The organism is Accumulibacter sp., assembly GCF_036625275.1.
GTDB lineage: Bacteria > Pseudomonadota > Gammaproteobacteria > Burkholderiales > Rhodocyclaceae > Accumulibacter.
In genome coordinates this window covers 115,344-171,506 of sequence record NZ_JAZKUD010000003.1, presented here as the reverse complement: position 1 = coordinate 171,506, position 56,163 = coordinate 115,344, and the positions used below count along the sequence as shown (strand labels likewise).

The following is a 56,163-nucleotide window of genomic DNA, read 5'->3' as shown; positions in this document are numbered from 1 at the left end:
CTTGCCGAACTCCACGAGCATACGCTCCGTGCCAACGGAGACCAGGGAGACCGTGCTGCGGATCAATACTTGCCGGTGCATCACCACCGGGCAGGGGATCTCGGCAACCTCAGTCGCACCTGTTTTAAGTGATTGCAGAATCTGTTTCATGACGACTTGGGGGCCCGGTTAATCGTTTCTGTTCTTCGGAAAAGCTGAACTCGCAAAAATGATCGCCGTTTACGACCATTCTGGCTATACAAAGCATTAGCAAGGTAGAAAGCTCGACTTCACGCCACTCACGTTTCTCCTCGGAAAATGGTTGAATAATCGCCAGGTGATGGCCGACATCTTTCGGCCAGAATCTCCTCTTCACCAGCTTATCACCCTGCCAGACGACAAGCTGGCGGAAATCATCAATCTTTGCGATCAGATCACCCTGCTGAATATTGATCGTTTCATTAATTCCTTCAAAGGGTTCACCGCGGGCCGTTAAAATGATGTTGACCAGGTCACCTCGCTCGCTGGTCAGTACAATCGCCATATCTTCGTCACGCGTCATCGCATTGCTATAAACGGTGGTGATGCCCCATTTATCCGGCAGACTCGACCAACAAAGCATATGCACTGCCAGATCCAGCCAGTGACCCACATTACCGCAAACCCTTGTTCCTTCCTCGGGCTTACGATACCAATGCTCGGGCCCTAACACATGGCCGCTGATGAAACAATTCAGGGTCAGTGGTTGGTCCACCCCTTTCATCAAGTGATACAGATGGCGCACCGCAGCAGAAAATGGTCGGTTATATCCGGCAAAAATCTGCCCGCTCGTTCTCCGAATGGTTTCATTGAGTCTTTGTAATTGCTCGATACTGACGCTAATCGGCTTTTCCAGGTAAACGATTTTTCCAGCCAGCAGTCCTTGAACGGCATAGTCCGTGTGCGAGGCATGATTGGAAGCAATATATAGAAACCTTACGCGCTCGTCAGTAATGACCTCCCGAGCGGAAACATCGTCTTGTGCAAGACCAAAGAAAGAGGCAAAAGAGCGCTGCTTGTCGACATTGATGTCGTAGCAAATGGCGAACCGATTCCCATATCGTCGCCAAATCGAGAAGCCAATCGTTGCAAAAGCAAACTGCCCACAACCAATAATCCCGATATCCGCCTTCCCACTTTTCCACAGCCTGGCAGCAAAACCATTATTCGGTCTTACCCGACCAAGAATCTTGAATATCGTTTTCCCGAGACCATAAATGGTCATGAACCGGAGAATCTTGCTTACTTCTAAAATCCTTCCACGCGCACTCATTGTAACGACTCACCCTTTACGCTGCCACCGGAATGGCAGCAAGTGCGGGAAGTTCCCGGCTCTTGCGGCCGCCTCGATGACGGTGCCGAGAGAGTCGTGCGCATCCGCCGGGTGTGCTTCACCGCGCTGTCGTAGCCGCTCGATGGTCGCGGCGTGGTGAATCCACAACCCTTCCGGCGGGTCGATTCGCGCCGCGCACCTGGTAGCCGGGTTCTGATTCAGCCGGTCCTGACATTCCCTGGCGTCGTCCAACCGGCGGATAGACGCTTCCAGCCGTCGCTTCGCCGGCAGCTGCTTCAGCCACCTGGCGTCCATTTGCAGAAGGTCGTGTTTGCGAAGGGGCATGGCGCTGAATCGACGTTGAGTGGCAGAACCGTGAGCGTCTATGAGAAAGCCGGCGCCTGGCCTGACTGCTCCCGACTTGCCGCTGCTCCCCGACAAACCGCCGACGATGGCGCACGACGATGAGTACGTCTATCGCAGCACCATTCCGACCAATATACCAGATTTCCGGCTTGATTTAATCTGTTGATTTATATTGGTAATTGGCGCACAAAATCTGTGCGAGCATGTTATGAACCATTTGTAATCAATGGCTTGGAGAATTTATGCCGGGCATTGCCATCAACATGCCACACCCACACCAGGCGCAAGGGAAACTCGTACCCCCAGGAGCCCGCTCCAGTCCTTCCCCGAAGCTGCAGAACTGTCGTTTGCCAGGGATTTCATGGGGTGACTTGCCAGCGGCGGCGTTATGGCGTCTAATCGACCTGTATCCTGGCACGGGTGATCGGTGATTGCAGGTACTGCGGCGAGGTACCGCCGCCATCCGGTGCGGGCAGACGGAGAAAGGCGCTATGTTTTCGCCCGAATGGTGGCACTGGATGGTCCTCGGACTGATCCTGACGATGGCCGAAATAGCCATCCCGGCATTTTTTCTGGTCTGGTTTGGCATCGCGGCGGCAGCCGTCGGCGTCATCCTGCTGGCCGCGCCGGAGCTTGCCCTGGCAAGCCAAATCCTGCTCTGGGCAGCGCTCTCGGCCATGCTGGTCGGTCTCTGGTTTCGCTATCTCAAACCACGCACAAGGACTGCCATCGGCACCTCGGCCGCCAGCGTGGGCGGTGAGGTCGGCGTCCTGATCACCGGAATCACCCCGGATACCCGTGCCCAGGTGCGTTTCCAGAAGCCGATTCTCGGCGCCGACGTCTGGGAGTGTTACGCCGACACAGCGATCAGGGCGGGTGAACGGGTTCGCATCGTCGCTGTTGAAGGCAGTTACATCAAAGTGGAGCAAGCAAGATGACTGGTATGACCATATTTTCGATTGTTCTCCTCATCTTTGTCGCGGTCACCGTCGCCAATGGCGTTCGTATCGTTCCGCAAGGCGAGGAGTGGGTCGTGCAGCGCCTCGGCAAGTACCATAGCACGCTGCTGCCAGGACTGCGCTTTATCATTCCCTACATCGACATCGTCTCCTACAAGGTCACTACCAAGGACATCATTCTCGATGTCCAGGAGCAGGAGGTAATTACACGGGATAACGCGGTGATCGTGGTCAATGCCATCGCCTTCATCAAGGTCACCGACCCGGTAAAAGCCGTTTATGGCGTTCAGGATTACTCTGAAGCGATCCGCAACATGATCATGACCACCCTGCGCTCAATTGTCGGTGAAATGGAGCTGGACCAGGCGCTGTCATCGCGGGATACCATCAAGGCACGTCTCAAAGCCGGTGTTGCCGACGAAGCACTGGACTGGGGACTGACCGTCAAGTCGGTTGAAATCCAGGACATCAAACCCTCGCAGTCGATGCAGCGCGCAATGGAAATGCAGGCCTCGGCCGAGCGGGAGCGCAAGGCGATGGTCACCCGTGCCGAAGGCGAAAAGCAGTCGATGATCCTCACCGCCGAAGCACGCCTGGAATCGGCCAAGCGCGATGCTGCAGCGCAGGTGACCCTTGCCGAGGCTTCTTCGCAGGCGATCACCAAGGTGAATCGTGCTTTTGGCGACAACGAACTACCGATGCTCTATCTGCTCGGCGAGAAATACATCACCAGTCTCAGCAAGATCGCCGAGTCCGACAACGCCAAGATCGTCCTCCTGCCTGCCGACATTCAGAACACCTTGCGCGGACTTTTCCAGCGAGTAAGCAGGAACGGTCAGTGACTTCCGGCAAGTCATCTCCGTTTCCCTCGCCCTCACGATAATGGAGGGGCAATGAACGCAGGCTGGATCATTTTTGGCATTTGCATCGTTTTCGTTCTCGGCGCCGCGCTGCCACTCATCCACGATCGTCGTGCCCACAAGGACGCGCCCCTGCCGCGCAAGGAAACGCTGCGCGACTGGCGCAACGAGAAGTAGCGTCAGGCCACCAGGTTTAACCAGAATCATGACAGGAGTCGGCATCGTCTTCTTCCGCAGCCTGGGTCACGTCTCGCTCATGATGGCCGAAAAGACCCCGGCCGCTTTGCGAACGCCCCTGGCGAGGCCGCTCTACCCGTCGCCGTCAGTCGAGCCAGCGAATCGGCGACACCAGTCCGGGCGCTTGCCGCGCCGTGCCTGGCAGCCGGACCTGCCACCATCCGGCTCGCAGCCCGACCCTGTCAGGCGGCCAGTACCTTTCGCAGGCCACGCATCACGGCCCCGAGTACGGGCAGTTTCATATACAGTTGCGGATGGTTCTGCCACCGGAAGCAGCCCTCTGGGCTGAGGGCGCCGGCATCCAGCGATTGGTCAAACCGGACGGCGTCGATCTCCTGCCGACCTTCGACCTGGCCCTCGCAGCGCTGGCCGACTGGCGCGCCGCACATACCTGAAACAAGCTCCCCCGGAGGTTTCCGGGTCAGGCGGACGATACCGCGGCCTGCCTCCGGACAAAACGGACCAGCCCATGCGCGTCTTCGACGCGCAGCAGACGTCCGGCATATTCGAGTCGATTCAGGTGCGCTATCGCTTCGCCCATGGCGAACATCGTCTGATGCGGATCGAGATCCCGCGAGAACAAGGTCATCAATAGCTCGGCAGCGCTGCGCGGCGTGGTGCAGTGCTCTTCAAGCACCTGCAAGCGCTCCTGGTGGTGTGCGTGCAGCGCCTTGACCCGGTTCTCGATGCCGTAGAAAGGTAGTCCATGCGAGGGAAGGACCAGGGTTCCGGCAGGCAGTTCGCGATAGTGATCGATCGACTGCAGATAGTCGCCGAGCGAGTCGGCCAGGGGGGTGACGGCAAGGACGCTGACATTGGTCGAGATCTTCGGTAAGAGCATGTCGCCGGAGATCAACACGCCAAGTTCTGCGCAGTAGAGCGCCGCATGTTCCGGCGAATGGCCGAAACCAATGCGGACTTGCCAGCGATGTCCGCCAATGGCCACCTGGTCGCCGCCAAACAGGCGCTGGTAATGCGTCGGCAGGCTCGGTACACCGCGGTTGTAGCCACCGCGGCGACGTTCCAGTGCCGCGCAGCGATCGGCATCGAGGCCGTGCGCACGAAACTGCTGCAACATCGGCTGATTGCCGTGGCCGCCCACCTCGTGCCAGACTGCATGTGCCGTCAGATACTCGCCCACCGTCATGCACACCGGCGCACCGGTGCGCTCCTGCAACCAGGCGGCGAGGCCGAGGTGATCAGGGTGGAAATGCGTGACGATGATGCGAACGATTTTTCCGCCACGCGCCGTGGTGGTCAGACGGAAGAGGATGCTCTGCCAGTATTCCTTGACCGTCTCGAGTGCAAAACCGGTGTCGACGATGGTCCACCCGGCATCGTCTTCGAGCAGCCAGAGGTTGATGTGGTCGAGGGCGAAGGGCAACGGCATCCGCAGCCAGTGGATACCCGGAGAAACCTCGAAGGTCTCGCCAGCGGCGGGCGGGGTGGCAAAAGGGTAATCTGGCAGCATCTCGGGGCGGATTGTAAAAAACGCTGAAATCTATACACTGGACGCGCTCGGGGGCTGACTGCCGCCAGCGCCGAGCTGCACCATTCTACACGTGATTCCTTTCGTGCCGTCCCGTGCCGAGGCAACTCGGCACAAGCTTCCAGAGATTACAATTCGCAGCCATGCACAAAGCCCAGGATTCCCACTTTGCCGAACGCGTCCGCGCCAGCTTTGCGCGGCAACAGGCCATGAATCTGATCGGCGCCCGCATGGCGGTGGTCGAGGCAGGTTACACCGAGATTCATCTGCCGTACAAACCCGAAGTCACACAGCAGCACGGCTACATTCACGGCGGCGTCGTCGGCATGATTGCCGATTCGGCGGCGGGTTACGCCGCCAACACCCTGACGGCGGCCGACACCGAGGTATTGACCGTCGAGTACAAACTCAACCTGCTAGCCCCGGCCGAAGGACAACTGTTGATTGCCGAGGGATCGGTGATCCGCTACGGGCGAACACTGATCGTGACCCGCGCCGAAGTGTTTGCCGTCAGCCATGGCCGGAAGAACCTGTGCGCGCTGATGCAGCAGACCATTATGGCGGTGCATGGCAAACACCCCGCCAAAACCTGACGGTCATGACCGTTTCCAGGCACCCCCGATCATCAAAGTCATGACCGTTTCCCTCCCTTGCAGGGCGCAGTCCGGCTGGCACGCCGGAATCGCTCGATGGGCGCGGAGCAGAGGCTCCGCGAATTCCCCATCTCGCCCCCCAACTCTTCCCACGGCCCGCGCTGCATCGCGGGCCGGCTACGGCGGCACGGAGCAGTGCTCCGCGAAACCTCGCCTTCGTTCTCCGCGAGAGGGGAGGTTCGTGAGTCGCATACGCGATTTTCACATTAACGCGACTTTCCCATTCACAAGGAACGACAGACATGCCCTACCCGAGCCTAAATTTTGCCCACGGCGAAACCATCGACATGCTGCGGGCAACCGTTCAGGCTTTTGCCGCTGCCGAAATCAGGCCGCGCGCCGAAGCCATCGATCGCGACAACGTCTTTCCCGCCGATCTTTGGCAGAAGCTGGGTCGCATGGGCCTGCTCGGCATCACCGCCGAGGAGGAGTACGGCGGCAGCGGGCTCGGCTACCTCGCACACATCATCGCCATGGAAGAAATCTCCCGGGCTTCGGCGAGTGTGGCCCTCTCCTACGGCGCGCACTCGAATCTCTGCGTCAATCAGATTCGCCGCAATGGCAATGCCGCACAGAAAGACCGCTATCTGCCCAGACTGATTTCCGGAGAACACGTCGGGGCACTCGCGATGTCGGAAGCCAACGCCGGTTCGGACGTGGTCAGCATGAAATTGCACGCCGAGCGCCAGGGCGACCGCTTCGTCCTCAATGGCGGCAAGATGTGGATCACCAACGGCGGGGACGCCGACACGCTGGTGGTCTACGCCAAGACCGACCGCGAAGCCGGCTCGAAAGGCATCACCGCTTTCATCGTGGAAAAGGGAATGCCAGGTTTCTCCTGCGGGACCAAACTCGACAAGCTCGGCATGCGCGGATCGAACACCTATCCGCTGTTTTTCGATGACTGTGAAGTGCCCGAAGAAAATGTCCTCGGCCAGTTGAACGGCGGCGTGCGCGTGCTGATGAGCGGCCTCGACTACGAACGCGCGGTGCTCGCCGGCGGTCCGTTGGGAATCATGGCCGCGGTCATGGATCTGGTCCTGCCCTACATCCATGACCGCCAGCAGTTCGGCCAATCGATCGGTGAATTCCAGTTGATGCAGGGCAAGATCGCCGATCTGTACACCACCTTCAACGTCTGCCGCGCCTACGTCTATGCCGTGGGCGCGGCTTGCGATCGCGGCGAAACGACGCGCAAGGACGCCGCCGGGGCCATTCTGTACGCGGCCGAAAAGGCGACCTGGATGGCCGGCGAGGCGATCCAGATCCTCGGCGGCAATGGCTACATCAATGAGTACCCGGCGGGTCGCCTGTGGCGCGATGCCAAGCTCTACGAGATCGGTGCCGGCACATCGGAAATCCGCCGCATGCTGATCGGCCGGGAGCTTTTTGCCGAAACGCTGTAAAACCTCGCTATCCAACCAAACCCTCTATGGACCGCCAGTAAGATCATGACCTGCACGCTGCGCGCCCTCAGCGCTAACGACACCACCGCCATCGACCACGTTCGCCAGTTCTTCCGCAATTACGCCGCGTGGCTCGGCGTCGACCTGTGTTTCCAGAATTTCGAAGCGGAAATGGCATCGCTACCGGGCGCCTACGCCCAGCCTGACGGTCGCCTGTTCTATGCCGAACGCGACGGACAGCCGGCTGGCTGCGTCGGTATTCGGCCCTTCTCAAGGGGTCTTTGCGAACTGAAGCGGCTGTATGTCGAACCCAGCCAGCGCAGTTCTGGGATCGGCCGCGCCCTGACGATGGCGGCGATCAAGGCGGCCAAGGAAATCGGCTACCGCAAGCTGCTGCTCGACACGCTGCCAACCATGCGCGTTGCGGTCAAGCTCTACCGCGAACTGGGTTTCAAGGAAACGCCGGCCTATTACCAGACGCCGCTGGAAGGCACGATGTTTCTCGCCCTCGATCTCGAAAACTGGTCGGAGGAAGCCGTCGTCAACGAAAACCTCTTTCACCTGTTCGACTTCAACCGCGCCTGGTCGAGTCGCATGCAGGAGATCGATCCGGGATACTTCCTCAAACTGTCGCGCCTGCAGACACCTCAATACCTGTGGATCGGCTGCTCGGATTCGCGCGTGCCGGCCAATGAGATCGTCGGGCTACTGCCGGGCGAGCTTTTCGTCCACCGCAACGTCGCCAACGTCGTCGTACATACCGATCTCAACTGCCTGTCGGTGATCCAGTTCGCCGTCGATGTCCTCAAGGTCAGACACGTCATGGTCGTTGGCCACTACGGTTGCGGTGGCGTCAAGGCGGCACTCAATCGGGATCGTGCCGGGCTGGTCGACATCTGGCTGCGGCATGTCCGCGACGTGCACGACAAACATCTGGCACTGGTCGATACCCTGCCGCCAGAGCAGCAACATGATCGACTTTGCGAACTCAATGTCCTCGAACAGGTGGCTAACGTCTGCCAGACCTTCGTCATCCAGGACGCCTGGCAGCGCGGCCAGCCGCTGACCGTGCACGGCTGGATCTACGGCCTGCGCGATGGACTGATGCGTGATCTCGGGTTCACGGTGCACCGTCACGAAGACCTGCTGCCGAATTATCTCGCGGCACTCGCGGGGCTGCAGGTCTGAGTCGCAGACGCAACGTGCACATGAAAAATCCTGCCATGCCCCTTTCATGGCCACTTCCCTGCCCCTGCCGATTCTCCCGCAGCGCAGCCGCGACCGCGGAGACTCCTTGACTGCAGCTGCCGAGCGGGCGCTGGCGTCCCTCACCACCTACCTCAAGCTGCTCGCCACCGCCCTGGTCTGGGGGGCAACCTGGATTGCCGGCCGGGTGGCGGTCAGCGAAGCCTCGCCACTGGCCGTGGCCAGTTGGCGCTTCCTGCTCGCGGCGCTGGTCCTCGGTACGCTGGTGGTGATCCATGAAGGCTGGCCGCGCTGGTCGTTCAAGGAGTGGCTGACGCTCGCGGCGCTGGGTGCGAGCGGCATCTTTCTCTATAACCTGTGTTTTCTCTACGGCTTGAAGATGATCGAGGCCGGACGCGGCGCGCTGGTGGTGGCGCTGACGCCGGCGGTGGTCGCGACCGGTGACTGGCTGCTGTTCAGGGCGCCGATGTCGTCGACCAAGGCTGCCGGCATCGCGCTGGCGATGTTTGGCTGCCTGCTGGTGGTCACCAACGGCGACCTCCGTCTGCTGCTGACCGGCAAGGTGGGTCTCGGCGAATGGCTGATCATCGGCTGCAGCGTGCTGTGGGCGGTTTATACTTTCGTCGGCCGGCGCGGCACACGCTCGCTGTCGCCGTTGGCGATGACCTTCGGCGCCAGTCTCACCGGCTGGGGGATGCTGACCGTTGCGGCGCTACTGCAGGGTTCGCTGTTCGCGCTGACGGAAATCACCTGGCGTGGCTTGAGCGCGATCGTTTTCCTCGGGCTATTCGGTACGGCCCTTGCCTTCACCTGGTACGCCGAAGCCGTACAACGCATCGGCGCGACGCGCTCGGCGGCGTTCATCAACCTGGTCCCGGTCAGCGCCGTCATCCTCGGCGCCGTGCTGCTCGACGAACGGCTCGGGGTCGTGATTCTGTTCGGCGGCACGCTGGTCATCGCCGGGGTCGTCATCACCAATCATGCCGGCGCGCGTCTGGCGGCCGGCGTCATCAGCAAGGAGAAAATCCAATGATATTGACACAGGAACAGGAAATGATCCGCGATTCGCTGCGCGTTTTCGCGCAGGAACGCCTGGCGCCCTACGCTGCCGAGTGGGACCGCCATCACACCTTCCCGGCCGACGCGCTGCGCGAACTCGGCGAACTCGGTGCGCTTGGCATGGTCGTTCCCGAGCAATGGGGTGGCGCCGGCATGGATTACCTGTCGCTGGTGCTGGTGATCGAAGAGATCGCCGCCGGCGACGGCGCGACCTCGACGATCGTCAGCGTGCAGAATTCGCTGGCCTGCGGCATCACCCTGAAGTACGGCAGCGACGAACAGAAGGAAAACTGGCTCAAGCCCATGGCACGCGGCGAGATGCTCGGCTGTTTCTGCCTGACCGAACCGCATACCGGCTCCGATGCAGCGGCCATCACCACCCGCGCCGACCGCGATGGCGATCATTTCGTCCTCAACGGCGTCAAGCAGTTCATTACCACCGGCAAGTACGCACAGGTAGCGATCGTCTTTGCCGTCACCGACAAGACTGCCGGCAAGAAGGGCATCTCGTGTTTCCTGGTGCCAACCTCGACTCCCGGTTACATCGTCGCGCGCATCGAGGAAAAGATGGGCCAGCGCGCTTCGGATACTGCGCAGATCCTCTTCGAGAACTGCCGGGTCCCGGCTTCCTGCCTGCTCGGCAAGGAAGGCGACGGCTACCGGATTGCCCTGTCGAACCTCGAGGCCGGGCGCATCGGCATCGCCGCCCAGTCGGTCGGCATGGCGCGTGCCGCTTTCGAAGCCGCGGTGCAATACGCCAAGGAACGCGAAACCTTCGGCAAGCCGATCATCGAACATCAGGCGGTGAGCTTCCGTCTTGCCGACATGGCAACGCAGATCGATGCCGCCCGTCTGCTGGTCTGGCGAGCCGCGACCTTCAAGGATGCCGGCAAGCCCTGCCTCAAGGAAGCGTCGATGGCCAAGATGTTCGCCTCCGAAATGGCCGAAAAAGTCTGCTCCGACGCCATCCAGATTCTCGGCGGCTACGGCTATGTCAGCGACTTCCCGGTCGAGCGGATCTATCGCGACGTCCGTGTCTGCCAGATCTACGAAGGGGCCAACGACATCCAGCGCCTGGTGATCGGCCGCGCCGTGACGGGTGATTAGCGATCAAAGCGGGTCGCCAGGGAAAATGACTGCTGGGGGATGCGCATGAAGGCCATGATTCTGGATGCCCAGGGCCAGCCGTTGCGGCTGGCCGAGGTGCCTCGGCCGAAACCCGGGGCTGATCAGGTTCTGCTCGAAGTACGGGCCTGCGGAGTCTGCCGTACCGATCTGCACGTCATGGACGGCGATCTGCGGCACCCCAGGCTACCGCTCGTTCTTGGCCATGAAATCGTCGGTGTCGTTGTCGAGAAAGGCGCCAGGGTGAAACGTTTTGCGCTTGGCCAACGCCTTGGCGTACCCTGGCTGGGGCATACCTGTGGCCATTGCCGCTACTGCGTGCGCGGTTCCGAGAACCTTTGCGACGCGGCAGAGTTCACCGGCTATACGCTCAACGGCGGTTACGCCGAGTTCGCATTGGCCGATCAGCGCTACTGCTTTGCACTGCCAAATGAATACCCGGACGCCGAAGCGGCGCCGCTGCTCTGCGCTGGACTGATCGGCTATCGTTCGCTGGTCGCTGCCGGCGATGGGCGGTGTCTGGGCATCTACGGTTTCGGCGCGGCCGCGCACATCATTGCGCAAGTGGCTCGCTGGCAAGGCCGCGAAATATTCGCCTTCACCAAACCGGGTGATGTGGATGGCCAACAATTCGCTCGCCAGTTGGGAGCTGCCTGGGCCGGCGATGCCGACAGCGCACCGCCACAGGAAATGGACGCCGCGATTCTCTTTGCGCCGGTCGGTGACCTGGTTCCGCAGGCGCTCCGTCACACCGTCAAGGGCGGAACGGTGGTTTGCGCAGGCATTCACATGAGCAACATTCCCGAATTCCCTTACGCCATTCTCTGGGGAGAGCGCTGCGTGCGCTCGATCGCCAATCTGACCCGCCGCGACGGCGAGGAGTTTTTTGCCATCGCCCCCCAGGCCGGCGTCCGCACCGAAGTGACACGATTTCCCCTGGAATCGGCCAACGATGCACTACAGCAATTGCGGGCAGGCCAGATTCGCGGTGCAGCCGTTCTTGTCGCCGGCTAGCATGCTGTGAACCGATGGTCGTTGATGTCGAAAGTCGCGCCAGCGACTCACGAATCTGTCCTCCACTCGCGGGCTTGGGGGAGAAGGAAATGCTCATGACCATTAAGCACCCGGCAATCCTTCGCCAGTGAGGCAGATTCAGGCAGAATGGCGGAATGCGTCCTTCTCCCGTTTTTCCGCACCTTGGCCAATGGCCTGGACGGTTTGCGATGCTGCTCGCCGTCATGAGCAACAGCGTGCTCGGCCAAACGTCCTTGTCGGCTGCTCTCGATGAGTTTCTGCGTATCCAGACACAAGGATTGCCAGGCAAAGTCAGTTATGGTGTCGGCCAACTTGATCAGCATGCCCAAAACACCCCATGCAGCGCCTTTGAGCCCTTTCTGCCGCCGGGAGGCCGACTCTGGGGAAGAGCAATGGTCGGCGTACGCTGCCTGGCGCCGAAAGTATGGACCGTGTATGTGCCCGTACAGGTCAGAATTACGGGAAACTATCTGGTTACGGCACGCCAGCTAACGCCCGGCCAGGTCGTGACCAATACCGACCTGCGTACGCAAAGCGGCGATCTCGGCGTGCTGCCAGCCAACGTCGTGACCGACCCCGCCCAGGCCATTGGCAAAACCGTCAGGAACGGTCTCGCTGTGGGTCAGCCTCTTCGCAGCGATCTGTTGACTGCACCATGGCTCGTTCAGCAAGGGCAAAGCGTCAAGCTGTTGTCCACCGGCGCAGGGTTCACGGTCAGTAATGAGGGAAAGGCCCTGAACAACGCCACTGAAGGCCAGATTGCGCAGGTGCGAACCGCTTCCGGACAGGTCGTCAGTGGCGTCGCCCGAAGCCCTGGTGTTGTTGAGGTGTCGTATTAGTCGCAGATCTTGCTTGCCTGGTGCGAAGCCCCCTCTCTATTTTGCGAAAATAAATGTTAAAGTTTAACCGTTACCCGCCGATACACTGGTTGAGTACAACCGTTTTAAGGGCACGGCCATGAAAATCGACAGCACAACCCCTACCTCCACCAGCGCTGTCACCGAGATGCGTCATCGCACCAGCGTCAGCCAGCCGGCAACCAGCGCTGCTACGGAAGTCCACCTCAGTGAACTTGCCGGACAGCTACAGTCTCCCGGTGAAGCTTCGACCTTCGACGCGGCGCGGGTTTCTGAAATCAAGCAGGCAATCGCCGAAGGCCGCTTCACGATCAATTCCGAGGCGATTGCCGACCGGCTGATCGCCTCTGCCAGCGAACTCGTCGCTTCTGCCAGGCAGGCCTGATTCCCGAAGCCTTGATGGCGACGATGGCGGACTTCCTGCCAACGGTCGAGGCCGAAGTCGCCGCGGCAAAGCGCTTTGTCACCCTTCTCGAACTTGAGCAGGAGATGCTCACCAAAGGTGAGGTTGAGCATCTGCAGGAGTTAGTGCAGCAGAAAAACGGGTTGGCCGTCAAACTGGCGACCCTCGCCGAGCAGCGTCACCAGGCGCTCGCGGCAGAGGGCCTGACCGCAGATCGCTCTGGCTTGTCCGCCTGGTTTTCAGCGCACCCGACGGCGAGCCGTGCCCATGCCGCCTGGACCTTGCTGCTGTCGATCGCCAGTCAGGCGCGCGAACTGAATCGGATCAATGGCGAATTGATCCAACTGCGCATGCAATACAACGCACGGGCACTCGAAGCACTCCTGGGAACCCACAGCGCCCTCGGCCTCTATGGCCCGGATGGGCAAAACACCCTGCCCAGCGGTCCCCGCATCCGCGACAGCGCCTAGCAGCCTTACATGGTCGCCCCTGGGTTTGCCAAGCATTCAATTGGTGACGGTTCGAAGGGTAAAGGTTGCAGCCATACCTTCGGACTTTGATCGAGACGATGCTACGACAGCGATCCCTCGTCGAAACGGTCATCGACGAACTGAAAAACCTCGGTCAGATTGAGCACACCCGCCATCGCTCGCCCATCCACTTCGCCGTCAACTGGCTGGCCGGCCTCATCGCCTATGGCCTCATGCCCAACCAGCCCAGACTACCGCTTCAGGACTTCCGCCGGCTCTCACCGTCCCCCAAACTTATCCCGAACTGACGTTATTTACGCTTCCATACAGGAAAAAAGCACCGGCTACAGCGTTCATCAAAAGCCCACAGCCGGCACAAGGAACCGGGCTGGCGCGCGTGGCTTACCGGTGCGCACCCGGCTCCGGGGTTTTCTGTGGCTCGCGCATCTGGACCTTGATCAGATGCTGCAGGATAACCATCAGCGCGGCCGCGCTCATTCCCAGCATGAGGACGCCGTTGATTGCCTCGAGCGGGCCGAGGAGCTTCCAGGTCTTGCTCATGACGATATCGCCGTAGCCGAGGGAGGCGAAATTGACCGCCGAGTGGTAGACCGCCTCGTAGCTTTCGGAAAACTCGCCTAGCCCGATGAAGAGGAATCCCCAAAGGACAACCTGGAGCAGAGTGCCGGCCATCAGGGTGACCATGGCCACCAGGAGCAACCGGATGCCGGCAGTCGCTCCCCGCAGGCCGTTCTGCGCCCGGGTGAGCTGGCGGATGTAATAGCGGACGCACCAGAAGGAAACACCCGCCTGGATCGCAACACAGACAAGCATGAGGGGTAGGCCGACGAGGAAGTTGGTCAGGATCATGCGGTTTTCTCCTCGGAAGGGATGAGCGGACGGGAAGAGGTTCGCCGGTCGTGCCAGCGCTCGAGCAGCCAGATAGTGGCCCACGCGTAGAGCGCGACGGCGACGAACAGGGAGGTGCGCACGAGCGCGCCCTGGAACACACTCTTGCCGTTGGCGCTGTCCTCGATCGCGGGGCCAAGCAAAATCAGCGCGGTGATCAGCGCATTGCTCCAAAACGATGGGCGGAAACGCGAACGCCGCGCCCCGGTCAGCGCCGAGCCGGCCCACAGTCCCGCCGCCATCAGCCAGAGGACCAGCATCCATAGGTTCGGCCAGGCCGACAGGCCGGTCCACACCGCGGCTGCGAGGAATGCGCCCATCAGCGTCGAACCGACCAGTTCGCGGCCGGCCGAGCGGGGATTAGTCTCGCCGGCCTGCTGGCCGAGGGCGACGGTCTTGAGGACGGCCGCCAGATAGAACGACGGATCGGTCAGCGCGAGGATGAAGACCGGCATCACGATGACCGTCGCGCGCCCGGCGATCCATGCCGCAACCGAACGTGTCGGTTTGGGCAGGCGGGCAGCAGCAGTGCCGGCTTGCGGCGGATCGGGGAAGAAGGCGGAGGACAGCGTGCCGACCAGGGTGCCGACGGCGATGCCGGTGGCCAGCGTCAGTGCCAGCGCGCCGACCAGCGCCTGGCTGACGACGCCGGCCACCGGCACCAGCGCGAAGGCGATGACCAGCACCATGGTCAACGGGCTGCCGCTGAGCTGGCCGCTGAAGAAAATCGCGAAGAGCAGCAGCGCGGTGAGCAGCACGCCCGCCGCCGCGTAGTGCTCGAGCAGCGGCACCATGACGATGCCGGCGGCAACCAGCATGGCGAGCAACCCGGCGGCGACCAGACCCTTGCCCAGCGGCAGCGGCGGCTCCGGCCTCGCGAGCACCACCACGGCAAACACGCAGACGACGTAGGGTGCCGTCAGCCCGCCGCCGTAGGCGATCGCCGCGGCGAGCCCGAGCCCGAAGGCGAGGCGCAGGGTGGCCTTGTCGCTGCGGTGCATGAAGCCCTGCTCTAATAGATGTAGGAAATCCAGCTCATGACGCGGATGTAGAGTGCGCCGAGCAGGTTCATCAACGGGTTGTCGCCGGTAAAGACGAGCACATCGGCCTGGCCGCCGATGCGGGCGATGCGCAGGCGCGTTGCTTCGTCCGGGTCGAACTCGATGGCCACCGGTATGCGCTGGGCCTGACGCAGCCAGTCCTTGTTGTTCTGCACCGTGGGCAGGGTGCCGTGCGGCGGTGGCGAGGCCGCGGAGATGCCACCGCCGATGCTGCGCACGCGCCCCTTGAGCACCTCGCCGGGCAGAATGTCGAGGACGATGGCGACTTCGTCGCCGGGGTCGACGTTGCCGAGGTTGTTCTCGGTCAGGTCGGCGCTGATCCACAGGTCGTGCATGGCGATCAGCGTCATTACCGGAGCGCCCGGCTGGGCGAAGTGGCCGACATCGGTGCGCAGGTCGGTGACCACGCCACGCGTCGGCGCGACCACGTGCGTACGGGCGAGGTCGAGTTCTGCCTTCTCGACGGCGGCGCGGGCGCTCTGCAATTGCGTGTTGGCATCACTGGCGTCGCCGGCGGCTTCACGGGCCTTGCGCAGGTCGGCTTCGGCACGCCGCGCCTTGGCCCGTGCCTCGTCGCGGTTGGCCTGGGCGATCTCGAGGCGGCGCACGGAGATGGCGCCGGGGTCGTCCTTGTACAGCTTTTCCTGGCGCTCCGCATCGCGCTCGGTCATCGTGCGGTTCGCTTCGGCTGCGGTCAGCGCGGCACGCGCGGCGTCGACGCCGGCGGCCCCGGCGGCAATCGAGCTGCGCACCGTCTGGTAATCGGCGCGCGCCCGTTGCAGCGCGATCTCATAGGGCTTGGGATCGATGTCGAAGAGCGGCTGGCCAGGCTGGACCTCGTCGTTGTTGCGGATATGCACCTGCGCGAGCTTGCCGGCGACTTCCGCCGCGACCGGCACCACGAAGGCCTGGACACGCGCCTGCGACGTGTAGGGGGTCAACCGGTCGCCGACCAGGTAGAGGCTCAGGCTGGCAACGATAAGGGCGGCGACGACGAGCGCTCCCTTACGGGTGCCGGCGCCGGGCGTCGCATTGTTTTCGGAATCCTGGGTCATGGAGTTGTCCTCAGTTGAACCGGAGAAAGCTTTTCTTGTGGTGGCGGCAACGGGGCGTCGATCAACCTCTTCCAGTTGGCAGTTTCGCGCAGCATGGTCTGCGTCGGTTCGTCGACGAGCGGACGCATCCGAGCTGCTTCCCAGCCTCCGCCTAGGGCCTTGTAGACGGCGATCAGGTTCTGCGCGACGCTGCCCTGAGTGTTGACCAGGCGTTCCTGCTGGCTGAACAGGCTGCGCTGCGAGTCGAGGACACGCTGGAAGTCGACCAGTCCTTCGCGGTACTGGAGTGTCGCTAGATCCTGGGAGCGGCGCGCGGCGGCGACGGAATCGGCGACGATGGCAACCTGGGCGCGGCTCTTGGCGAAGCCGGTGGCCGCGTCGTCGAGTTCGCGCGCGGCACGCAGTACTGTCGCCTGGTACTGCTCGTAGAGTTGCTGGAAGCGGGCATCCTGAACCAGGACCTGGTTGCTCAGTCGCCCCCAGTCGAAGATGTTCCAGATCAGCACCGGCCCGAGACCCCAGTCGAGGGTACGTGCCGACCAGGCGAGCGAGGTGGCCGAGAGGCCGACCGTGCCGACCAGCGCGATCGACGGATAGAGCGACGCTTCGGCAATACCGATTTGCGCAGACTGCGCGGCCAGCAGCATCTCGGCGGTGCGCACGTCCGGGCGGCGGCGGAGCAGGTCGGCAGGAAGGTCGACGACGACGACAAAGCTCGCGACAGGAATCTTCCCGCGTCCGGCGTTCAGCTCCGGCAGGGAACCTGGCGGGCGTCCGAGCAATGTCGCCAGCGCATTCTCCGCCTGGCGCAGCGACCCTTCCAGCTCGGGGATGGTCGCCAGCGTGCTTAGGTATTGCGTGCGCGCCTGCTGCACGTCGAGTTCGGACTCGTTGCCGCTCTTGAACAGGCTCTCGGTGATTTCGAGGCTGCGTTTCTGGATCGCCGCGTTTTCGTTGGCGATGCGCAGGCGCAGCTCAATGGTGCGCAGCGTCACATAGAAGCTCGCAGCCTGTGCTGCAACAAGGACCTGGACATCGTCGTAGCGAGCGATGCTAGCGAAGTAGGCAGCGTCGGCCGCTTCGATGGCGCGTCGGAACTTGCCCCAAAAATCGAGTTCCCAAGCGATGTCGAGACCAACGCTATAGGACCATAACGCGCTGTCCGGGCCGTTGCTCTGGTTCCGGCCGGCCCGCAGCACGTCACCGGAAAGCTGCTGCAGCTGCGGGTAAAGCCCGCTGCCAGCAATGCCGAGCTGGGCACGAGCTTCGAGGATGTGCAGCCCGGCGGTGCGCACGTCGAGGTTGTTGCGTTGCGCCTCGGCAACCAGACCGTCAAGCACCGGGTCGCCAAAATTCTGCCACCAAGCATCTTGCGGTGGCTGCGGGATTTGCCCGTTTTCCGGGGTCGACCGCAAGGCTGGGCTCGACCACTGGTCGAGCCACGGCACTACCGGTAGCGTGTAGTTTGGACCGAGCGGGGCGCAGGCACTGGCCACAAGGCAGGCGGCGAGCAACAGCGCACGGGCCACGGCGCGCGACGCGGGCACGCGCTCAGATGGCCGCGAGCGGCGTATCGCCGTCGTTGGCACGGTCAGGGTTGGCATCGACCCAGCCCATGAAGATCTGGTAGCCGAGGGCAAGCAGCGTCGCGCCGACGAACATGCCGATGATGCCGGAAACGGCCATTCCGCCGAGTGCCCCAATGAGGATCACCGGCATCGGTGCGTCGACACCGCGCCCGAGCATGAGCGGTTTGAGCACGTTGTCGGCCATGCCGGAAACGAAAAGCAGGATCGTATAGGCGATCGCTTCGCCGTTGCCATAGTCACCGCTCGACCAGATGTAACCCATAGCCGGGAGTGTGACGATCAATGCCGGCACCTGCGCGATGCCGAGCACGAGGACGATGGCGGCGAGGACGCCGGCCCACGGCACGCCGGCGATCAACAGGCAGATACCGACGATGATCGCCTGGATGAAGGCGACACCGATGACGCCCTGGGCGACGGCGCGGATGGTCTGGGTGGACAGCCGGGCGAATTCTGCACCGCGCGCGCTGCCGATGACCCGCCCGAAAATCGCGTGGCTGCCGCGCCCGCCCGCTTCGCCGAAGGCCATGAGGATTCCAGCGATGATGAACGAACCGATGAACTGCAGGAGGACGACACCGATGCCCGCGACGAAACCAAGCAGGGACTTGGCGAGGTCGCCAATCTTGGGCTGGTGGCTCTTGACCAGTGCCGGCAGGTCGGCATGCGCCTGGGCCCAGAATCCGTGGATCTTCTTGCCGACCAAAGGCCATTTGGCTACGCTGTCACGCGGAGGCGGAACCTGCAGCGTGTTGTTCTGGGCGTCGGTGATCAGTTGCTGCACCGAGTCGCCGAGCGAACTCATCAGCACGGTGGTTGGCGTGACGATCAGTCCGAGGCCGAGCAACACGATCAGCGTTGCCGCGCGTCCCTGCTTGCCGCCCAGGCGCCGGGCGACTGCCTGGTGTATCGGGTAGAGCGTCACGGCGAGAATCAGCGCCCAGACCATCAGCGTGAGGAAGGGCGAAAACACTCGGTAGCAGAGCATCGCCAGCGCCAGGATGAGGCCGGCGCGGATCAGCACGTCGAGCAGGAGCAAGGCCAGGCGACGTTCAAGTTCAGAATCGGGCAGGTTCATGGTTAATCTCTCTGGTTTTTGGCATGACGCTTTGCCACGGGTTTATCGGCTGCTGCTCCCGGTCTGTCAGCGACGTCTAGTCCGCATCAGGGGGAATCGGCAGGGAATTGTACGTTGTTGGCTGGGGTAGATCCGTCCATTCGATGTACAGGGCACGCACGAGCAGCAGGGGAACGCGCCAGCCTGGTATCACCCCCCTGAAACGGCGACGACTCAGAGGTTGTGAAAAAATAGAAAAGCGGTCATGAAAAGTGCTGTAACCACTTGTTTTGTTGAACACCTTTTGGTGACAGTTCGAAGGGTAAAGATTGCCGCCATCCCTTCGGACTTTGATCGAGGCGAGGCCTCTGTCCCGGATGGAATTCGCTGATCGATGCCTCATCAGTCAGACGCGCTTGAAGCGCGAGGCTGCTATCAGGCTGAATCGACCACGGTCTGACCTGCCTTGTCATCACGTCATGATCGCCTGAGCAACCGGTGGGGGTGACTCCTCGACAACGACCCAAAGCGGTGGGGGTGCTGCGATATCGCAGGGTTGTCCATAGGCGCTCGCGAGCACCTCCCAGACTCTGGCGAGCGAGCGCCTGGGGGCAACCCGTGTTCATGCCGCCGACGGTTCATCGCCGGGCGGGTCGTCTCGCTCGTGGACCCGCAACGCCCAGACGATGTGGGCGTTCTTGTTCGCCAAGGCCACGGCTGCGACGTTCTGGTTGCGCCGGCCGATCAGCGGCGCCAGCCACGTTTTCGCATAACCCGCCTGGCGCTCGGCGACCCGGATCACTGCCCGGGCGCCGTGGATCAGCCGCGTGCGCAGATCGGCATCGCCGTGCTTACGGATGCCCCGAAGCCACGGCTGGCCGCCACGGGAGTGCGGCTTGGGGAGCCATCCCAGCCAGACCGCCAGCTGCCGTCCGTTCTCGAAACTCTTCGCCTTCCCGATCGAGGCCCCCCGCGCGCTTGCCGTGATCGGACCGATGCCGGGAATCTGTGCGAGCTTCTTGCGCGCTGCGTTTTCCCGGTGCCAGACCTGGATTTGCCCCGCCAGTTCGCCCACTGGGCGGTCGAGTTCCTTCAGGGGGTCCCCGAGTCGATGCCGCAAATTGGCGGAAGGCAGCGATCCCTATTTCCCCCGAATTTCGGCGCCAATCGTTCGACGCTCGGCTTGAAATTGGTGAACATCTGTCCTCGCTTCCCACTTTTTTCGCTTCGACTCATCCAGTCCGACAGGCGGCTAGCTCGCTGGGCGCATGGAAGGGTCCAATGCTCCTGCGCTTCAACGCAGCATCCCACGCTCCTCGATGAAGGCGATGATCTCGGACAGGCCCTGGCCAGTCTTCATGTTGCTGAAGACGAAAGGCCGCTCGCCGCGCATGCGTCGGCTGTCGCGATCCATGACCTCCAGCGAGGCGCCGACGAGTGGCGCGAGATCGGTCTTGTTGATCACCAGGAGGTCGGACCTGGTGATCCCCGGCCCACCCTTGCGCGGGATCTTGTCGCCGGCGGCGACGTCGATGACGTAAATCGTCAGATCGGAAAGCTCCGGGCTGAAGGTCGCTGCGAGGTTGTCACCCCCCGATTCCACGAAAACGATCTCGATGTCCGGAAAAGCCGTCGTCAGGCGGGCGACGGCTTCGAGGTTGATCGACGCATCCTCGCGAATCGCGGTATGCGGGCAACCGCCGGTTTCGACGCCGAGGATGCGTTCCTGCGGCAACGCCGCATGCTGCACCAGGAACTTCGCGTCTTCGGCGGTGTAGATGTCGTTGGTCACCACGCCGAGGCTGTATCGGTCGCGCAGCGCCAGGCACAGCGCCAGGGTGAGTGCAGTCTTGCCGGAGCCGACCGGGCCTCCGATGCCAATGCGCAGGGCGGGACGTCGGTGCATCTGAATTCGCTTTCTTTCAGGATCGGAAAAGTCTTGAATACTGGGTTTCATGGCGGCTTGACGCCAAAGCCAGGCCAGGAGCGAAATTGCTCCAGCGTTCTTCGGGCAGTTCGAGCGCCTGCTGCACCACTGCCGGCAGGCGACTACCCAGCGCCAGGAGGATGCGCTGCCCGGCGGCCTGGCCGAGCGGCACCGCCTTGAGCGCTGCCATCATCTGATTTTCGCACCAGGACCACAGATAAGCGGTCAGCGAATCGACGATGGCAATTTTCCAGGCGGCAGCGGCCAGTGCCCAGCCGACCGGAAAAGAGACTTCGGGAAGCGAGTCGAAGACCGGCGGCAGTGGGAAATCGTCCAGCTCGTGCAGCAGGCGACGCAGCGAATAGCCCATCTGTACAGTCTCGGCACGCAGCTCGGACGACTCGCGGCTGGCCAGGAAGTCGGCGTTGAGGCGTTTGACTTCACCATCGTCAGCGGCGATCCAGGCGCGCTGCAGACAGGCGGTCAATGGCGCTTCAAAACGGCCGATGCCATTCGTCAGCAAGCCGTCGATCCATTCTAGTGCCGTCGCCTGATCCTGCACCAGGCTGGCTTCGACAGCCCATTCGAGGCCTTGCGAATAGGTGTAGGCGCCCACCGGCAATGCCGGGCTGGCGAGCTGTAGCAACCGCGACAGCGCGAGACTCACTTGAATTCGTGAATTTTCGCCGGCGAGCGATGCGGGCCGTGGCCGGACGGGTGCGGATCGCTCATCGCTCCGGGACGCACCGGGCGGTAATCGTGACCATCGTGACCGTCCACGCGCACTTCGCCGTGAGCATGCGCACCATATGCTCCCCCTTCCGGATCGAATGGCGCTTCGACCTCGCTGACCGCACAACCGAGACCCAGCAACATCTCCGCGAGAACGTGATCCGCCTGCAAAAGCAGGCCGTACTCGCCAAGCTGTACCGGCACATGCCGGTTGCCGAGATGGTAAGCGGCGCGAATCAACTGCAAGGGGTCGCCGGCACGGACTTCGAGCAGCGCTTCCGGTGCGGCCTCGACGGCGATCACGCAGCCATTGCCGGTGAGCAATCGGTCACCGTGGCGCAGCACGGTGCCGGCCGGAAAAACATAGCCCATCTCCTCGCCGCTGGCCAGGGTGACGCGCTGCCGGCTTTTGCGGCGGGCATCGTAGGGCAACACCAAGCGGTCACTGGCGGGCGTCTCGCGGTCAGTGAAGGATTCGGCAAACAGCATGCTCAGAACAGGAAGTAGCGCTGCGCCATCGGCAGCACGCTGGCCGGCTCGCAGACCAGCAGTTCGCCGTCGGCGCGAACGGCGTAGGTTTCAGGATCGACTTCGATCTTCGGCGTCGCGGCGTTGTGGATCATGTCGGACTTGCCGAGTGCGCGCGTCCGGCGAACGGCAAAGAGCGGCTTGGCGAGTCGCAGCGCTGCGAGTTCGGGATGGTCGATCGCCGCCTGCGAAACGAAAGTCACCGAGGTCTTGCGCGCACCGCCGAAAGCTCCGAACATCGGCCGATAGTGCACCGGCTGTGGCGTCGGGATCGAGGCGTTGGCGTCGCCCATTGCGGCCGCAGCGATCATTCCGCCCTTGAGAATCAAGGAGGGCTTGACGCCGAAGAAAGCCGGTTTCCAGAGCACCAGGTCGGCGAGCTTGCCGACCTCGATCGAGCCGACGAGATCGCTGATGCCGTGCGTGATCGCCGGATTGATGGTGTACTTGGCGAGGTAGCGCTTGACACGGAAGTTGTCGTGCGTGGATTCGGCCTGTCCGGTCGGCGGCGGCAGCTGACCGCGCTGTACTTTCATCTTGTGCGCTGTCTGCCAGGTACGGATGATCACTTCGCCGACGCGTCCCATCGCCTGCGAATCCGACGACATCATCGACAGCGCACCCAGGTCGTGCAGGAGGTCTTCGGCGGCGATCGTCTCGCGGCGGATGCGGCTTTCAGCGAAAGCGACGTCCTCGGCGATCGCCGGGTCGAGGTGGTGGCAGACCATCAGCATGTCGAGATGTTCATCGACGGTATTGACGGTGTACGGGCGCGTCGGGTTGGTCGAGGAAGGCAGGACGTTGGCCTCGCCGACGGCACGCAGAATGTCGGGCGCATGCCCACCGCCGGCGCCTTCGGTATGGAAGGTATGGATGGTGCGCCCCTTGAAGGCGGCGAGCGTCGTTTCGACGAAGCCGGATTCGTTGAGCGTGTCGGTATGGATCGCCACCTGCACGTCCATCTCGTCGGCTACCGCCAGACAGTTGTCGATCGCCGCCGGGGTGGTGCCCCAGTCCTCGTGCAGCTTGAGACCGATGGCGCCGGCGCGTACCTGTTCGCGCAACGGTTCCGGCAGCGAGACATTGCCCTTGCCGAAGAAACCGAGGTTCATCGGGAAAGCGTCGGCCGCTTCGAGCATGCGCTGGAGGTGCCAGGGTCCCGGCGTACAGGTCGTGGCGTAGGTGCCCGTGGCCGGGCCGGTGCCACCGCCGAGCATGGTCGTCACCCCCGACATCAGGGCTTCATCGATCTGCTGCGGGCAGATGAAATGGATGTGGCTGTCGATGCCGCCGGCGGTGACGATCATTCCCTCGCCGGCGATGATCTCGGTGCCGCCGCCGATAGGGAGGGTCACGCCCGGCTGGATGTCCGGATTGCCGGCCTTGCCGATGCCGGCGATACGGCCGCCCTTGATGGCGATGTCGGCCTTGACGATTCCCCAGTGGTCGACGATCAGCGCGTTGGTGATGACCGTGTCGGCGACTTCGGCAGCAGGCTTCTGACCCTGTCCCATGCCGTCACGGATCACCTTGCCCCCGCCGAACTTGACTTCCTCGCCGTAGATCGTGAAATCGTCTTCGACGACGATCCACAGCTCGGTGTCGGCGAGACGTACGCGATCGCCGACGGTTGGGCCGAACATCTCGGCGTAGGCCTGTCGCGAGATTTTGACGCTCATGACCGAATCCTCATGGCAATTCTCCCATGACCGAGCCATTGAAACCATGGACTCGGCGCTCGCCGGCCAGCGCCACCAGTTGTACGCTGCGCGTCTGACCGGGTTCGAAGCGCACCGCGGTACCGGCGGCAATGTCGAGGCGGAAACCGCGCGCCGCGACGCGGTCGAAAACCAGTGCGGCATTGGTCTCGGCAAAATGGTAATGCGAACCGACCTGGATCGGCCGGTCGCCGGTATTGGCGACGCTCAGGCGGGTCGTTGCACGACCGGCGTTGAGTTCGATCTCGCCCGCTTCGATCCGCATTTCTCCGGGAATCATCGTTCAGTTCCTCAAATGATCGGGTGATGCACGGTGACCAGTTTGGTGCCGTCCGGGAAGCTTGCTTCGACCTGGATGTCGTGGATCATTTCCGGCACGCCTTCCATCACGTCGGCACGACTCAACAGCGTTGTGCCGTAGCTCATCAGCTCGGCAACCGTGCGGCCGTCGCGGGCGCCTTCGACGATCGCGGCGCTGATCAGCGCCACCGCTTCCGGGTAGTTGAGCTTCAGACCACGCGCCCGGCGTCGTTCGGCGAGCAAAGCGGCGGTGAAGATCAACAGCTTGTCCTTTTCTCTCGGCGTCAGTTCCATGCGTCTTCCTCAAAGCGATTCAGGTGCTCCAGATGCGTGGCACGACGGCTGCCTTGCCGAGCGCCGCCGGGCGCAACCGTTTCCACACTTCGCTCAACCAGGCGCGTGCCGCTTCGGTACAGGGCGCCAGGCAACGCGCCACCAGCACCTCGGGCAGTGCCGTGACCCCGGTCAACAGACCCGCGGCGGTCGGCACCGCCAGGCAGGCGTCGAGCCATTCCCGCTGCACCCCCGTCCCTGCGAGCAGCAGGGTCGCGCTGACCGGCCGGCCAGCCAGACCGGCAGCCGCATCAAGCCAGGCCGAGCCGCCGGACAACCAACCGCGCTCGACCCACAGCGGCCGTCCTTCGCTCTCGATCCGCGTCGCCAGGTCGAGCTGCCCGTGGCTGAAGCCTTCGCCGGCAGCCGTTCGACCCAGGCAGAGTATCTCCCAGCCGCAGAACATGCCACCGGCGGCCAGTTGGACATGTGTGTGCATCTGCGCGTCGGCACCATCGAAGACGATCGTTTCCTGCGGCAGCCATTCGATGACAGCTGCGCGCCCAATGCGCACGTTCAGCACATGCTGCGCCGGCCGCCCCCCCGAACGATACCACTTGCCGGCGCCTGGGGTGGTCAACAATGCATGCGCACCGGCTCCCGCGGCCAGCGAGATGTCCAGTCGGTCGCCGCCGACGATGCCCCCGGGCGGATGCAAAACAATCGCATGACAGACCGCCGGACCCTCCGGGTAGAGCGCTTTCTGTACGCGCAGCGGCCCGTAATGCTCGCGCTGTACCAGCAGCGTGGTCTCTGCACGACGCTCGAAACCGAGGGCCAGCCGTGCCTGCCAGCCGGAACGTGCCGCTTCCTCGATGGCCGCTGCCGCTGCCGTCAAACCACCAGGGCCGCCAGATCCCCATTCTGTTCCATGTACGATTCGTTCTCCAGCCCCAGAAAGCACTTGGGCCAATCTCGTCGGATTGGCCCAAGTGCTCGTTTTCTGGTGCCCCCAGTCGGAATCGAACCAACACCTGATGATTACAAATCAACTGCACGACCTTCATGCTACGGGGGCAAAAGCATTTCTCGGGCGAATTATAGCCGACCTTGATGCTTGCTGTATCATCTCCGGATTCCTTGCCAGGCGCAAGCCTCTGTGCATCGAAATACCGCTGTTAGAATGACCTGACTGTTTTTTTCGGTAGGACCCCATGCCATCCCTTTCGAACCCCTCGGAAATTGCGCGCGAGACCCTCCGTCTGCTGGCTTCCCGACGGATTTCTCCCTCTCCCGAGAACTATCGGGACCTCTATAACGAGATTGCGGGCACCTCCGGCAATCTCGCGGAAAATTTTCCCAAACGCGAGCTGCAGGCGCTACAGACCGTTCTACCCAGAGAGACTGCCGTTCAGCAAAAGCTGGTCAAGCGGTTTGAACAGGCATTCAAGGGCAGGAACTGGGATGAACTGCGCGACGGAGTCGCCGACTTGGTCAAGCAGCTCGCCAATGAGCACGAATTGCCTTGGAGCGAGTTATTTCGCGACTTTCTGCGCCAGTGGGAAAACAAGCAGGCCGGACTGACCGTGGCGCGCAAGCGTGAAGCGCTCGAGCGAGTGCTGGCAGCCGCTGCGGGCAACAGTGAGCTGCTGTTCGGACGACTGCAGGGCTTGGTCAAGTCGTGGTCGAGCAATGGCGTGGGAGAGGAGGAAATCCCTCTGGTCGAGGCCGGAGCCATTGCAGAGACTGAGGCCAACCTGCCGCTCGTCAGTGAGGTCGACACAGACAGTTCGATGCGTACGAGCGAGTCGTCGAGTGAACTGCGCGACCTCTTCGCGTACACCCTTGAAGTGATCGTCGCGACACAACTCACGGATGAACCGGAGCTTGCCGCCGATGCCCGCATGCTGGCGCACAAGGCCCGCAGCGCCACTTCACCTTCTGCGCTGCAGGGCCTGCTGGCTGGTGTCAAGCGCTTCGCATTCCGTCTGGAGATCCTGGCAGAGGATCGTACCGAACTGCGCGCGGGTTTGCTCAATCTACTGCAATTGCTGATCAAGAACGTGGGCGAGCTGGTCACCGAAGACCGCTGGCTGGCCGGACAGATCGAAATCGTTCGCGACATCGTTTCCAACCCTTTGAGCATTCGTGCCATTGACGATGCCGAGGGTCGGCTCAAGGAAGTCATCTTCAAGCAGAGCCAGCTCAAACACAGTCTCAACGAAGCCAAGGAGAGCCTCAAGCAGATGCTGGCCGGCTTTGTCGATCATCTGGCAGAATTCGCCGACTCGACTTCCGACTATCACGACAAGCTTGAACTCTGTGCGCACCGGATCAGCATGGCCGAGGACATCACACAACTCGAAGGTGTCCTCGCCGATGTGATTCATGAGACACGCATCATTCAGCTCAACGCGCAACGCTCGCGTGACGACCTGCGCACTGCGAAACAGCGCGTCAGCGAAGCCGAGGCGAGAATCGGCGAACTGCAACGGGAACTCGACCGGGCCAGCATGCTGGTTCGTCATGACCAGTTGACCGGGACCCTCAACCGTCGCGGTCTTGATGAGGCATTCGAGAAGGAGGTCGCACGTGCTCAGCGTCGCCAGTCGCCCCTCTGCGTGGCCCTGCTCGATATTGACAACTTCAAGAAACTCAACGACACGCTCGGTCACGATGCCGGCGATGCAGCCCTGATACACCTGGCGACCGTGATTCGGGAGACGATGCGTCCGCAAGACACGGTTGCCCGATTTGGTGGCGAAGAGTTCATCATCATCCTGCCGGACACGTCGGTCGAGGATGCGCAGACGGCCATTGTCCGTCTGCAGCGGGAATTGACCCGACGCATCTTCCTCCACAACAACGACCGACGACTGATCACCTTCAGCGCCGGCGTGACCCACCTGCAGCCCGGCGATATCCAGGGATCGGTCACCAAGCGCGCAGACGAGGCCATGTATGCGGCCAAACAGGCAGGGAAGAACCGGGTCATGATCGGCTGAGCTGCAGGTACCGGCAGCGCGGTAGTGCACGGAAGAAGCTTTTCAGTTCGGCCCGATCGCCTCCGGCGATGGGGTACCGGCCAGATGCTTGAGCACTTCGCCGGCGGCCAGCAGACCGAAAGGCGCCGTCACGCAAACCGACGAACCGAAGCCGGCACAGCTCAGGCCAGTGAGCATCCGTGGCTGCTCGCAGGAATTGCTGCGCCCAGGGTAGCGAAGAGGTTCGCTGGAAAATACCGCCGGAACCCCGAATTTCTTTCCGGCCTCGCGAGGGAACCCGTAGTTTTTGCGCAATAGCGAGCGCACTTTGGCGAGCAGCGGGTCCTGGATGGTGAAAGCAAGATCGGCAATCCGGATGCACGTGGGATCGATCTGGCCACCGGCGCCACCGGCAGTGATCAGCGGCACCCCACAACGTTTCGCCCAGGCGATCATCGCCGCTTTGGTGCGCACCTGATCAATGGCGTCGATGAGGTAATTGAAGTCTCCGCCAAGCAGCGCTGCAACGTTTTCCGGCGTCACGAAATCCTCGATTTCGCTGACCACGCAATCCGGGTTGATGGCACGAATCCGTTGCGCCATGGCGCTGACCTTGGCCTTGCCGAATTCACCGTCGAGCGCGTGTACCTGACGGTTGACGTTGGACTCGGCGATCATGTCGAGGTCGATCAGGGTGATCCTGCCGACCGCCGAACGTGCCAGGCCTTCGACCGCCCATGAACCCACGCCACCGATGCCGACCACCGCGACATGGGCGTTTTCGAAGCGCTGCAAGGCATCCGCGCCATAGAGGCGGGCAATGCCGCCGAAGCGGCGCAACCGATCGACAGGTGTTTCGCTCATGGCGTCTGTGGGGTTCGCCGGAGGCTCCACCGGCGTGGCTGGCTCGATTCGCGCCTCCCTCGCTGTCGGCAAGCGGCGTCACGGGTCTGGCTGTGCATGGGAGCGTATTCCGGCAAGGGATGCTGCCCAGTGTAACCGAAAGCCAGGGTGCAAGGGCATGCCGCCTGGGGCAATACGGCAACACTCGCGGCAGACAGTCGGATGCGTTCCGGCAAAGCTTTTTTCGCACGCAGATCGTGCGGTCATTGTCTGCATTCAACTGGCCGCAAGATGCCATGCTGGGCTAAACTTGTGGTTTTTGTTGATCAGGAGTTCATATCACATGCCTATTGTCACCACACCCAGTGGCTTACAGATCGAAGAGATCATTGTTGGCAGCGGTCCCACCGCCAGCGCCGGTCAGCACGTCATCGTGCATTACACGGGCTGGCTGGCCGATGGCAAGAAATTCGATTCGAGCGTCGATCGCAACGAACCCTTCCGTTTTCCGCTCGACGGGAAACACGTCATTGCCGGCTGGGAAGAAGGGGTGCCGGGGATGAGCGTCGGCGGCATCCGTAAGCTTACCATTCCCGCCGATCTCGCTTACGGTGCCCGTGGCGCCGGAAAGTTGATACCGCCAAACGCGAAGCTGGTATTCGAGATCGAGCTGCTCGACATCGCCTGAGAATGGCCGACAGGCCACGCCAGACCCCACGCCCGCCAGCAGGGACACGGCCGGCCGAAGCGGATATCGGCCGGCCCTTGCCAGGCGCCCGCATGACCAGGCCCAAGCCGCCTGCGGCCCGTGTAGCCGGCGCGCCAGCGCACAAGACCGAGGCCGAGCGTTTGCCTGGCACCGGCACATCGCGCTCAGCGCCCGTCCCGGAAGCGGCGGGCAAGGTGCCGCCTGACGGCGTACGCATTGCCAAGCTGATGGCCGAGCGCGGTCTTTGTTCGCGCCGCGATGCGGATGAATACATCGCGCGAGGCTGGGTTTTCGTGGATGGACGGCGGGTCAGCCAACTCGGAACGCGTGCCCATCCAGATGCCGTCATTACTCTCGACCGGCAAGCGCAGGCGAATCAGCAAAGCCGGTTGACGATTCTGCTGAACAAGCCGATAGGTTATGTTTCGAGCCAGCCGGAACCCGGCTGCAAGCCGGCAGTGACCCTGATTCGACCCGAAACACAGTATCGCACACCGGACACGCCGGTTTTCCATCCGGCCTGCCTGAAGGGACTGGCACCTGCAGGCCGGCTCGACATCGATTCGACCGGCCTGCTCATCCTGACCCAGGACGGGCGAGTGGCACGCCAGTTGATTGGCGAGGACTCGATGATCGACAAGGAGTATCTGGTACGTGTCGGGGGTCATCTCGATGCCGGGGGCCTGTCCCTGCTGCAGCACGGGCTCAGCCTCGACGACCGCAAACTGAAGCCGGCCCAGGTCGCATGGCTCAACGACGATCAGCTGCGCTTCGTTCTCCATGAGGGGCGCAAGCGACAGATCCGGCGGATGTGCGAGCTGGTCGGGTTACGCGTGACCGGCCTCAAGCGCGTGCGCGTCGGGGCAGTCAGACTCGGCGACCTGCCACTCGGTCAATGGCGCTTTCTGCGCCCCGACGAAAGCTTCTGACGGGTCCCGGCAGCGCACCTCGGGTCTGCCGGCCGTTCAGAGAAAGACCGGCTCGGGCGTCAGTTCAATGCCGAAATGCTCGCGCACAGCGGTCTGTACGGCCTGTGCCAGAGCGATCACCTCGGCTCCTGAAGCGCCGCCGCGATTGACCAGCACCAGCGCCTGCTTCTCGTACATTCCCACCCGGCCGAGGTTGCGGCCTTTCCAGCCGCTCTGTTCGATCAACCAGCCGGCTGCGAGTTTGACGCGGCCATCGACCTGCGGGTAACGCGGCAGACCCGGAAACCGGCTGGCCAGTCGCTCACCGGTCGCCGTGTCCACCAGTGGGTTGTGGAAGAAGCTGCCGGCGTTGGGCAAGGCCGCCGGATCGGGCAGCTTGCGGCTGCGGATATCGATCACTGCCGCAGCGATTTGCCGGGCATTCGGATTGGCAATCTGTTGCTGATCGAGTTCGGCAGCCAGGTCGGCGTAAGCGGTCAGGGGCTGCCAGACTTTCGGCAGGCGGAGGGTCACGTGCGTGATCACCCGAGCAGCGTCGAGATGCCACCCCTGTTGTTTGAAGACGCTGTCGCGGTAGGCAAACCGGCAGGCTGCACGATCGAAGTGCAGCGTCTGGCCACTTTGCATGTCGCAGGCTTCGAGCGACAGGAAGCGATCGGCGATTTCGAGACCGTAGGCACCGATGTTCTGGATCGGCGCTGCGCCGACCGTGCCGGGAATCAATGCCAGATTTTCGAGTCCCGGCCAGCCTTGCGCGAGTGTCCAGCTGACCAGTTGATGCCAGTTCTCGCCGGCACCGGCGCGCACATACCAGGCGTCGTCATCCTCGGCGACCAGTTGCCGGCCACCAATCGCCATGTGCAGCAGCAAACCGTCAAAGTCTCCGGAGAGCACCAGGTTGCTGCCTCCTCCCAGAACGAAGCGGCGCGGCTCGCCGCTGCCGGCGAGTTGTGCCAGTTGACCGGCAGCGGTGATCTCGGCATACAGCGCGGCCCGTCCGGGCAAGGCCAGTGTTGTCCGCGTCGCCAGTTCGACGTCACCCGTCACGAAATCCGGCAGTTGCCGGCCATCCATCAGGCAGGCACCTCAGAGCAGCGGCGCCAGCCAGCGCTGTGCTTCGCCGACGCTGAAACCGGCACGCTGCGCCCAGTCCTCGAGCTGGTCACGGGCGATCTTGCTGACCGCAAAATAACGCGCCTGCGGGTGCGCCAGATAGAAACCGGAAACGGCTGCCGCGGGCGTCATGGCGAAGGATTCGGTCAAACCCATGCCGGCATTGCGCGGCGCATCGAGCAGTTCGAAGAGCGGGCCCTTGGCGGTATGATCGGGGCAGGCCGGATAGCCGGGCGCCGGCCGGATGCCGCGATAGTCCTCACGGATCAGAGCCTGGCAGTCGAGCATTTCGTCGCTGGCGTAGCCCCAGTAGTCGCGCCGTACTTCTGCGTGCAACCATTCGGCACAGGCTTCGGCCAAGCGGTCGGCGATCGCCTTCAACAGGATCGAACGGTAATCGTCATGGGCGGCAGCGAATTCGGCGAGCTTTTCCTCGATACCGAAACCCGCGCCGACGGCAAAGGCGCCGATCCAGTCCGGCGTACCGCGCTCGGCCACATAGTCGCTCAGGCAGTAGTGCGGTTTGCCCGCCGGACGCTCGTACTGCTGGCGCAGGTTGTGCCAGCTCAGCAATTGCTCGCTGCGTGATTCGTCGGCATAGATTTCAATGTCGTCACCGACAGCGTTGGCCGGGAAGAGGCCGAAGACGGCGTTGGCACTCAACCACTTCTCGCTGACGATTCTTTGCAGCATGGCCTGCGCGTCGCTGAACACCGTCCGGGCAGTCGGACCCACCAGCGCGTCTTCCAGGATCTTCGGGTAACTGCCGGCCAGATCCCAGGTCTGAAAGAAGGGTCCCCAGTCGATGAAATCGACGAGGGTCGTGAGGTCGACGTTGCGTAGCACGTGCAGCCCCGGCTTTTTCGGCGCCGTCGGCCGATAGGCGGGATCGTTGTTCCATACGAAGCGATTGCTGCGTGCCGTTTCCAGCGTCACCAGCGGAATGCCCTTCTTGTTGGCGTGCTGCGCGCGCACCCTGGCGTAGTCGGCAACGATCTCGTCCCGAAAAGCCGCGCCATGGTCGGCCGACAGGAGGCGGGTGACCACGCCGACCGCGCGCGAGGCATCGGGGACATAGACCACCGATCCGGAATAGTTCGGCGCGATCTTGATCGCCGTGTGCGCACGGCTGGTCGTTGCTCCGCCGATCAGGAGCGGTATTGGCGGGCATCCATCGACCGCGTCGGCAAAACCGAGACGTTCCATCTCGGCCGCGACATGGCTCATTTCCTCGAGTGACGGGGTGATCAGGCCGGACAGGCCGACAGCCTGTGCCGCATGCTCCCTGGCGGCGTGCAGGATCTTGTCGCAGGAGACCATGACACCGAGGTCGATGACCTCGTAGCCGTTGCAGCCCAGCACCACGCCGACGATGTTCTTGCCGATGTCGTGCACGTCGCCCTTGACCGTGGCCATCACGATCCGGCCCTTGCTGCGGACACCGGTACGCAGTTTTTCGGCCTCGATGAAGGGGATCAGGTGCGCGACCGCCTGTTTCATCACCCGTGCCGACTTGACCACCTGCGGCAGGAACATCTTGCCGGCGCCAAAGAGGTCGCCGACGATGTTCATGCCGTTCATCAGGGGCCCTTCGATCACCGACAGCGGTGGCTTGCCGTCGGCTTCCAGCGCGGCGCGGCATTCTTCGGTGTCGGCGACGACGAAGTCGGTGATTCCCTTGACCAGGGCATGCGAGAGACGCTGTTCGACCGGCAGTTCGCGCCAGGCGAGGTCGGGGCCGCTGTCCCTGGCCTGGCCTTCGCGCACCGTCTGGGCAAATTCGACCAGCGCCTCGCCGGCATCGGGGCGGCGGTTCAGGACCACATCCTCGACCTTCGCGCGCAGTATCGGGTCGAGGTCGTCGTAGACGCCGAGCATGCCGGCGTTGACGATGCCCATCGACAGTCCGGCCTGGATCGCGTGGTAGAGGAAGACGGTGTGGATCGCTTCGCGAACCGGATCGTTGCCGCGGAACGAGAAGGAGACATTGGATACCCCTCCGGAAATCTGCGCGCCCGGCAGGTGCGCGCGAATCCAGGCGCAGGCCTCGATGAAGTCGACGGCGTAGTGGTTGTGCTCTTCGATGCCGGTGGCGATGGCGAAGATGTTCGGGTCGAAGATGATGTCCTCGGGGGGAAAAGCCGCCTGTTCGGTGAGCAGCCGGTAGGCGCGCGCGCAGATTTCGGTCTTGCGTGTGTAGGTGTCGGCCTGTCCGTTCTCGTCGAAAGCCATGACCACCACCGCCGCACCGTATCGGCGCGCCAGCCTGGCCTGGCGCAGGAATTCGGTCTCGCCCTCCTTCATCGAGATCGAGTTGACGATGCCCTTGCCCTGGATGCACTGGAGACCCGCTTCGATGACCGTCCATTTCGACGAGTCGATCATGATCGGCACACGTGCGATGTCCGGTTCGCTGGCAATCAGCTTGAGGAAGCGGTCCATGGCCGCTGGCGAATCGAGCATCGCCTCGTCCATGTTGATGTCGATCACCTGTGCGCCGTTTTCGACCTGCTGGCGGGCAACCGCCAGGGCAGCGTCGAAGCGGCCTTCGAGAATCATTCGGGCAAAGGCTCGCGAGCCGGTGACGTTGGTCCGCTCGCCGACGTTGACGAACAGCGACTCCTTGCCGACGTTGAACGGTTCGAGACCGGACAGACGCAGCTTTCTTTCGATCTGCGGAATGGTCCGGGGTTTGATGCCGGCCACCCTGCCGGCGATTGCCGCGATATGTTCGGGCGTGGTGCCGCAGCAGCCGCCGACGATATTGACGAAACCTTTCCTGGCCCAGTCGGCGATTTCGGCGGCCAATTGTGCCGGTGTCTCGTCGTAGCCGCCGAAAGCGTTCGGCAGGCCGGCGTTCGGGTGCGCCGAAACGAAGCAATCGCAGATCTGTGAGAGTTCCTCGACGTACTGGCGCAACTCGCCGGCACCGAGGGCGCAGTTGAGCCCGAAGCTCAGCGGACGGACATGGTTCAGCGAGTTCCAGAACGCTTCGGCGGTCTGCCCCGAGAGGGTCCGTCCCGAAGCGTCGGTGATCGTTCCGGAAATCATCACCGGCCAGCGGCGACCGGTCTCATCAAAGTGTCGTTCGATGGCAAACAGGGCTGCCTTGGCGTTCAGCGTGTCGAAAACGGTCTCGACCAGCAGAAGGTCGGCACCGCCATCGCAGAGTCCGCGGATGGCTTCCGCATAGGTGCCGACCAGTTCGTCGAAGCTGGTATTGCGGTAGCCGGGGTCATTGACGTCCGGCGAGATCGACGCGGTGCGCGAGGTCGGCCCGATGACGCCGGCGACAAAGCGGGGCCTGGCCGGGTCCCTGGCGGTGAATTCGTCGCATACCGCCCGAGCCAGTTGCGCGCCGGCCACATTCAGCTCATATACGATGGCTTCGAGATGGTAATCGGCCTGCGAGACGCGGGTCGAGTTGAAGGTGTTGGTCTCGATGATGTCGGCGCCGGCGGCCAGATACTCGGCATGGATCGCACGGATGAGGTCTGGTCGAGTCAGCAGCAACAGGTCGTTGTTACCTTTGAGATCATGCGCATGCGTCGCGAAGCGACTGCCACGATAATCCGCCTCCTGCAGGCCCTGGCGCTGGATCATCGTTCCCATTGCGCCATCGAGAACCAGAATGTGCTTTTCGAGGAGGGTTTTCAGTTCGGCGGTACGGTCGGGTTGCGTGGCTGGCATGGATCAATTCCCTGGTTTTTTCGCTGGTCTGTGGTTGCAAAACAGAAAACCCGTCGGCGCAAAGCTCGACGAGTCTTGATGAGGGTCTCGCTTTAATGTGAAAGTCGCGTATGCGACTCACGAACCTCCCCTCCCCCTCGCGAGGGGCGAAGGCGGGGTTTCGCGGAGCACTGCTCCGTGCCGCCGTAGCCGGCCCGCGATGCAGCGCGGGCCGTGGGAGGGGTTGGGGGAGAGGGAAACGGTCATGACTTTCATGATCGGGGGTGCCTGGAAAAGTGATGACCGTTAGCGGCATTTTTAACGCGCCCGCAATCTGCTCAAGTCAAATCGCCGCCAACCCTGGAGGTGAACAGGGCAGGCGTGCGAATCTACCCGCCGGGCCATCCCTTGTCAAGGCAGCGAGCAAGCCTATAGCAGGCTCATCTCGACCCGTTCGCCGTTGGGCGGCAACGGGTGCCTGCGGCTGTTGGTTGCAATGGGCCTCGGTACGGCTGGGCCCTTGCAGCGGGTGTGCCGGATGTAATCAGGCGGTTCTGCGGTTATCCGCACGCGGGCGCTTGGGTTGTCGCCTTTCGAAGAGACGCAGGCCGAGGAACATGATCGCTCCGACAACGCCCATGCCGAGAAAGAAACCCGTGTAGGCGAGCGGCATCGGCCAGTCGAGCGCCTGCGCCATGCTTGAAAACTCGGACATGCCGCCAGCGCCGGCCAGGACGTTGATCGGCATGAAGACGACGCTGAGCACGGTCAGTCGCTCGATTTTCTTGTTCTGGTTGATGTTGATCGCGCTGTCCGTGGCATCCATCAGGAAGTTGATCTTGTTGAACAGGAAAGCGGTGTGTCCGTCGAGGGATTCGATGTCGCGCAAAATCTCGCGTACATCGAGCTGTTGGGCGTCCGACAGCAACTTGCCACGCAACAGGAAGGACAAGGCCCGCCGGGTATCGAGTACGCTGCGGCGCGTACGTCCGTTGAGATCTTCCGCTTCGGCGACTGCCGCTAGGATGTGCGAGGCCTCAACGTCGGTCACGTGCGACCGCAGCACCTGCGTGCCGGCCTTCTCCAGCTCGCCGTAGACATCCTCCAGCGCGTTGGCCGAGTACTCGACGTCTGCGGCGTACAGGTCGATGAGCACGTCCTTGCCATCGGTGACGTAGCCCGGCCGGGTACGAGCGCGCGCGCGCTGCAGGCGGAACACCGGCAGTTCCTCGGTACGCACGGTAAACAGAATCTCGTTGTGGAGAATCAGCGCCACCGGAACGTTGCGCGATTCGTCCTTGGTGTCAAGCAGGAAGTCGGAGTGCAGGTGTACCTCACCGTCGTCCTCGACATAGAAGCGCGCGCTGGCTTCGAGGTCGGTCAGGGTAACCGGGTCCGGAACCTCGACGTCGAACATCTCGCCAATCCAGCCGCGGATTTTCTTGGTCGGGGCCACCAGATCCACCCAGATCGGGTGGACGTTCTTCAGATCCTCCGGGCCGCTGACCGAGATCTGATGCAGGCGGCCATCACGCAGCTCGAAGGCCGTGATCGTGGTTTTTTCATTGCGGTAATGGCTGTCATCGATCAACTCTTCGAGGACATCGTCGGAGAGAAGCGCCAGGATCGGGTCGGCGCCTTCCTTGACTTCGTCCCAGACCACCAGACGCTCATTGGGGTCCAGCGATTCAAGAATGTAGGCGATTTCCTTCGGCGGCATCCGCCGGAGCTTCTCGCGAAGTTCCTTGCGATACTGCTGCTGGATCTCCGGGTCGAGTTCCCCCTGATTCTGCCCATCCTGCTCGGGGACGAGCTCTTCGACCAGTTTCTGCAGGGAGAGCAGGGAGCGCACCTCGGTGAGATGTACATCGGCAATGCCCTTGATCGGGACTGCCCCAGAGACATTGCCTTTGCTTTCTTCGCCCATGTTCTCGACTCCCTGATGATCGGATGCAGAAAGGGGTGCGGATTGTAGCACTGCTGAACATACGGAGCGCCTGAATCAGTCCTTATTTTGGCCATTGAAACAATTTGTAATCTCTTTTTGCCAGCAGGCATGGGCAGCGAATGACCGTGCCCTGTCGAGCCCCCGTGATGCCCTTGTGGGGAGTTCGCATTCGTCCTACAATCGCGCCCTGCGTGCTGCGCCGCAGCAACGCCAGGGTTGCCGGAACGATCCTTGCCTGAGCGATTTGCCGGCCGATGACGGCATCACCGCGGGCCATATCCCATATCCCGCGATCGAGGTTTCGGGAGGAACGATGACGGCAAGCAACGCGCCGCACGGCGAAAAGTCCGGTCTGGCAGCCACCGCCCTGGCGGCCATGGGTGTCGTTTTTGGCGACATCGGCACCAGTCCGCTATACACCGTCAAGGAAGTCTTTGGCGGCCATCACCCGCTGGCGGTCACCGAAGCCAATGTGCTGGGCATCCTCTCGCTGGTATTCTGGGCCTTGACGGTCACCGTTTCGTTGAAGTATGTCCTGTTCATCACCCGTGCCGACAACAAGGGGGAGGGCGGCATCATGGCGCTGACGGCGCTCGCGCTGCGGACCGCGAATGCGTCGCCGCGGATTCTCTGGCTGATGTCGGCGCTGGGCATTTTCGGCGCCGCACTGTTCTACGGCGATGCCGTGATCACGCCGGCGATGTCGGTGCTCTCGGCGGTCGAGGGACTCGAAGTGGTGACGCCGCTGCTGACGCCTTACGTTCTGCCGACCACGATTGCCATCCTGATCGTGCTTTTCCTGTTTCAGCGGCATGGCACGGCGGCTGTCGGCGCGCTGTTTGGCCCGGTGATGATGTTCTGGTTCGCCACCCTGGGCACTCTCGGCCTGTGGAACGTGATTCAGTATCCTGCGGTGCTGGCTGCGATCAATCCCTGGTACGCACTGGTCTTTGTCATCGAGCATCAGGGGCTCGCCTTCCTGGCCCTAGGTTCGGTGGTGCTGGCGATTACCGGCGGCGAGGCGCTCTACGCCGACATGGGCCATTTCGGTCGCCGCGCCATCAAGTGGGCGTGGTTCTCTTTTGTTTTCCCGCTGCTGTATCTCAACTACCTCGGTCAGGGAGCGCTGATCCTCAACGATCCGAAAGCGATCGAGAATCCGTTTTTCAACATGGTTCCGACTGAAATCCTGCTGATCCCGTTGATCGTGCTGGCCACGGTGGCCACGGTGATCGCCTCGCAGGCGGTGATTTCGGGGGCCTTTTCACTGACCAGCCAGGCCATGCAGCTCGGCTATTGTCCGCGCATTCGGGTCAAGTTCACGTCGGAACGCGAAAAGGGCCAGATCTATGTGCCGAACATCAACTGGTTGCTGTTGATCACGGTGATCATCGTCGTGCTCGGGTTTCGGTCGTCGTCGAATCTGGCCTCGGCCTACGGCATCGCCGTCACGCTGACGATGATGATCGATACGATCCTTGCCTTTGCCGTCGTCCGCGCCCTGTGGCGGTGGAGCTGGCCGCGTGCGGCGCTGTTTCTGGTATTTTTTGTGGTCGTCGACTTCGCCTTCTTTTCGGCCAACGTGATCAAGGTCCTCGATGGCGGCTGGTTCCCGCTGACGCTGGGGGTCTCGGTATTCATGCTGCTTTCCACCTGGAAGCTCGGTCGAAAACTGCTTTATGAGAAACTCAGGCAGGATTCGATACCAATCGAGGCCTTCATCACCGGTCTTGCGACCGGAGGGCCCTTGCGCGTCGAGGGAACCGGTATCTTCATGACCGCCGATGCCGCGAGCGTACCGCGTGCCCTGCTCCATAATCTTTACCATAACAGGGTGTTGCACGAGCGCGTGGTGTTGCTCAATGTCACCACCGAAGATGTGCCGCATGTCCCCGATAACGAGCGCGTTCGCGTCGAAGCGCTGACGGCAGGATTTCATCGTGTCTATGTCCGCTACGGTTTCAAGGACGACCCTGACCTGCCGCATGCCCTGGAACTCTGCGCAGCGTACGGATTGAGCTTCGAGATGATGGAGACCTCGTTCTTTCTGGGTCGCGAGACGGTCGTCAGCATGCCGATTTCCAGACGTTCGCGCATGGCAAAATGGCGGCAGATCCTGTTTACCTGGATGTTTCGCAACGCCGATACGGCCACGGCCTTCTTCAAGATTCCACCCAACCGGGTCGTCGAACTGGGCGCACAGGTCGAGCTGTCTTGATTCCCGAGAGGATGATTCCCAACATTCCGGCCAACCCGCGGATGTCAGGCAGCCGAAGGGGTTGGCGGCAAGTGCAGGACCCGATGTGCTTCGCAAGACTGTTGGCCGCCGTTTTGACGCTCGGCGTGACTGCCAGCGTCATGCCGGCTGACAATTTGCCGCCGGCACCCGAGGAACTGGGTAGCATCCGGCGCAATGCGCAAGGTCGACTGGAGGTGGTCAGACCCCCCACCGCCAGTCAGCGGAGCGAATTGCCGGCAACCGATGGCCTGGCTGCCGGCAAACCGGTTGCCCAGGAACCGGTTTCCGACAAGAAAACTCCGGATACGGCGGCGAGCAACGGCCGGACCATTGTCGTCGGCCCTCACGAACAGGTGACGAGCATCAAGGAAGCGGCGCGCATCGCTCGCGACGGCGACACCATCGAGATCCGTTCAGGCGAGTACCGGCAACAAGCGGTGGTCTGGACGCAAAACCGGCTGACCATCAGAGGCACCGGCAAACGCCCGCTGTTGATTGCCGACGGTGACAGCGCGGAAGGCAAGGCTCTATGGGTGGTACGCAACGCCGAGATGTCGATCGAGAACATCGAGTTCCGAGGAGTGCGCGTTCCGAGTGGCAATGGTGCCGGGATACGCTTTGAGAGAGGGCATCTGAAGGTGGTCCGTTGCGCGTTTTTCGACAACGAGATGGGCATCCTGACCAGCAATTTCGGGGACATGGTCCTCGAGGTTGAAGACAGCGAGTTTGGCGAGGCGCCGAAGCATGCCGGTACGCTGCACCACCTCCTCTATGCCGGCGCGATCGCTCGCCTGAGCGTCAGCGGCAGCCGTTTTCAGCAAGGCTATCGTGGGCACCTGATCAAGTCGCGCGCGCGCGAAAGCTCGATCATGTACAACCTGATCGTCGACGGGGCCGACGGCAGCGCATCGTACGAACTCGAGTTCCCGAATGGCGGCGTGGCCTGGGTAATCGGCAACGTCATCGGGCAGAGTGCGACAACGGACAATCCGGAACTGATCTCCTACGGCGCCGAGGGTCAGCGCTGGCCAGACAACGCGCTGTATCTGGCGCACAACACGCTGATCGACGACAAGCCCGATGGCCGTTTCCTGCGCGTCTGGATCGATCGCCTGCCGCCGGAAACCGAGGTCTGGGCGATCAACAACCTGCTCGCCGGACGCAGCACGTTCACGCCGCAAGCGCCGGGTCGCTATGACGGCAACCGGGTCGTTGAACGATCGCTGCTGGTCGGCGCGCATGCGCTGGCGTGTGGTTTGCCGAGCAACTCGCCGCTGCGCGGAACAGCCAGGCCCCCCGGCTTCGTCCGCGGGCAGAGTCTGGCACCGAGCGCGGAATTCCACCTGCCTGCCGGAAAGCATCCGCTGCTGGTCGGCAAGCCGCTGTCGCCAGGCGCGCTGCAGTAGCCAGTGCGACCTCCCTAGCGGGCTGAATCCTGACTTTCGAGTGTGTAACCCGCTCCTGCATCCTGCCCGAGTCGCTCGACCAGACAGGGCATCACTGCCTGCAGGGTTGCTTCCAGGGTCCAGGGTGGATTGATCACGAACAGGCCGCTGCCGTGCATCCCGAAACCGTCGCTGGCTGGCGTTCTGACGCGCAGCGTGACCTGCAGCCAGCGGTTTGCCGGCAGATGCTTCAGGCGCGGCGGCAAATGGTGCGCTTCGAGCCGGGTCAGTTGGGGATACCACAGCAGATAGATGCCGCCAGGAAAGCGCGACAGGCACTCCCTGAGCGAATGCACCACCCGATCATAATCGCGCCGCTCTTCGTACGGCGGGTCGATGAGGACCAGCGCTCGCCGCGGCGGCGGCGGCAACAAAGCCTTGAGGGCCGCGAATCCGTCGCCTTCCTCAACGAGTACGCGTTTGCCGCAGGCCGCGAAATTGTCCCGTAGACGCACTACGTCGCGGCTGTGCAGCTCGAAAAATCGTAGGCGGTCCTGTGTCCGCATCGTCGCCATCGCCAGGGAAGGCGAGCCGGGATAAATCTTCAGGCGACCATCGGGATTGGCTGCGCGCACCAGGCCGAGATAATCCTGCAGGGCTGACGGCAGATCCGGCCGCCCCCATAACCGTCCAATGCCGTCCCGGTACTCGGCAAGCTTGGCCGCATGCCCGGAATCGAGCGCATAAGCCCCCGCCCCGGCGTGCGTGTCGACGTACCAGAAAGCGCTGTCCTTCCGGCCCAGGTAGCGCGTCAGTTGCACCAGCACCAAGTGTTTGAGGACATCGGCGTGGTTGCCGGCATGGAAGGCGTGACGATAGCTCAGCATCGGCCTGGATCTACTGGCCTCTGCAAGAAGGGCATGGGGCCCCCCCTCTCCCCAACCCCTGCCACGGCCCGCGCTGCATCGCGGGCCGGCTACGGCGGCGCGGAGCAGTGCTCCGCGAAACCCCGCCTTCGCCCCCCGCGAGGGGGGAGGGCATATCAGTACCTCCCAACACTTTCATCCACACCCCTATGCCGGAACCACGATCTTGCCGTCGGTACTGAACTGATAATCGCGGAAGATATGCTCCGCGCTCAGCAATTGGTAGCTGCCATCCGGCAAGCGCCTGGAGGTGTCCTTGAGACGGTACGCATAGTGGCCGCAGGTCCAGCAGTCGAAGTTACGCATTTGCGTACACAGACAGGTCTTGTCGCGGACCGCGATCTTCTTGACGCCAGGATTCGCTTCCACCTCCCGGTTGTACGCACTGATGTACGAACAATTGCCAGTGCTGTCGAGAAGATAGCCGTAGGCCTCACAATTGGGCCGAATTCCGTCGCCAATCGCCGGGCTGTTGCTCAACATGCGCATCGGGTAGCCAGTCGGGGAAATCTGGTTAACCTCGATCTGATCTTCGCTGGCTTCGAAATAACGCTGCTTGACATCCTCCGGCAAGCCGCATTCCTTCGACACGGTAAAGCGCGTCGCCACCTGGACGGCGGCTGCACCGCTTTCAAGAAACGACACGGCATCGCTGCCGGTAAAGATCCCACCTGCCGGAATCAGGGGAATATCGAGCTGCTCGGCCTGCAGATAGCGATGAATCTCGGCGAAGATCGTTGCCAGATCGTAATTTGCCCAGTCCATGCCGAAACCCAGGTGTCCTCCGGCCAGCGGTCCTTCGACCACCACGTAGTCGGGCAATCGCCTGCTGCGAGCGGTCTTGCGCAGGAACAACTGCAACGCGCGCAGCGAGGAAACGATGATCCCGAGCTTGGCATCGCGGAAACGCGGGTGATCCTCGATCAGCGCGAAGGAACCAAGGTGCAGGCCGGCCGCCAGCGTGATCCCGTCGATACCGGCGTCGAGCGCTGCGGCCATGCGCACGCGCAGCGTCTCGCGCGGGGCGTTCATGGTCAGCTTCTCCATGCAGTTGACGAAAATCAGCCCCTCGCCACGCTTGGCTTCCATGGTTCTGCCGACGTGCATCTGGGTGGCCTCGGCGAGCTGCCCGAGGTCGAAACGAACCATCGATTTGTCGGTATTGGCGACGTTGAATTTGTATTGCCGGAGCTTGTCCTTGACGAACTTGGCGTTGAACCGCCGATCGGCAACGGTATTGACCATGGCATCGGAAATATGTCCGACGCCGCCGAGCCGGGCGGCTTCGAGCGCCAGTTCGGCGGTCGAAATATCGACACCCATGCCGCCGATCACGATCGGTACCAGTTCCTTCTTGCCGAACTGCAGACGGAAATCATCAACGCTCTTCATGCCGGTCCTTCCCAACCGAAGCCGCGACGCCAGCGCCAGCGCCGGCAATCGCGAAAATATCCCAAGCCCGGCATTATCGCTCATCAACTGCCTGGATGGCCCGCTGCGTCAAACGAAATCACGCGTGTATCATCCCCCTGCCCGCCATGCCAACAGGAAGCAAGCCATGTCCGACTGCAACCACCCCGACCCAGCGCCCGCATCCGCATCCGCAAACGAGATCGGCATTCCGCGCCAGCACGCCTTCGACCCGGCCGCTTTCGAGCGCGCGGTCGGCGATCTGCTGGCCGCCTGCGGGATTGCGCCGGATGCCGCGCACATGGGGCGAACCCCGCAGCGCGTCTGCGAACTCTGGCAGCGCCGCCTGCTCGGGGGGTACGACCTCGACCCGGCGGCCGCGCTCGGCGATGGCTTTGCCGATCAGCGCAGCGATCTGGTGGTGGTGCGCGGCATCGCCGTGCATGGCGTCTGCCCGCACCACCTGGTGCCTTTCCGCGGCGTCGCGCACGTCGCCTATCTGCCCGGCGGTCGCCTGCACGGCTTCGGTCGCATCGCCCGCCTGGTCGACGCGATTGCTCATCGCTTCACCTATCAGGAATGGATGACCCGCGATATTGCCGACGCGCTGATGCAGCACGGCCAGGCACGCGGAGCGGCCTGCGTGGTCGAAGCCGAGCAGTTGTGCCTGCTGCTCGGCGAAGACCGGCGCGGTGACGAGCGGGTGATCACCCAGTCGTTCAGCGGCGAATTCGAGCACTCGCTGCAGTTGCGCAACGAATTCCTGCGCGCCATCGCCGGCGGCCGCCGCAACGACTGAAGCGGGCCAGCCACCCTGGGCTCGGTCGATGACAAGAGCGGGTTCATCGTCGTGGCGGCCCGAGCGACTCGCCGTGCTGCGGGTGCTGGTGACGCCAGCGGCGGATCAGCAGGCGCAGCCGTCCGAAGGTCCAGTGATCATTGAGCACGAAGTTGGCGATGCTGGCGATGATGATCGCCAGCACGTTTGCCAGCAGATAATGCAGGTAACTGGCGAAAGCGTGCGTCAGCATGAACTGCAGCGCGATGCCGAGCCAGCAGGCGATCGTGTATTGGCTGAACTGCAGGAGGATCGGGGTGTGCACATGCGGCCGCCGATCGAGCCAGGTCCAGGCGCGGTTGAGCAGGAAGTTGTTGATCGTGGCGAAGAAGATCGCGACTGCCAGCGACAGGTTGAGGCGCAGCGACGGCGGCGAAATGGCCACCAACAAGGTCTCCTGCGCGAGGTAGAGGACGGCCACGTTGACCAGCGTTCCGGACGCGCCGACGATCCCGAACTTGATGAAGCGGTGACGTAACAGACGGCCCAGCAGCGGCAGTTGCCGGAGCTTCTCGAAGCGCGTCATGCCGCATCCCTGTCGGCCTGCGGATGGGCACGGGTGACGACGATGCGCGCCTCGGCGAGCACCTGCGCCGGCGCAATCCGCTGCAGGCACTGGTTGTCGCCGTCGCAGGGCGAGTTGCGGTGGTTGTACGCAGTCAGGCAGGGCGAGCAGGGAAGTGCGAGATGCAGGCAGCGCGCGTGCTCGCCGAGCGGGCCGTAGAGCAGCGGCGTCTCGGGGCCGAACAAGGCCACCGTCGGCACCGCGGTCAGCGCAGAAAACTGCGCCGGTCCGCCGTCGTTGGTGATCAGCAGCGCGGCGATCGCGAGCAGCGCGACGAGTTCGCGGACCGATTTCGTGTACCCCGTGAGGTCGATGCAGTCAGGATGCGCGACCGCTTCGGCAAGAGCCCGACCGAGCGCCTTGTCGGCGGGCAGGCCGATGATCGCCACGGCGTAGCCCTCGGCGAGCAGACCGCTGGCCACCTGCCGCCAGTTCGCCACTGGCCAGGCGCGAATCGGCAGGATGCCGCCGCTTGGATAGAGCAGCGCCAGCCGCCTTCCCGCGATGCGCGGAAAGTCTTCGCCAAAACGGGTGCCGAAGGCCCTGACCTCGCCTGTCCGGAATACTGGCAACGGCGCCGGCAACGGACCCTCGTCGAGGCTCTCCTTGTCGAGCGGATGGGTCTGCGACTCGATCGCCCGCGCCAGTGTCAGGAACTGCAGCGACAGGTGGCGATACGGGTTGTAGAGCACTGGCCGGTTGATGAACGAACCGCGGTACAGCCCTTCCTGCGTGTGACGGTGAAAACCGGCCCGCAGCGGTGCCCCGGACAGCCACGAGAGCAGGCTGCTGATGCGTGCGAAGAGTTCGCAGTCGAGCACCGCATCCGGTTGCAACTGGCGCAAGCGGCGGATCGCGGCGAGCAGTGTGCGCAGCAGCCCGCCCAGCGAGCGGTCGTCGATGGCGATGACGTTCTCCGGCGGGACGCTGGCCATCAGATCGAGAACCTCGCGATTCTTGCCGAACAGCAGGACATGCAGCGAAGCTTCCGGGTAACGTGTGCGCAGCAGCGCGAACATCGGTTGTGCGAGGACCAGGCTGCCCATCTCCGAAAGCAGGATCACGACGATGCGCCGCGGTGGTGACACGGGGGACTGCGTCGCAGCACGCCACGCGCGCAGCCGTTCGAGCAGCGACGCGAACGCGCACAGCGGCACGCCGAGATAGCGATCGATGGCCCGCTGAAGCTTGATGTTCATCATGGCAGCGGCGCCGGGCGATAGCCATAGACCACCCGCACATGGTAAGTGGCGACCGCGACGCCGCCTTTCCTGGCGGTGAGCGCTTGCACCGGGCCAAGGCGCGTGGCCGTGGCGAGCAGACGCGGATCTTCGAGATTGCCGCGCCAGCCCGAGACCGCAATCAGATCGCGCCCGGCAAATGCCGAACGCGGAAACCAGAATTCGTACATCACGGCATTTTCGTTGAAGAAGAGGTGCCGGCTGGCGGTGTCGCGGGCACCGTCGCCACGCGGATCGTAAAAGGCCATTTCGTCGGCGGTGTTGTGCCTGTCGAGGCCGACGACGGCGGGACGGCGGCCGGTTTCAAGGAGTACCGCTTCCTCGATCCCCTGCACCTGTCTGCGCAGGTCGCGCCAACCCATTTCCAGATAGTCGTGGTGGGCGCGCAGGCCGGCCAGCCCCCAGACCGGGTAGTAGAACAGGCCGTAGGCGTAGATCAGCATCAGCGCCTGCAGCAGTGGCACCCAGCCGCGGGCGAGCAGGCGATCGAGCCTGCCTTCGCCGAGTCCCGGCCGGGCCATCGTCGCCGCGAGCACCGGCAGGATCGCCAGCCAGATCGGCCCGGTCCAGTGAAACTTGGTCTCCGCGCGCAGGCTCGATACCGCGAAGACGAGCAGCGGCAGCAGCGTGAAGACCTGCATGAACAGGCGTCGCCGTCCGGCCAGCAAGGTCCGCTCGTCGTTGGCCGGTGCCGCCTGGAAAGTGGTACTCATGTCGCCGCGCGGCCGCCACAGCCGCCACAGGGCAAGCACACCAAGCGGTGTCAGCAGCAGGAGCGCAGCAGCCAGGAACTCCGGCAGACTGAACTGTGGTGCCCGCGCCGCCAGCCGTCGTGAACCTTGAAAGGCGAACGACGCCCAGTCGTGCTGGAGGTTCCAGACGATGACCGGCGAGAACACCAGCAGCGCCACGAGTACGCCCCCCCAGGCCCACGCCGAGAGCAGACTGCGGCGCGAACGCGCATCGACGAGCATGAACACGAAAGCAGCTGCCGGCACCAGCACCATCGAGTACTTGGCAAGCATGCCGATGCCGATCGCCAGCCCGGCGGCGAGCCAGGCCACCTTGCTTTCGCCGAGCAGTGCGCGTTGCAGAAAGAACAGCGCAGCCGCCCAGGCGGCGGCGAGGGGCGCATCGGGCGTGATCATTACTCCGATCCCGAAGCAGAACGGCAGTGTTGCAGCCAGCAGGGCACAACGCAGGGCGTTGCCGCGCCCGCCCATGTCCTGCGCGTATGCAACGGCGAAAGCAAGCATCACCGCCCAGCAGAGCACTGCCGGCAGGCGCACGAAGAACTCGCCCTCACCGAGGGCAAGGGTGGCGGCGATCAGCCAGGCGACCAGCGGCGGATGGTCGAGGTAGCCGATGTCGAGATGCTGCGCATAGTTCCAGTAGTACGCTTCCTGCGGTGCCAGCTCGATCTGCCCGAGGTAGACCAGACGCAGCACCAGCAGGTAGATCACCGCCAGCGGGACGGCAACGGCGAAATTCTGGCGGCGCGTCCCCGCAGCGATCACCGTGCCGCCGAGCAGCAGGGTCAGCGCACCCGCCAGCGCCGCCGGCACGATTGCGACGAGAGGCGAGCCCTGCGCCGCCAACAGCGAGAGCACGCCGGCGCGCAGCGGATAGGCGAGTGCGGCGGCGAAGCACAGCGCCGTCCAGCGATGCTCGTAGGCAAGACCCTGCAGCACGCCGAGTGCGGCCAACAGCGCGGCGGCAAAGGCCAGCGCCTGCGCAAGTTCGAGCGATACGCCGGCACGATCCAGGATCACGGAAATCAGGACATCGGCAAGCGCGGCGGCAATGGCGGCCAGGCACCCGCGCCGAACGGACGCGCGATCGATGTCTGCGAGAGCAGCAAGCAAGCTCATGCCGGTCGTCGCGGCATGTGCTTCTGCGGATGAACCCGGCGAGAGGCGATTTCGATGGTTTCCAGTTGACGCTCTCTCTCGGCGGAGCAATGAGTCAGCAGCCGTGCTCCGTACAGCCAGTGGCCATAGCGCAGCACAATGGTCACAAGGTCGCGGACTAGGCGGCGTTGCCAAGCCCGGCAACGCAAGGGCGCGAATGTACCCAAAACTCCGGCATAAGACAACCTCCCGATGCGTTGCGGACAGGGCAATCTTCGATAAAGCGCTCGATGAAAGCAGTGACCGCAGCTCGTCCGACAAAGACGCCGAAGTCCCCTTCACAGAGGATGTCGGCCTCCAGCGCCAGGAGCTTGCGCAGCGATGGATGACGCAGCAATCCAGCCCGCCGCGTGCCTTCATCTCGAGTACCTCGATCGACCTGCCGGAGTATCGCCAGGAAGTCGTCGATACCTGCCCGACGATGGGCTACATGCCGCTCGGCATGCGGTACTGGCCGGCGCAAGACGCGACCGCCGAAGAGGTCTGCCTGCGCAAAGCCGATGGCACCAACGTTTTCATCGGCATCTGGCGGTCGGCGATCTTGCCGGCGAACTGGCGAAGGGCCCGGCCGGTGGCGGCAAGATCGGCCTGAGCCACCTCTACACCTATAAAGAAACCTCCGCCGAAACTGCGAAGCGTTTTGCCGACGTGCTCATCGCGGCGACGCAAGGCGGGGCGACGACGGTCGTGCTGACCTTGCGCGCCGACTTCACCGATCGTGCGCTGGACGAGCACCGCCCGCTTTGCGATCGGCTGCAGGAGGCCAGCGTACTGGTCGGTGCATGGCGTTCGCTATGCTACGCACGCTGCGATCAAGGCCGCTGCCTTTGAATACATCGAGGTCTTCTACAACAGAGAATGGCAGTATTCGACCCTCGGTTACAGATTGCCTGTTCAGTTCCTGGAGAACTGGATCAGAAAGCAACATCAAGCAAAACGGGTCGCATGCACCCCACCCTTTGGCAGACGAAAAACCGAGGGAACCTCAGATCTCTGTTGCCCCTGATTCGCTGCTCCCCTGACGCCGCGTAGCGGTGTCGCGGGGCGCGCAGCGAGCGTAGGGCGGAAGCCCTGCCGGAGCGTTCCGCCGGCCCGCCCCCCCGGCCACTCAAGCACCGGACAACGCCAACACCAACGGCGTCGTCAGTGCCGCCAGCGCGGTGGACAGCACCAGGCTGCTGGCCACCGGCGCTTCCAGGGTGTTGAACTGGCGCGACATCAGATAGACGTTGACACCGACCGCCAGCGACGCCAACAGTACGACGACCCGCGTTTCCATCGGCGGCAGGCCGATCAGGCGCGCCAGCAGCCAGACGACCAGCGGCTGAACGATCAGCTTGATCAGAGTCATGGCGACGCTGATCCGCCAACCGTCACGCACCCCGTATTCGGCAAGTCCCATGCCGAGGGCGACCAGTGCCATCGGCGCCGCCGCATGGCCGATCATCGCCAGCGGCTGGGCGACGAGAGCGAGTAGCGGCACGCCGCTCACTCCGAAGAGCGTGCCCGCGAGAATCGCGGCAACGATCGGATTGGTCAGCACGCCGCGGGCCGTCTGGGCGAAACCCTGCAGCGAGAAGCTGCCATGCTGCGCCCACTCGATCGACACCGTCAGCAGCGTCCACAGGATCAGCGCGTTGAAGACCAGTACCAGCGCCACCGACGGAACCGCCGCATCGCCGAGGGCAATCTTCGCCAGCGGCAGGCCGAGCAGCACGTTGTTCGAGAACACCCCGCCCAAGGCAAAGACCGATTGCCCGACGCCATCCAGCGCAAAGAGCTTCCAGGCGAGCAGACGGCCAAGCACGAAGACGATCAGGCAGCCGCCGAAGAAGGCGATCAGCAGCCGCGCATCGACCGGCGGCAACTGCGAAAGGTCGCTCATCAGGTGAAACAGCATCGCCGGCAGGGCGACCGAAAAAACGAAGCGCGACAGGTGGTCGGACATCGCCTGCGGCCAGGCAAAACCGCGCATCAGCACATAGCCGACGAGCACCAGGACGAAGAGCGGTGCAGCCAGTTCAAGGTGATGGACAAACGTCTGCATGCCACCGCCCGCAGCGCCGGTCAGTCGAGGAAGCGTGGTGGACGCTGCTCGCGCATTGCGGCCAGCGTTTCGTCGAGGTCGGCGGACATCAGCATCGCCGCGTTCCAGGTGGCAATGTAGTTCAGCCCATCGGCCACCGCATGGTCACGGCCGTAGTTGAGCATCTCCTTGGTGCCGCGGATGGCCAGCGGCGATTTCGCGGCGATGCGGCGCGCGATCGTGCGCACCCCTTCGAGCAGCGCTTCGGAGGTCGCGTAGACCTGATTGACGAGCCCGATCGCCTTCGCCTCGGCGCCATCGACGCTGCGACCGGTGTAGGCCAGCTCGCGCGCGACGCCATCCGGGATGAGCCGCGGCAGACGCTGCAGGGTACCGACATCGGCGGTCATCCCGACATCGATCTCGCGCACCGAAAACTGCACCTCGGCCGCCGCGTAACGCATGTCGCAGCAGGTCACCAGATCGATCGCCCCCCCGATGCAGGCACCCTGAATCGCTGCCAGGACCGGCTTGCGGCAACGCTCGACCGTCGACAGGCAATCCTGGAGATCGAGGATCAGCCGGCGCAGCGCCTCGCGGCTGCGCGCCGGGTCGCGATGCGCGACCGCCTGGCCGACCCCCGCCAGCATCGCCAGATCGATCCCGGCACAGAAATTGCGCCCGGCGCCGCTCAGGATCGCGACACGCACCTCGGCTGTCGCGTCCGCCCAGTTGAAGGCCGTGCGCAGTTCCTGCCACATCGCCTCGTTCATCGCGTTCGAACGTTCGGGACGATTCAGCCGGATCTCGGCGATCCCGTCCGTGAGTTCGATGGTAATCGTCGTCAAGAGGGGAATGGCGATACGCACGTGCTTCTCCTGTAGAAATTGGTCAGCGACGCCGACGGAATGCGCAGTGTAATGGAATTGCCGGGTGCTGCGCCGGATGGCCCGTGGCGCGGCCGGCCGGTCGCTGCTCTCGAGTTCCGCCGCCGGCCCAGTCCAGCGCGCTCCTTTCCGCACGCCCTCGCCTACGACCACCGCGCCACATCTCGACTCTACCTGCTGCATCGTTCGATCGGATGGTATTGGCTATGGTAGGGTGGGTAGAATGGAACGAACCACTAGATGCCGGAGAACTGTCCATTGCCGATGCGCACACGGTCGCCGCTGCGCCACAGCGGCACTTGCGATTCGTTGACGGTACGCATGCTGCCATCGTTGAGGCGAACGGTGACCTGGTACTGCGGACTGACGCGCCCCCTTCTCGTCATCTCGCGCACGTCGACGACGGTACCGCAGTCCCGGCAAACGCCAACAGCAGGTCGGCTGTGGTTGACGTAAAGCGTGTTCTCCGGATGCAGGTCGTTCGCTACTGGCCTGGTGTCACGGCTGGCGTGGTAGGAGCGGGAAGACGCAGTGGATCGCGCAGTAGATCGCGCAGTGGATTGCTGCCCCTGGTCGGCAACTGCCGGGGTCGGTCGAGTGGTGACACGCTTGCTTGCCTGGCTTGCAGGAGCTTCGCTGACGGTAGACACCGTGACTCTCGAACCGGCAGGGATGTTCAGCGTTGCGGACTTTTCCGCCGGCATGGCGATGACAGCCGGCATGGGCGCGCTTGCGGCTTGCGGTGCCATGGGGCTCGGCAGCCAGCCCAGCAGCGCCGCGACGCCGGTGAGACTGAGCACGGTGACCGAGGCTGCGGCAACGAGAATCATCGGGTGAGTGCTCGTGGACTGATTTTCCATACCTTCGATTTCCTGGAAATAAAAATCTCAGTGTAACGCTTTGCGGGGAATCTTGGAGGACGACTACTGCGCGACTTGCACAATCCGGGCTGGATAAAAAATTCACCCGTCGATACGCGGTGCGGCGTCGCTGTGCCAGCGCTTGCTGCGGCCGCGCAATAGGAAGCGGCCAGGATCGACGGCGCTGACCAGGTCGTCGGCGAGCGGCAGCGGCGCTCCAGTGATCAGGCAGGCCAGCAATTCGCCGGCGAGCGCCGACCAGACGATGCCGCGGGCGCCAAAACCGTTGATCAGGTAGAGTCCTGGCAGACGCGGCATGGCGGCGAGCGACAGCGACGGACGCGCCGGGTCGATCGCGGTGGCGTCGGCAAGCGCGCCGATCATCGGCAGACGATCCGGCGACAGCGGGCGGAAACCGACACGGCCGCCGAGTTGCTCCGGGTCGATGCCCTGGCTGTAGCCTGGCAGGATGAAATCGAGTTTGGCCAGGTTTTCGGCATGGTCGGCCTGACGCAGCGCGCTTTCCTGGTCGTCAACGCAGAAGGTCGCACCGGCGCAGCGCAGGCCGTTGATGGCCGGCGTCACGTAGCCGAGGCGGCAGACGACGATGGCCGGCGGCGCCGCCGTCGCGGCTGGCAGATGCGAAACCTGCCCACGTGCAGCGCGTAGCGGCAGATGCGCGGCGGTGGCAAAGCATCGGGCAGCCGCTGCGTTGGCCAGAATCAATACCGGTGCGGCGGCAATGAGCTGGCCAGCGGCGTCGCAAGCCTGCCAGAGATCCGCCTGCTGCCTGATTTCTGCAACCCGGCATCGATAGTGCGGCCGGATCGCCGTCGCGTGGCGAGCCAGGTTGGCCCAGCAAAGCGAAGCGGGGTCGACCCAGCCACCACCGGGGAACCACCAGCCGCCCTGGGCAACCGGCCAGCCCGCCAGCCGGCTGGCTTCGTCACGGTCGACGAAGCGCAACTCATCGGCTGCCGGCTGCTGGATTTCGACCACCCGCTGCTGCGTTGCAGCGTGTTTGTCGTCGCGCGCCAGATGCAGCACGCCGGTGCGACCCCAGCGCAGCGGCAGGCCGGCGGTGGTTAGCGCCTGGAAATGCGCACGGGCGTGGACGAAACCGGCAAGCGTCAGTCGTGCCAGGCGGTTGTCGTCGAGCGAGGGCAGCGGGCGCAGAACGCCGGCAAGATTACCCGAGGCGCCCTCACCCGGTGCAGCAGCGCGCTCGATCAAATCGATCGTCCAGCCGCGTGCCGCCAGGCGTTCGGCGGCGCTGCTGCCGGCCAGACCGGCACCGATGACGATCGCGTGCTGTGGCATGCGCCGGGAGTGCTGGTCGATGTGCGCGCTGACTTGCTGCAGTGGCCTACTCTGGCCGCATCTGCGGAAAGAGGATCACGTCCCGGATGTTTGCCGAGTTGGTCAGCAGCATCACCAGCCGGTCGATGCCAACGCCGCAGCCAGCGGTCGGCGGCAGGCCGTATTCAAGAGCGCGGATATAGTCGGCGTCGTAGTACATCGCCTCCTCGTCGCCAGCCTCCTTGGCTTGCGCCTGTTCGAGGAAGCGTGCCGCCTGGTCTTCGGGGTCGTTCAACTCGGAAAAACCATTGGCGATCTCGCGGCCGGCGATGAATAACTCGAAACGCTCGGCGACCTCGGGGTTGCTATCGCTACGGCGCGCCAGTGGGCTGACCTCGGCCGGGTAATCGATGATGAAGGTCGGATCCCAGAGATCGGCTTCGGTTGTCTCCTCGAAGAGCTTCAGTTGCAGCGCGCCCAGCCCGGATGCTGCCCCGACATCGACCTGCATCGCCGTCAGTTTGGCACGCAACCAGGCGGCGTCACCAAGTTGTGCAATACTGTAGCCGGGATGGAACTGGCGGATTGCTTCGATGATCGTCAGACGGGCAAAGGGCTTGGCGAAGTCGATGCTGCGGCCCTGATATTCGAACACTTCACTGGCCAGCACCGTGCGCGCGCTGTGGCGCAGCAGTCCTTCGGTGAAGTCCATCAACTGGCGGTACTCGGAGTACGCCTCGTAGAATTCCATCATCGTGAATTCGGGGTTGTGGCGAGGGCTGAGTCCTTCGTTGCGGAAATTGCGGTTGACTTCGAAAACCTTTTCGAGGCCGCCGACAACGAGGCGCTTGAGGTACAACTCCGGTGCGATGCGCAGGAACAGCGGCATGTCGAGTGCGTTATGGTGTGTCGCGAAGGGGCGCGCCGTTGCACCACCGGGGATGGGGTGCATCATCGGCGTTTCGACTTCGAGAAAACCGTGATCGATCATGAAGTTGCGGATCGACTGCAGGATGCGGCTGCGGACCACGAAGGTGAAGCGGGATGGCTCGTTGGTGATCAGGTCGACGTAGCGCATACGGTACTTCTGTTCCTGGTCGGTCAGGCCGTGGAACTTTTCCGGCAGCGGTCGGAGCGATTTCGAGAGCAGTCGGATCTCCGTGCACTGCACGGTCAGCTCACCCGTGCGGGTGCGAAATAGCGTGCCGACGGCACCAACGATGTCCCCCATGTCCCAGCGCTTGAACGCCGCATAGATTTCATCGCCAACCTGGTCACGGCTGACATAAGCCTGGATGCGGCCGGAGAGGTCCTGAATGGTGATGAACGAGGCCTTGCCCATCACCCGTTTGAGCATGATGCGCCCGGCGATCCGAACGGCGACCGGCACGGCCGCAAGTTCTTCGAGCGTCTTGCTGTCGTAGAGATCGTTGATCTTGCCGGCGGTATTTTCGCGCGCAAAGTCGTTCGGGAAGGCTCGGCCGCTCTGCCGCCACTCGTCGAGCTTGGCACGACGATCGGCGATGAGGTGGTTTTCGTCCGGCTGCGGTGAAGGGTCGGTGGGGGTTTCGGTCGGTGACATGATGGGGTCTCAATGAGTCCTTGAGCAGGTTGGGCATGCCGGCTCAGACGCCCTGTTTCAGGCTGGCTTCGATGAACTGGTCGAGGTCGCCATCAAGCACGCCCTGGGTATTGCCGACTTCGACGTTGGTCCGCAAGTCCTTGATTCGTGACTGGTCGAGCACGTAGGAACGGATCTGGTGACCCCAGCCGATGTCGGATTTGGCGTCTTCGAGCTTTTGCTGCTCGGCCTGGCGCTTGCGCATCTCGGCTTCGTAGATGCGCGACTTTAACATCGCCATGGCCTCGGCACGGTTGCGGTGCTGCGAGCGGTCATTCTGGCACTGCACGACGATGTTGGTCGGCAGATGCGTGATGCGCACCGCCGAGTCGGTCTTGTTGATGTGCTGACCACCGGCGCCGGAAGCGCGGTAAGTATCGATGCGCAGCTCGGTCGGGTTGATGTCGACTTCGAAGGAGTCGTCGATTTCGGGGTAGGCGGTCACCGAACAGAAACTGGTGTGGCGGCGTGCATTCGAGTCGAAGGGCGACTTGCGGACCAGTCGATGGATGCCGGTTTCCGAACGCAGCATGCCGTAAGCATAGTCGCCGGAGAGTTTGATGCTGGCCGTCTTGATGCCGGCGACTTCGCCTTCCGATTCCTCGAGCACTTCGACCGCGTAGCCCTTGCGTTCGCCGTAGCGGATGTACATGCGCAGCAGCATCGCCGCCCAGTCCTGCGCTTCGGTACCGCCGGCGCCGGCCTGGATGTCGACGAAGCAGTTGAGCGGATCAGCCGGATTGTTGAACATGCGCCGGAATTCGAGGCCGGAAACCTCCTTCTCGATGGCGTCGACATCGGCGATGACCGCGTTCAGCGTGTCGTCGTCATTCTCCTCGCGCGCCATCTCGAAGAGGTCACTGGCGTCGCGCAGGCCATCGCCGACGCGGTTCAGTGTCAGCACGACGTTTTCCAGCAAGCGTTTCTCGCGCCCGAGTTCCTGCGCGCGCTCGGCGTTGTCCCAGACCTTCGGATCTTCGAATTCGCGCGCAACGGCCTTTAACTGATCGGCTTTCTGATCGTAGTCAAAGATACCTCCGCAGTTCGGTGGCCCGCTGACCGAGGTCGGCGAGCCGGTTTTCGAGGAGATTGAGTTGTTCGGCTTCCATGATGGACCCTGCTTGCTTGATGGATGGACTGCGCATTATATACGTGCGACGGGTCGAACCGGGCAGGCAGGCGGGGATCGGGGCTTTGATTCGAACGGTTCGAACTGTACCGCCCGCGCAGGAACGTCGGACTCGACCTCCGTTCGATCCAGGCCGGCGTGAGGTATGGGTCTGGCGGGCTCCGGTGGACCCATCCACTGGCCAGCAATCAAGCACTTGTCCTAGCGGATTGGCGTTGGTGGGTGCAATCTCTCATGGATGGCATCGATCAAGGCTTGCAGCTGGTCATTCCAGGATACTGCGCTTGATGATGTCGTTGCTTGCGTGACCCCGTCGCTGTTGACAGGACTGGTGCCGGAACCGGGGTTGTGGGCATTCATACCAACGGCAGTCGAGCTGGCCCGGAGAGCAAGGTCGGTAACGCCACCGCCATAGAGATGACGGGCCTGTTCGGCCTGTTCACTGCTGCCATACCAGGCGGCGACACTGCCATTGAACATCACGTAGTGGCGAGGCGATTCTCCTGTGGCCGCTTGTGTTGCGAAGCGGGTCGGGTCGATCCCCTTGTTTTGTGTCACTTCGGCGTGTGCCACGAGCTGAAGGGACTGCGCCAGGGCAGCCGCCTCTTCGAGTCTCCTGATGGCGCCAGGACCTTTGGCCGCCACGTTGGCGTCCTGGGTCCAGTCGTAGGCGGTTCCCAATCCACCGGCAATCAGGTCATCGAAATCGATCCCATGGTCTGAACCGGTTCCTCTGTAAAGCTCATAGGGCTTGTAGCCGACGCCAGCGGCATCGAGTTGCGTGCCCAGCCCCTTGAGATCGTTCAGGCTGATTCCAAGCTGCTGCGTGTTGCGCAGGATACTTTCTGCGCAGAAGGCCGAGGTCGTCAATCGGCTCCCTTCCTGATCGAGGTACACCATTCGCAACGGGATACCGTCGGAATTCAGGTCGACCCCAAGACGTCCGGAAACGAAGCCGGCGGCCAGATTGCCGGTCAATTTCACCGCGTCAGCGAGAGAATCGGCAAAATTTGCCGCATTGCGTGGTTTGTTGGGTGTCGCGGCGGCCGTCGATGCCGATCTTGTCG

At 63.1% G+C, this 56,163-nt stretch carries 53 protein-coding genes, 1 tRNA gene and 2 pseudogenes (2 of these 56 running past the window's edge); 22 read left to right on the top strand and 34 right to left on the bottom strand.

The features are described from left to right. The 3 genes in view from V5B39_RS03175 to V5B39_RS03165 are tightly spaced (at most 57 nt apart) and all read right to left on the bottom strand, a layout consistent with a single transcriptional unit that may run on beyond the window. Positions 1–150 carry the 5' portion of a bi-domain-containing oxidoreductase gene (locus V5B39_RS03175; RefSeq protein WP_332341387.1) on the bottom strand. The gene continues 1,977 nt to the left of window position 1, outside the view, so 150 of the gene's 2,127 nt are visible here — the first part of the coding sequence; its start codon is at positions 148–150; the stop codon falls past the left edge of the window. Then, positions 125–1,243, bottom strand: coding sequence for a Gfo/Idh/MocA family protein (locus V5B39_RS03170; RefSeq protein WP_332341385.1), 1,119 nt, complete (start codon positions 1,241–1,243; stop codon positions 125–127). Before V5B39_RS03170 ends, V5B39_RS03175 begins: the two co-directional genes overlap by 26 nt. 57 nt (positions 1,244–1,300) lie before the next feature. Continuing rightward, positions 1,301–1,636: a hypothetical protein gene (locus tag V5B39_RS03165; protein WP_332341383.1), complete on the bottom strand. Its 336-nt coding sequence runs from the start codon at positions 1,634–1,636 to the stop codon at positions 1,301–1,303. Between the two features lie 512 nt (positions 1,637–2,148). Here V5B39_RS03165 and V5B39_RS03160 point away from each other — a divergent pair. The 4 genes from V5B39_RS03160 (at position 2,149) to V5B39_RS03145 (ending at position 4,108) form a co-directional block, all read left to right on the top strand. Then, on the top strand, positions 2,149–2,595 hold the full coding sequence (locus tag V5B39_RS03160; RefSeq protein WP_332341382.1) for an NfeD family protein: 447 nt from the start codon (positions 2,149–2,151) through the stop codon (positions 2,593–2,595). Continuing rightward, a complete protein-coding gene (locus V5B39_RS03155; RefSeq protein ID WP_332341381.1) occupies positions 2,592–3,458 on the top strand; it encodes an SPFH domain-containing protein in 867 nt (288 codons plus the stop codon). The genes V5B39_RS03160 and V5B39_RS03155 overlap by 4 nt, the downstream gene beginning before the upstream one ends. Positions 3,459–3,509: 51 nt before the next feature. After that, positions 3,510–3,653, top strand: a complete 144-nt coding sequence (locus V5B39_RS03150) for a hypothetical protein (RefSeq protein WP_332341380.1) — start codon at positions 3,510–3,512, stop codon at positions 3,651–3,653. Between the two features lie 194 nt (positions 3,654–3,847). Then, on the top strand, positions 3,848–4,108 hold the full coding sequence (locus tag V5B39_RS03145) for a hypothetical protein (RefSeq protein WP_332341379.1): 261 nt from the start codon (positions 3,848–3,850) through the stop codon (positions 4,106–4,108). A 26-nt stretch (positions 4,109–4,134) separates the two neighbouring features. On the opposite strand, the gene V5B39_RS03140 is transcribed toward V5B39_RS03145, so the two are convergent. Beyond that, positions 4,135–5,184: an MBL fold metallo-hydrolase gene (locus V5B39_RS03140; protein ID WP_332341378.1), complete on the bottom strand. Its 1,050-nt coding sequence runs from the start codon at positions 5,182–5,184 to the stop codon at positions 4,135–4,137. A gap of 161 nt (positions 5,185–5,345) precedes the next feature. Here V5B39_RS03140 and V5B39_RS03135 point away from each other — a divergent pair, with 161 nt between their 5' ends. The 10 genes and pseudogenes from V5B39_RS03135 to V5B39_RS03090 form a co-directional block, all read left to right on the top strand. Further along, on the top strand, positions 5,346–5,795 hold the full coding sequence (locus V5B39_RS03135) for a PaaI family thioesterase (RefSeq protein ID WP_332341376.1): 450 nt from the start codon (positions 5,346–5,348) through the stop codon (positions 5,793–5,795). A gap of 302 nt (positions 5,796–6,097) precedes the next feature. Continuing rightward, positions 6,098–7,261 (top strand): isovaleryl-CoA dehydrogenase, encoded by a 1,164-nt coding sequence (locus V5B39_RS03130; protein ID WP_332341375.1) that lies wholly within the window; start codon positions 6,098–6,100, stop codon positions 7,259–7,261. Between the two features lie 45 nt (positions 7,262–7,306). Then, positions 7,307–8,449 (top strand): carbonate dehydratase, encoded by a 1,143-nt coding sequence (gene can, locus V5B39_RS03125; protein WP_332341374.1) that lies wholly within the window; start codon positions 7,307–7,309, stop codon positions 8,447–8,449. 106 nt (positions 8,450–8,555) lie between these two features. After that, the gene (locus tag V5B39_RS03120) at positions 8,556–9,500 is read left to right on the top strand and encodes a DMT family transporter (RefSeq protein ID WP_332341372.1); all 945 of its coding nucleotides are present in this window, start codon (positions 8,556–8,558) and stop codon (positions 9,498–9,500) included. Further along, complete coding sequence (locus V5B39_RS03115) at positions 9,497–10,633, top strand: acyl-CoA dehydrogenase (RefSeq protein WP_332341371.1); 1,137 nt, start codon at positions 9,497–9,499, stop codon at positions 10,631–10,633. Before V5B39_RS03120 ends, V5B39_RS03115 begins: the two co-directional genes overlap by 4 nt. Positions 10,634–10,678: 45 nt before the next feature. Then, the gene (locus V5B39_RS03110) at positions 10,679–11,665 is read left to right on the top strand and encodes a zinc-dependent alcohol dehydrogenase family protein (RefSeq protein ID WP_332341370.1); all 987 of its coding nucleotides are present in this window, start codon (positions 10,679–10,681) and stop codon (positions 11,663–11,665) included. A 209-nt stretch (positions 11,666–11,874) separates the two neighbouring features. Then, on the top strand, positions 11,875–12,525 hold the full coding sequence (gene flgA / locus V5B39_RS03105; protein WP_332341369.1) for a flagellar basal body P-ring formation chaperone FlgA: 651 nt from the start codon (positions 11,875–11,877) through the stop codon (positions 12,523–12,525). A gap of 118 nt (positions 12,526–12,643) precedes the next feature. Beyond that, complete coding sequence (flgM, locus tag V5B39_RS03100) at positions 12,644–12,928, top strand: flagellar biosynthesis anti-sigma factor FlgM (protein WP_332341367.1); 285 nt, start codon at positions 12,644–12,646, stop codon at positions 12,926–12,928. 14 nt (positions 12,929–12,942) lie between these two features. Continuing rightward, positions 12,943–13,416, top strand: coding sequence for a flagella synthesis protein FlgN (locus V5B39_RS03095; protein ID WP_332341366.1), 474 nt, complete (start codon positions 12,943–12,945; stop codon positions 13,414–13,416). 101 nt (positions 13,417–13,517) lie between these two features. Then, positions 13,518–13,724: pseudogene (locus tag V5B39_RS03090) on the top strand (transposase); the annotation flags it as partial. A 94-nt stretch (positions 13,725–13,818) separates the two neighbouring features. Here V5B39_RS03090 and V5B39_RS03085 read toward each other — a convergent pair. The 14 genes and pseudogenes from V5B39_RS03085 to V5B39_RS03020 all read right to left on the bottom strand — a co-directional run bounded on the left by V5B39_RS03085 (position 13,819) and on the right by V5B39_RS03020 (position 25,643). Then, positions 13,819–14,286, bottom strand: a complete 468-nt coding sequence (locus tag V5B39_RS03085; protein ID WP_332341365.1) for an ion channel — start codon at positions 14,284–14,286, stop codon at positions 13,819–13,821. Beyond that, on the bottom strand, positions 14,283–15,326 hold the full coding sequence (locus V5B39_RS03080; protein WP_332341364.1) for a hypothetical protein: 1,044 nt from the start codon (positions 15,324–15,326) through the stop codon (positions 14,283–14,285). The genes V5B39_RS03085 and V5B39_RS03080 overlap by 4 nt, the downstream gene beginning before the upstream one ends. 11 nt (positions 15,327–15,337) lie before the next feature. Next, positions 15,338–16,441, bottom strand: coding sequence for an HlyD family secretion protein (locus V5B39_RS03075; RefSeq protein WP_332341363.1), 1,104 nt, complete (start codon positions 16,439–16,441; stop codon positions 15,338–15,340). Next, a complete protein-coding gene (locus V5B39_RS03070) occupies positions 16,438–18,045 on the bottom strand; it encodes a TolC family protein (protein ID WP_332341361.1) in 1,608 nt (535 codons plus the stop codon). The genes V5B39_RS03075 and V5B39_RS03070 overlap by 4 nt, the downstream gene beginning before the upstream one ends. Then, complete coding sequence (locus V5B39_RS03065; protein WP_332341359.1) at positions 17,993–19,108, bottom strand: AI-2E family transporter; 1,116 nt, start codon at positions 19,106–19,108, stop codon at positions 17,993–17,995. The genes V5B39_RS03070 and V5B39_RS03065 overlap by 53 nt, the downstream gene beginning before the upstream one ends. A 601-nt stretch (positions 19,109–19,709) precedes the next feature. After that, positions 19,710–20,207, bottom strand: a pseudogene (locus tag V5B39_RS03060) (transposase); the annotation flags it as partial. A gap of 174 nt (positions 20,208–20,381) precedes the next feature. Beyond that, positions 20,382–20,993, bottom strand: coding sequence for an urease accessory protein UreG (ureG, locus tag V5B39_RS03055; protein WP_332341358.1), 612 nt, complete (start codon positions 20,991–20,993; stop codon positions 20,382–20,384). Positions 20,994–21,009: 16 nt separating this feature from the next. Then, positions 21,010–21,681 (bottom strand): urease accessory protein UreF, encoded by a 672-nt coding sequence (locus tag V5B39_RS03050; protein ID WP_332341356.1) that lies wholly within the window; start codon positions 21,679–21,681, stop codon positions 21,010–21,012. After that, the gene (ureE, locus tag V5B39_RS03045) at positions 21,678–22,235 is read right to left on the bottom strand and encodes an urease accessory protein UreE (protein ID WP_332341354.1); all 558 of its coding nucleotides are present in this window, start codon (positions 22,233–22,235) and stop codon (positions 21,678–21,680) included. Before ureE ends, V5B39_RS03050 begins: the two co-directional genes overlap by 4 nt. 2 nt (positions 22,236–22,237) lie before the next feature. Next, positions 22,238–23,953: an urease subunit alpha gene (ureC, locus tag V5B39_RS03040; protein WP_332341352.1), complete on the bottom strand. Its 1,716-nt coding sequence runs from the start codon at positions 23,951–23,953 to the stop codon at positions 22,238–22,240. Between the two features lie 10 nt (positions 23,954–23,963). Next, the gene (locus V5B39_RS03035) at positions 23,964–24,272 is read right to left on the bottom strand and encodes an urease subunit beta (protein WP_332341350.1); all 309 of its coding nucleotides are present in this window, start codon (positions 24,270–24,272) and stop codon (positions 23,964–23,966) included. Between the two features lie 11 nt (positions 24,273–24,283). Continuing rightward, positions 24,284–24,586 (bottom strand): urease subunit gamma, encoded by a 303-nt coding sequence (locus tag V5B39_RS03030; RefSeq protein WP_332341348.1) that lies wholly within the window; start codon positions 24,584–24,586, stop codon positions 24,284–24,286. 19 nt (positions 24,587–24,605) lie between these two features. Further along, entirely contained in the window at positions 24,606–25,463 is an 858-nt protein-coding gene (locus tag V5B39_RS03025; protein ID WP_332341346.1) for an urease accessory protein UreD, read from the bottom strand. Between the two features lie 106 nt (positions 25,464–25,569). Then, positions 25,570–25,643: transfer RNA gene (locus V5B39_RS03020), tRNA-Thr, on the bottom strand. A 136-nt stretch (positions 25,644–25,779) separates the two neighbouring features. Here V5B39_RS03020 and V5B39_RS03015 point away from each other — a divergent pair. Next, entirely contained in the window at positions 25,780–27,570 is a 1,791-nt protein-coding gene (locus V5B39_RS03015) for a GGDEF domain-containing protein (protein ID WP_332341345.1), read from the top strand. Between the two features lie 42 nt (positions 27,571–27,612). Here V5B39_RS03015 and V5B39_RS03010 read toward each other — a convergent pair whose 3' ends face one another. Then, on the bottom strand, positions 27,613–28,413 hold the full coding sequence (locus tag V5B39_RS03010; protein WP_332341343.1) for a tRNA threonylcarbamoyladenosine dehydratase: 801 nt from the start codon (positions 28,411–28,413) through the stop codon (positions 27,613–27,615). A 322-nt stretch (positions 28,414–28,735) separates the two neighbouring features. Between V5B39_RS03010 and V5B39_RS03005 the strand changes: the two genes are divergently transcribed. Continuing rightward, positions 28,736–29,080 carry an FKBP-type peptidyl-prolyl cis-trans isomerase gene (locus tag V5B39_RS03005; RefSeq protein ID WP_034929377.1) on the top strand — a complete coding sequence of 115 codons (345 nt, stop codon included), beginning with the start codon at positions 28,736–28,738 and terminating at the stop codon, positions 29,078–29,080. Between the two features lie 92 nt (positions 29,081–29,172). Next, on the top strand, positions 29,173–30,030 hold the full coding sequence (locus V5B39_RS03000; RefSeq protein WP_332341342.1) for a pseudouridine synthase: 858 nt from the start codon (positions 29,173–29,175) through the stop codon (positions 30,028–30,030). A 36-nt stretch (positions 30,031–30,066) separates the two neighbouring features. Here V5B39_RS03000 and murB read toward each other — a convergent pair whose 3' ends face one another. From murB to V5B39_RS02985, 3 genes are all read right to left on the bottom strand, one after another. Beyond that, the gene (murB, locus tag V5B39_RS02995) at positions 30,067–31,104 is read right to left on the bottom strand and encodes a UDP-N-acetylmuramate dehydrogenase (protein ID WP_332341340.1); all 1,038 of its coding nucleotides are present in this window, start codon (positions 31,102–31,104) and stop codon (positions 30,067–30,069) included. A 12-nt stretch (positions 31,105–31,116) separates the two neighbouring features. Further along, positions 31,117–34,833 carry a methionine synthase gene (gene metH / locus V5B39_RS02990; RefSeq protein WP_332341339.1) on the bottom strand — a complete coding sequence of 1,239 codons (3,717 nt, stop codon included), beginning with the start codon at positions 34,831–34,833 and terminating at the stop codon, positions 31,117–31,119. 523 nt (positions 34,834–35,356) lie between these two features. Then, the gene (locus V5B39_RS02985; protein WP_332341337.1) at positions 35,357–36,739 is read right to left on the bottom strand and encodes a CorA family divalent cation transporter; all 1,383 of its coding nucleotides are present in this window, start codon (positions 36,737–36,739) and stop codon (positions 35,357–35,359) included. A gap of 334 nt (positions 36,740–37,073) precedes the next feature. Between V5B39_RS02985 and V5B39_RS02980 the strand changes: the two genes are divergently transcribed. Together V5B39_RS02980 and V5B39_RS02975 are read left to right on the top strand one after the other, a co-directional pair. Then, positions 37,074–38,978 carry a potassium transporter Kup gene (locus V5B39_RS02980; protein WP_332341336.1) on the top strand — a complete coding sequence of 635 codons (1,905 nt, stop codon included), beginning with the start codon at positions 37,074–37,076 and terminating at the stop codon, positions 38,976–38,978. A gap of 83 nt (positions 38,979–39,061) precedes the next feature. Continuing rightward, positions 39,062–40,405 (top strand): hypothetical protein, encoded by a 1,344-nt coding sequence (locus V5B39_RS02975; protein ID WP_332341335.1) that lies wholly within the window; start codon positions 39,062–39,064, stop codon positions 40,403–40,405. 14 nt (positions 40,406–40,419) lie between these two features. On the opposite strand, the gene V5B39_RS02970 is transcribed toward V5B39_RS02975, so the two are convergent. Then, positions 40,420–41,271 (bottom strand): 23S rRNA (adenine(2030)-N(6))-methyltransferase RlmJ, encoded by an 852-nt coding sequence (locus V5B39_RS02970; RefSeq protein ID WP_332341334.1) that lies wholly within the window; start codon positions 41,269–41,271, stop codon positions 40,420–40,422. Positions 41,272–41,457: 186 nt separating this feature from the next. After that, complete coding sequence (locus V5B39_RS02965; RefSeq protein ID WP_332341333.1) at positions 41,458–42,702, bottom strand: nitronate monooxygenase; 1,245 nt, start codon at positions 42,700–42,702, stop codon at positions 41,458–41,460. Between the two features lie 166 nt (positions 42,703–42,868). Here V5B39_RS02965 and folE point away from each other — a divergent pair, with 166 nt between their 5' ends. Further along, on the top strand, positions 42,869–43,519 hold the full coding sequence (gene folE, locus V5B39_RS02960) for a GTP cyclohydrolase I FolE (protein WP_332341331.1): 651 nt from the start codon (positions 42,869–42,871) through the stop codon (positions 43,517–43,519). Positions 43,520–43,562: 43 nt separating this feature from the next. On the opposite strand, the gene V5B39_RS02955 is transcribed toward folE, so the two are convergent. The 3 genes from V5B39_RS02955 to V5B39_RS02945 are packed head-to-tail and all read right to left on the bottom strand — an operon-like array spanning position 43,563 to position 47,235. Beyond that, positions 43,563–44,084, bottom strand: coding sequence for a GtrA family protein (locus V5B39_RS02955; RefSeq protein WP_332341330.1), 522 nt, complete (start codon positions 44,082–44,084; stop codon positions 43,563–43,565). Beyond that, positions 44,081–45,325, bottom strand: coding sequence for a glycosyltransferase family 9 protein (locus V5B39_RS02950; RefSeq protein WP_332341328.1), 1,245 nt, complete (start codon positions 45,323–45,325; stop codon positions 44,081–44,083). The genes V5B39_RS02955 and V5B39_RS02950 overlap by 4 nt, the downstream gene beginning before the upstream one ends. After that, entirely contained in the window at positions 45,322–47,235 is a 1,914-nt protein-coding gene (locus V5B39_RS02945; protein WP_332341326.1) for a glycosyltransferase family 39 protein, read from the bottom strand. Before V5B39_RS02945 ends, V5B39_RS02950 begins: the two co-directional genes overlap by 4 nt. A 364-nt stretch (positions 47,236–47,599) precedes the next feature. Here V5B39_RS02945 and V5B39_RS02940 point away from each other — a divergent pair, with 364 nt between their 5' ends. After that, positions 47,600–47,866 (top strand): DUF4062 domain-containing protein, encoded by a 267-nt coding sequence (locus V5B39_RS02940; RefSeq protein ID WP_332341406.1) that lies wholly within the window; start codon positions 47,600–47,602, stop codon positions 47,864–47,866. Beyond that, positions 47,758–48,105, top strand: coding sequence for a hypothetical protein (locus tag V5B39_RS02935; protein ID WP_332341405.1), 348 nt, complete (start codon positions 47,758–47,760; stop codon positions 48,103–48,105). The genes V5B39_RS02940 and V5B39_RS02935 overlap by 109 nt, the downstream gene beginning before the upstream one ends. A gap of 277 nt (positions 48,106–48,382) precedes the next feature. Here the strand turns inward: V5B39_RS02935 and V5B39_RS02930 are convergent, their stop codons facing one another. The 7 genes from V5B39_RS02930 to V5B39_RS02900 all read right to left on the bottom strand — a co-directional run. Further along, a complete protein-coding gene (locus tag V5B39_RS02930; protein ID WP_332341324.1) occupies positions 48,383–49,321 on the bottom strand; it encodes an AEC family transporter in 939 nt (312 codons plus the stop codon). A 20-nt stretch (positions 49,322–49,341) separates the two neighbouring features. After that, complete coding sequence (locus V5B39_RS02925; RefSeq protein ID WP_332341404.1) at positions 49,342–50,157, bottom strand: crotonase/enoyl-CoA hydratase family protein; 816 nt, start codon at positions 50,155–50,157, stop codon at positions 49,342–49,344. Positions 50,158–50,423: 266 nt separating this feature from the next. After that, positions 50,424–51,047, bottom strand: a complete 624-nt coding sequence (locus V5B39_RS02920) for a hypothetical protein (RefSeq protein WP_332341322.1) — start codon at positions 51,045–51,047, stop codon at positions 50,424–50,426. A 102-nt stretch (positions 51,048–51,149) separates the two neighbouring features. After that, positions 51,150–52,367, bottom strand: a complete 1,218-nt coding sequence (gene mnmC / locus V5B39_RS02915) for an FAD-dependent 5-carboxymethylaminomethyl-2-thiouridine(34) oxidoreductase MnmC (RefSeq protein ID WP_332341320.1) — start codon at positions 52,365–52,367, stop codon at positions 51,150–51,152. Positions 52,368–52,413: 46 nt separating this feature from the next. Beyond that, positions 52,414–53,928, bottom strand: a complete 1,515-nt coding sequence (lysS, locus tag V5B39_RS02910; RefSeq protein WP_332341318.1) for a lysine--tRNA ligase — start codon at positions 53,926–53,928, stop codon at positions 52,414–52,416. Between the two features lie 43 nt (positions 53,929–53,971). Beyond that, positions 53,972–55,076 (bottom strand): peptide chain release factor 2 gene (prfB, locus tag V5B39_RS02905; RefSeq protein WP_332341316.1). Its coding sequence is split into 2 segments (ribosomal slippage): positions 53,972–54,994 and positions 54,996–55,076, totalling 1,104 coding nucleotides; the frame shifts between segments, so codons are not numbered across the junction. 221 nt (positions 55,077–55,297) lie between these two features. After that, positions 55,298–56,163: the 3' portion of a hypothetical protein gene (locus tag V5B39_RS02900; protein ID WP_332341314.1), read on the bottom strand. It continues 25 nt past the right edge of the window; only the last 866 of its 891 coding nucleotides appear in the window; its start codon lies beyond the right edge, outside the window — the gene reads right to left on this strand; it ends in the stop codon at positions 55,298–55,300.

What these genes read in the sequence shown, in the direction of transcription:
- V5B39_RS03170 (WP_332341385.1), bottom strand. Translation starts at nt 1,243, where the DNA reads ATGACCATTTATGGTCTCGGGAAAACGATATTCAAGATTCTTGGTCGG.
- V5B39_RS03165 (WP_332341383.1), bottom strand. Translation starts at nt 1,636, where the DNA reads ATGCCCCTTCGCAAACACGACCTTCTGCAAATGGACGCCAGGTGGCTG.
- V5B39_RS03160 (WP_332341382.1), top strand. Translation starts at nt 2,149, where the DNA reads ATGTTTTCGCCCGAATGGTGGCACTGGATGGTCCTCGGACTGATCCTG.
- V5B39_RS03155 (WP_332341381.1), top strand. Translation starts at nt 2,592, where the DNA reads ATGACTGGTATGACCATATTTTCGATTGTTCTCCTCATCTTTGTCGCG.
- V5B39_RS03150 (WP_332341380.1), top strand. Translation starts at nt 3,510, where the DNA reads ATGAACGCAGGCTGGATCATTTTTGGCATTTGCATCGTTTTCGTTCTC.
- V5B39_RS03140 (WP_332341378.1), bottom strand. Translation starts at nt 5,184, where the DNA reads ATGCTGCCAGATTACCCTTTTGCCACCCCGCCCGCCGCTGGCGAGACC.
- V5B39_RS03135 (WP_332341376.1), top strand. Translation starts at nt 5,346, where the DNA reads ATGCACAAAGCCCAGGATTCCCACTTTGCCGAACGCGTCCGCGCCAGC.
- V5B39_RS03130 (WP_332341375.1), top strand. Translation starts at nt 6,098, where the DNA reads ATGCCCTACCCGAGCCTAAATTTTGCCCACGGCGAAACCATCGACATG.
- can (WP_332341374.1), top strand. Translation starts at nt 7,307, where the DNA reads ATGACCTGCACGCTGCGCGCCCTCAGCGCTAACGACACCACCGCCATC.
- V5B39_RS03115 (WP_332341371.1), top strand. Translation starts at nt 9,497, where the DNA reads ATGATATTGACACAGGAACAGGAAATGATCCGCGATTCGCTGCGCGTT.
- V5B39_RS03110 (WP_332341370.1), top strand. Translation starts at nt 10,679, where the DNA reads ATGAAGGCCATGATTCTGGATGCCCAGGGCCAGCCGTTGCGGCTGGCC.
- flgA (WP_332341369.1), top strand. Translation starts at nt 11,875, where the DNA reads ATGCTGCTCGCCGTCATGAGCAACAGCGTGCTCGGCCAAACGTCCTTG.
- flgM (WP_332341367.1), top strand. Translation starts at nt 12,644, where the DNA reads ATGAAAATCGACAGCACAACCCCTACCTCCACCAGCGCTGTCACCGAG.
- V5B39_RS03095 (WP_332341366.1), top strand. Translation starts at nt 12,943, where the DNA reads ATGGCGACGATGGCGGACTTCCTGCCAACGGTCGAGGCCGAAGTCGCC.
- V5B39_RS03085 (WP_332341365.1), bottom strand. Translation starts at nt 14,286, where the DNA reads ATGATCCTGACCAACTTCCTCGTCGGCCTACCCCTCATGCTTGTCTGT.
- V5B39_RS03080 (WP_332341364.1), bottom strand. Translation starts at nt 15,326, where the DNA reads ATGCACCGCAGCGACAAGGCCACCCTGCGCCTCGCCTTCGGGCTCGGG.
- V5B39_RS03075 (WP_332341363.1), bottom strand. Translation starts at nt 16,441, where the DNA reads ATGACCCAGGATTCCGAAAACAATGCGACGCCCGGCGCCGGCACCCGT.
- V5B39_RS03070 (WP_332341361.1), bottom strand. Translation starts at nt 18,045, where the DNA reads ATGCCAACCCTGACCGTGCCAACGACGGCGATACGCCGCTCGCGGCCA.
- V5B39_RS03065 (WP_332341359.1), bottom strand. Translation starts at nt 19,108, where the DNA reads ATGAACCTGCCCGATTCTGAACTTGAACGTCGCCTGGCCTTGCTCCTG.
- ureG (WP_332341358.1), bottom strand. Translation starts at nt 20,993, where the DNA reads ATGCACCGACGTCCCGCCCTGCGCATTGGCATCGGAGGCCCGGTCGGC.
- ureE (WP_332341354.1), bottom strand. Translation starts at nt 22,235, where the DNA reads ATGCTGTTTGCCGAATCCTTCACTGACCGCGAGACGCCCGCCAGTGAC.
- ureC (WP_332341352.1), bottom strand. Translation starts at nt 23,953, where the DNA reads ATGAGCGTCAAAATCTCGCGACAGGCCTACGCCGAGATGTTCGGCCCA.
- V5B39_RS03035 (WP_332341350.1), bottom strand. Translation starts at nt 24,272, where the DNA reads ATGATTCCCGGAGAAATGCGGATCGAAGCGGGCGAGATCGAACTCAAC.
- V5B39_RS03030 (WP_332341348.1), bottom strand. Translation starts at nt 24,586, where the DNA reads ATGGAACTGACGCCGAGAGAAAAGGACAAGCTGTTGATCTTCACCGCC.
- V5B39_RS03015 (WP_332341345.1), top strand. Translation starts at nt 25,780, where the DNA reads ATGCCATCCCTTTCGAACCCCTCGGAAATTGCGCGCGAGACCCTCCGT.
- V5B39_RS03010 (WP_332341343.1), bottom strand. Translation starts at nt 28,413, where the DNA reads ATGAGCGAAACACCTGTCGATCGGTTGCGCCGCTTCGGCGGCATTGCC.
- V5B39_RS03005 (WP_034929377.1), top strand. Translation starts at nt 28,736, where the DNA reads ATGCCTATTGTCACCACACCCAGTGGCTTACAGATCGAAGAGATCATT.
- V5B39_RS03000 (WP_332341342.1), top strand. Translation starts at nt 29,173, where the DNA reads ATGACCAGGCCCAAGCCGCCTGCGGCCCGTGTAGCCGGCGCGCCAGCG.
- murB (WP_332341340.1), bottom strand. Translation starts at nt 31,104, where the DNA reads ATGGATGGCCGGCAACTGCCGGATTTCGTGACGGGTGACGTCGAACTG.
- metH (WP_332341339.1), bottom strand. Translation starts at nt 34,833, where the DNA reads ATGCCAGCCACGCAACCCGACCGTACCGCCGAACTGAAAACCCTCCTC.
- V5B39_RS02985 (WP_332341337.1), bottom strand. Translation starts at nt 36,739, where the DNA reads ATGGGCGAAGAAAGCAAAGGCAATGTCTCTGGGGCAGTCCCGATCAAG.
- V5B39_RS02980 (WP_332341336.1), top strand. Translation starts at nt 37,074, where the DNA reads ATGACGGCAAGCAACGCGCCGCACGGCGAAAAGTCCGGTCTGGCAGCC.
- V5B39_RS02975 (WP_332341335.1), top strand. Translation starts at nt 39,062, where the DNA reads ATGTGCTTCGCAAGACTGTTGGCCGCCGTTTTGACGCTCGGCGTGACT.
- V5B39_RS02970 (WP_332341334.1), bottom strand. Translation starts at nt 41,271, where the DNA reads ATGCTGAGCTATCGTCACGCCTTCCATGCCGGCAACCACGCCGATGTC.
- V5B39_RS02965 (WP_332341333.1), bottom strand. Translation starts at nt 42,702, where the DNA reads ATGAAGAGCGTTGATGATTTCCGTCTGCAGTTCGGCAAGAAGGAACTG.
- folE (WP_332341331.1), top strand. Translation starts at nt 42,869, where the DNA reads ATGTCCGACTGCAACCACCCCGACCCAGCGCCCGCATCCGCATCCGCA.
- V5B39_RS02955 (WP_332341330.1), bottom strand. Translation starts at nt 44,084, where the DNA reads ATGACGCGCTTCGAGAAGCTCCGGCAACTGCCGCTGCTGGGCCGTCTG.
- V5B39_RS02950 (WP_332341328.1), bottom strand. Translation starts at nt 45,325, where the DNA reads ATGATGAACATCAAGCTTCAGCGGGCCATCGATCGCTATCTCGGCGTG.
- V5B39_RS02945 (WP_332341326.1), bottom strand. Translation starts at nt 47,235, where the DNA reads ATGAGCTTGCTTGCTGCTCTCGCAGACATCGATCGCGCGTCCGTTCGG.
- V5B39_RS02940 (WP_332341406.1), top strand. Translation starts at nt 47,600, where the DNA reads ATGACGCAGCAATCCAGCCCGCCGCGTGCCTTCATCTCGAGTACCTCG.
- V5B39_RS02930 (WP_332341324.1), bottom strand. Translation starts at nt 49,321, where the DNA reads ATGCAGACGTTTGTCCATCACCTTGAACTGGCTGCACCGCTCTTCGTC.
- V5B39_RS02920 (WP_332341322.1), bottom strand. Translation starts at nt 51,047, where the DNA reads ATGGAAAATCAGTCCACGAGCACTCACCCGATGATTCTCGTTGCCGCA.
- mnmC (WP_332341320.1), bottom strand. Translation starts at nt 52,367, where the DNA reads ATGCCACAGCACGCGATCGTCATCGGTGCCGGTCTGGCCGGCAGCAGC.
- lysS (WP_332341318.1), bottom strand. Translation starts at nt 53,928, where the DNA reads ATGTCACCGACCGAAACCCCCACCGACCCTTCACCGCAGCCGGACGAA.